Raw genomic sequence first — 54,627 nt, forward strand, 5'->3', positions numbered from 1 at the left:
GCCGATACGCCATCCCCGCCTCCCCCTTCAGATCGGTCTTAGAGAATCGCAGATTCGCCTTTGCGCAAAGCCCTCGCAAGCGGGAGAGGGGGCGCACCGCCTTTGCGACTGCCACTTGGCCTAATTCCGTCAACCGCTAGGACCTGACCCAGCTGGCCTCGATCTTCTTCGTTAGTCAGTCCGCACCGGATGCGGCAGCGGGACGCTTGAGATGCGCGTCCCGCTCCTGCACCATGCGACCAAGCCGCGGCCATGACCGTGGCATTGCGATCGGCTGCGATCGCCAAGAAGGATGACTGGGGAGAAACTCTCGATGAACCGCCGCGAACTCCTGCGCGCCGCTGCCGCATTGCCGCTTGCGCAGACTGCGCTCGCCAACTCCGCGTTTGCGCAAGGCGCCTATCCCAACCGCAACATCACGATGATCGTGCCGTTTCCGGCCGGCGGCCAGGCCGACCTTGCGGCACGGCCGGTGGCGCTCGCGCTGGAGCGCATCCTCGGCAAGCCCGTGATCGTCGACAATCGCGCCGGCGGAGCAGGCGGATCGATCGGCAATGCACAGGCCGCGCGCGCCGAGCCAGACGGCTATACGCTGCTGATGACGCTGTCCTCGCTCGCGGTGCTGCCGGAGGCCGACCGGCTGTTCGATCGTCCGGTTGCTTACGAGGTGTCGCAGTTCGCGCCGGTCGCACGCGTGCTCGCTGACCCGACGCTGCTGGCGGTGCCGGCCTCGGCGCCGTGGAAATCGCTGCAGGAATTCGTCGATGACGCGAAGAAACGCCCGGGACAGATCCCCTACGGCTCGTCCGGTCCGTACGGCACGCTGCATGTCGCGATGGAGATGTTCGCGGCGAGCGCAGGGATAAAGCTGCTGCACGTGCCGTTCCGCGGCGCAGGCCCGGCGCTCACCGCGCTGCTTTCCGGCACCGTGCAGGCATTGGCGTCAGCGCCGGGCACGCTCAAGCAGCAGGTCGAGGACGGCAAGATGCGCGTGCTCGCCAATTGGGGCGCCGAGCGGATCGCAAGCTTCCCCGATCTGCCGACGTTCAAGGAACTCGGCTACAAGGACGTCGAGTTCTACATCTGGGCGGGACTGTTCGCGCAAGCCGCGCTGCCGATGCCGATCATGGACCGGCTGCGCGCGGCGATGGCCGATGCGGTGAAGGCGCCGGAGGTGATCAAGACCTTCGAAACCGCGGGCAGTCCGGTTGCCTATATGGACGCGCCGGCGTTCTCAAAATTTGTTGCAGACGACAGCGCGCGGTTGATCGCTGCGGTGAAAAAGATCGGCAAGGTCGAATAGGTCCCTCCGGGACAAACTCTCTTCACTTTTAGTTGTCCGCGTGAACGATCCTTGGCCGCATTCATTGGGCAGCTTTGGAGCAAATCGCGGCGCGGGAACTTGCGCGCGCGGGCCAACATCTGGAACTACGGGAGCCCGACATGCGATCGCAGCGGATCGTCCTGAGCCTTGCCATAGCGATCGGCGGAGCTGCCACGGCAACGGCCGCGGTCGCCGAGGAGTATCGGGGAACCTGGGAACAGCAGATGGCGTGCACACCGGACGTGTGGCGGCTTTGCAGCGACCAGGTGCCCGACGTGCAGCGCATCGTGGCTTGCCTGCGGCAGAACACGCCGCAACTTTCCAACAGTTGTCGTGCCGTGTTCGAATCGAACGCGCAACAGCCGCAGACACAAGGCCGGGCCCAACAGCCGCAAATGCAGGGTCGTGCGCCGCAGCAGCCGCAGATGCAGCAGCGGCCGCGTGCACCACAGCCGGTGCAGCCGGCGCCATCGCGGCCACCGTTCGACGATGAGGACTAATTCTCGGGTCTGACTTCGCAGACGTCGACCCATTCGGCTGCGGTCAGCTCCGCCATCCTGTCGGGCGTGATGCGGACCGCGCTGTGGGTCGAGCCCGCCGCCGGCACCACGACATCGAATGCCTTCAGCGATACGTCGCAATAGACCGGCAGTGGCGTCTTCAGCCCGAACGGGCAGACGCCGCCGACCTCGTGACCGGTGATGTCGGCGACCTCGTCGAGGCCGAGCATCTTCGGCTTGCCGCCGAACGCCGCCTTGACCTTCTTGTTGTCCATCCGCGACGTCCCGGCGGCAACGATCAGCACCACGCGGTCGCCGACCCGCAGGCTCAACGTCTTGGCGATCCGCGCCGGCTCGACGCCGTAGGCCTCCGCCGCCAGCACGACGGTCGCGGAGCTCGTGGTGGATTCGATCACGGAGATTTCGGGCGCCTTCTCGGCGAAGAAGGCGCGGACGGAGTCGAGACTCATAATGTTCAGGACCTTGCAGACACCAGGGCGGGAAGTTCGGAGAGACCGTGGATCCGGTGATCGGGCACGACGCCGAGCTCGTCCATCTGGGTACGCAGTGCCTTGAACATCGTCAATGGGGCGACCGTCTCGCTTTCGACGCAGGCCAGCGCCATCGCTTCCGGCGTCACCCGCTCGATCCATGCGACGTTGAGGCCGAACGACTTGGCACCGCAGGCGTCCCACGGATTGGAGGAGATGAACAGCACCTCCGCCGGCGGTACTTTCAGCACCTCCTCGATCAGCGTGTAGGCTTCGGGCGCCGGCTTGAACACCTTGTGGGCATCGACGCTGATGGTCGCATCGAGCACGCGGTCGAGCCCCGAATTGCGCACCAGCGCATTCAGCATGTCGGGGCTGCCGTTGGAGAGGATCGCGAGCTTCTTGTCCTTCATCGCCTCGAGCGCGGCGACCGCATCCGGATACAGCGCCAGATGCTGATACTTGTCGATGATGCGAGCGAAGGTCGCCGCGTCATATTGCAGGCCGAGGCAGCGCAGCGTGTAGGCGAGGGAGTCGCGAGTTACGCCGGCGAAATCCTGGTAGCGCCGCATCAGCGAACGCAGCCAGCTATATTCGAGCTGCTTGATGCGCCAGATCTGCGTGATGATGTCGCCGTAGCCGGGGAACGCATCCTCGGTGACGTCGGCCACCGACTGGACGTCGTAGAGTGTGCCGTAGGCGTCGAAGACGATTGCCTTGATGGTCATTGTGATCTCTCTTGCCCGCCGATTGTCGCATACAGGAATTTCCTGAGTGCGTCGATGGATTGATCCCTGGCTACCTCGTTGAATTCGAGGTGATGACCGAGCATCTGCACCGGCGTGCTGTAATGCTGCACGTCGAAACCGTGATAGGCGCCGGGATAGACGATCAGCTCGATCGGATGTCCCGCACGATTCTGCCGGGAGATGCCGTAATCGTCGCGGCCTTCGGCCAGGGTCCGGCACTCCTTGGCCGGCGTCCAGTCGTCGAGCTCGCCGACCATGATCAGCGTCGGCACCGTCATGTCGCCCTTGATGCTGAGGCAGGGCGGGTAGAACGCGACGGCCGCGCGGAATTTCTCTGCCGCGTTATGTTCGATCGCGCCACGCTCGACCGAGAGCAGGGCGAGCCAGGCGCCTTGCGAGAACCCGACCACCGCGACGCGATCGGGATCGACCGCCGATTGCCGCGCGAGATAGCTCAGCGCACGATAGGCGTCATGGACGGTTGCGGCCGGCGCGCCGCTCGTGCAGGCGCTGGTGATGCCGCGCGGCCCGAACCGGTCGACCGTGAGCGTGACATAGCCCCAGGCCGCCAGCCGCTTGCCCCAGCGCTCGTCGAGTTGCTTGAAGAAGCCGCTGCAGCCGTGCAGCAGCACCACGGCGGGCGAGGGGCCCGGTCCATCGGGTGTTCGCAGATAACCCTGCAATGGCTGCGCACTTGCAAGCGGGCTCTCGAATTCGACGAACGCGGCCGGCTGCCCGGCGCGTGCCGCGCAGCAGAGTTCTGCGCTTCCGATCAGGAGTGCGGTGAGGGTGGCAAGTCCGGTGAAGTTCGTCATGAACCACCTCCGAAGCTTGCCGCCGATGATACTCCCTTAGATCATGATGCGCTTCCACGGAATCGCATCATGATCTCATCTCCTTGTTTGAGCATGATCTTTTCGGAAAACCGCTTCGCACTTTTCCGGATCATGCTCTAGATCCCCAAAATCTTCCGCGCGTTGGCCTTCATGACCTTCGGCCGGATCTCCTCGCGAATGTCGAGCTTGGCGAAATCGGCGAGCCAGCGGTCCGGCGTGATCACCGGCCAGTCCGAGCCGAACAGCATCTTGTCCTGCAGGATCGAGTTGATGTAGCGCACCAGGATCGGCGGGAAGTATTTCGGCGACCAGCCGGAGAGGTCGATATAGACGTTCGGCTTGTGGGTCGCGACCGACAGCGCCTCTTCCTGCCAGGGGAAGGAGGGATGCGCGAGGATGATCTTGAGGTCGGGGAAATCGGCCGCGACGTCGTCCATGTACATCGGGTTGGAATATTTCAGCCGCATCCCCATGCCGCCCGGCATGCCGGAGCCGACGCCGGTCTGACCGGTGTGGAATAGCGCGATCGCGCCGCCGTCATTGATGGCTTCATAGAGCGGATAGGCCATGCGGTCGTTGGCGTAGAAGCCCTGCATGGTCGGGTGGAATTTGAAGCCGCGGACGCCGTATTCCTCGATCAGCTTGCGTGCCTCGCGGACGCCGAGCTTGCCCTTGTGCGGATCGATCGAGACGAACGGGATCAGCACGTCGAGATGGTCGGAGGCGACCTCGAGCATTTCGTAATTGTTGTAGCGGCGGAAGCCGGTCTCGCGCTCGGCGTCGACCGGGAAGATCACCGCGGCGATGTTCTTGGCACGGTAATAGGCCGCGGTCTCCGGCACGGTCGGCGGATGCTTGTGCGGCGACTTGAAGTAGTCGGCCATCTGCGCCTGGAAGTCGTCATAGCCGTCGTCGCCATGCATGCCGCACGGCTCCTCGGCATGGGTGTGGATGTCGATCGCGGTGACCTTTTCGATGTCGGGCAGTTTGAGCTTGGGCATTCGGCTTCCCCGGCGGCGTGTTCATTGGTGATGGAAAATAATTATATGATATAACGATTTTCGCAAGCGCCGAGGAGTTGAAGGATTCTGGCCGTGCGCAGAGCTCAATCCGGCGCGTGGTCCAGTCGGGGCGGGCGCGAAGAGGCCGAAAACGCGATTCGGCGGCCGCCGCGCCATCGTCAAAGGGAGATGGCGGGTCGCCTCGATGGCCCGGATAATTGTGGCCGTCGCCGTTTCCGAAATAATCTCAAGGGTGTGGCGCGGTGCCTTCCGCGGGTTCCGGGCCAGGATAGGCCTGAAAATCGGCCGTCTCGGTTGACATTTAACGGTCCGATGGCTTAGAACCCGGCCGTCCCGGGCGGCAGGCCGCTTGTCGGGATAAATCCCATTTTGCCAGTTATTGGCATTGATCAGCTACGGCCTCCAACACGGGCCTTTCGAAGTAACAGGATTGTCCCATGAAGGTCCGTAACTCGCTGAAGTCGCTGCGCGGCCGCCATCGCAACAACCGATTGGTCCGTCGCAAGGGCCGCGTCTACGTGATCAACAAGGTCCAGCGCCGCTTCAAGGCGCGCCAGGGTTGATCCGACAAATCTGATCGACAAGGCTGATCCCGCCCGGATCGCCGGCCGATTCCGATCCTTCCTTCACAGGTCTTTGACGCCGCGCTGCTTTGCAGTGCGGCGTTGTGCGTCTAGACTTCGGCCATGGGATTAAAGCTCGGATTCAAGTTCCTGGGGCCCGCCAACCGCCGGCTGGCGATCCTGATCGCCGCGCTTCTGGCCGGACCTGTTTTGACTTTGCCTGTTCCAGCCGTCGCGCAGGACGATCCGCGGGTGGTCCCGCCGCCCAAGGCCCAGAAAAAACTACCTGAAGCGCCGACCAAGCTGCCGAAGGTGCCGGCCGACCGCACCCGCGGGCTGGATTTCCTGTTCGGCGCGTTGAAGGCCGCGCCCGACGAGGACAGCGCCCGCCATGTCGAGGCGCGGATCTGGGCGCTGTGGCTGCAAACCCCGAGCGATACCGCGGCGTTGTTGATGGTGCGCGCCAAGGCGGCGATCGATGCCCAGAATGTCGATGTCGCGCTGAAGCTGCTGGACGCGGTGATCAAGCTCCGCCCCGACTATGTCGAGGCCTGGAACCGGCGTGCGACGATCTACTATTTGAAGAACGATTACGTTCGTTCGCTGGGAGACCTGCAGCAGGTGCTGACCCGTGAACCCCGCCATTTCGGCGCGCTGGCAGGCGTCGGCATGATCATGCAGGACATGGGCGACGACAAGCGTGCGCTCGACGCCTTCCGCAAGGCGCTGGCTGTCGATCCCTACCTCGAGAAGGTGCCGCAAATCGTCAAGCAGCTGACCGAAAAGGTCGAAGGCCGCGATATCTGATTGCGTGCGATTGATCGCGATCGGTGGGGCGATGGCCGCGAATGGGCACGTTGCTCACGAGCCTGATGCTTGCTCGCGATACGGTCCGGCGCAGGACGCTAGTGCAAGAACTTGCCGCGGGACGCGGTGTCCTGGGCTACGGCAGCATAGAATTGCTGAAGCTCCGCCTCCAGGTGCTCATTCACCAGCAACAGTGCCTTCAGGGCGCCGCGCAGGTCGCCATTGCAACTCGCCACGATCTGATCGATGGCCGCATCGCTAGGGTCGGAAATCATGGTACTCCTCCGATTACTTCCCGTTGAACTCGTCATGCGGACGCCGGTTCCTGTGGATACTGTGTACAAGCCAGGAAGCGTTCCAGTAGCGTCCCGGTGTCGATGAAGCCTCGCGTCTGATGGCGAAAATGCCACCGCCAATCTATGAAATTACTGATGACGCAGGTATGAACCCGCTATCCACAGGCTGGGCGCATTGTGGACAACTCCGCGCCGTGCGCGAGCCGGAAAATTGACGATTGGCTTTTCGAACAAGAGCATACCCGGGCAGGGGGCACATCCGCGCGAAACCTGATTTCGGCTTCGTCGTAATTGTCAGGTGCCCAATCAGGTGCCTAAGACCTTTCGGATCCCCTCGATGTTGACCGTAATCATTGCGCTGGCGGTAGCCGGGCTGGTGCTGGCCCTGGCGACACAGCTCGGCGCCCTGCTGATCCAGCGCGCCTTTCCGCCTCGGGGCCGAATGATCGATGTGGCCGGGGCGCGGCTGCATGTGGTCGAACTCGGCCCGCGCGACGCGGTCGGGCCGCCGGTCGTGATGCTGCATGGCGCAAGCTCCAATCTGCGCGCGATGCAGCCGCTCGGCGATCGCATTGCCAAAGCGCGCCGGGTGATCCTGATCGACCGGCCGGGTCACGGCTGGAGTCCGCGCGAGCGCGTCGCGGATTCGACGCCCGCGATCCAGGGCCGGATGATCGTGGAGGCGCTGACCAGGCTCGGCGTCGAGCGGGCGATCGTGGTGGCGCATTCCTGGGCCGGCGCGCTTGCCTTGCGCATTGCACTGGATCATCCGGATCGCGTCGCCGGCCTCGTGCTGCTCGCCCCTGTGGCCTATCCGTGGCGCGGCGGCGCCGGACGCTACAATGACGTGATTGCGACGCCGCTGATCGGGCCGTTGCTTGCGCATACGATCACGCTGCCGCTCGGTCTCCTCATTGCCAGTTCGGCTGCGCGCGGCGTGTTCGCGCCGCAGCCCATGCCGGTCGATTTCGTCCGCGACAGCGAGTCATTGCTCCTGCTGCGCCCGCGCGAATTCATCGCCAATGCGCGCGACCTCGTCACGCTGAAGGCCGCCGTTGTCGAACAGGCCCCGCGCTATGCCGAGATCAGGGCGCCGCTGTCAATCATTTCGGGCGACGTCGACAAGACGGTCTCGACCGGCATCCACTCGCGGCCGCTCGCCGCATCGGCGCCGAACGCGAAGCTGATCGTGCTGCCGGGCACAGGCCACATGGTGCAGTACGTCGTGCCTGACCTCGTGGCGTCCGAGATCGAGACGATGGCCGGCCTGATGGTGCGGGACGTGGTGACGGCGCAATAGCTGCCGCGCCTTTGCGCCGCGCGAATGTGATCCGGCAAGGCTTGCGCCGCCGCGCGGCGCCGAACATCATGCGGCTCACCGGTTTCGGATTGCAGCAAAGGACACGTCTCATGCGGATCGACAACATTGCCGACCTCATCGCTGAAACCCTTGCCCAGGCCGGCGTGAAGCGCATCTACGGCGTCGTCGGCGACAGCCTCAACGGCCTGACCGAGGCGTTGCGCAAGCGCGGCACGATCGATTGGCTGCATGTGCGTCACGAGGAGGTGGCCGCGTTCGCCGCCGCCGCCGAATCCCAGATCACGGGCGCGCTCGCGGTGTGCGCGGGCTCCTGCGGCCCCGGCAATCTCCATCTCATCAACGGCCTGTTCGATGCGCATCGCAGCCGCACGCCGGTGCTGGCGCTCGCGGCGCAGATCCCCTCCGCTGAAATAGGCGGCGGCTATTTCCAGGAGACCCATCCGCAGGACCTGTTTCGCGAATGCAGCCATTATTGCGAGCTGGTGTCGGATCCGGCGCAACTGCCCTACATGCTGGAGAACGCGATCCGCGCCGCGGTCGGCAAGCGCGGCGTCGCCGTATTGGTGCTGCCCGGCGACGTCGCGATGCGGACCGCGCCGAAGCGCGACATCGCGCCGAATGCCGGCCTGCTGCCGCCGGCGCCGGTGGTGCGTCCGGCCGAACCTGAGTTGAATGCGCTGGCGGCGCTGCTCAATGGCGCGCGGCGCGTCACGCTGTTCTGCGGCCGCGGCTGCGCCGGGGCGCATGACGGCTTGATCAAGCTTGCCGAGACGCTGAAGAGCCCGATCGTACACGCGCTCGGCGGCAAGGAATATGTCGAATACGACAACCCCTACGACGTCGGCATGACCGGCTTCATCGGCTTCTCCTCCGGCTATGCCGCCATGCACGGCTGCGACGTGCTGCTGATGCTGGGCACCGATTTTCCCTACAAGCAGTTCTTCCCGACCGGCATCAACATCGCGCAGGTCGATATCCGCCCCGAAAATCTCGGCCGCCGCTGCAAGCTCGATCTCGGCATCGTCGGCGACGTCGGCGAGACCATCGCCGCGCTGCTGCCGAAGCTCCATGTGAAGACCGACCGCAAGCATCTCGATGCCAGCCTCGCGCATTACAAGGACGCCCGCGCCGGGCTCGACGATCTCGCCCGCGGCAAGCCGGGCCAAAAGCCGATCCATCCGCAATATCTGGCGCGCCTGCTCAGCGAGCAGGCGAGCGAGGATGCGGTATTCACCGCCGACGTCGGCACGCCGACGATCTGGGCCGCGCGCTATCTGAAAATGAATGGCCGCCGCCGTCTGGTCGGCTCCTGGGTACATGGCTCGATGGCCAATGCGATGGCGCATGCGATCGGCGCGCAGGCGGCGCAGCCCGGCCGGCAGGTGGTGTCGATGTCCGGCGACGGCGGCTTTGCCATGCTGATGGGCGATCTGATCACGCTGACCCAGGCCAAGCTACCGGTGAAGGTCGTGATCTTCAACAACAGCGTGCTCGGCTTCGTCGCGCTGGAGATGAAGGCCGCCGGCTTCATCGAGACCGGGGTCGATCTGAAGAATCCGGATTTCGCGGCGATGGCACGCGCCATGGGCATTCACGGCGTCAGGGTGGAGGATCCCGGCGAGCTCGAGGGCGCGATCCGCGACGTGCTCGCGCATGACGGCCCGGCGGTGCTCGACGTCGTGACCGCGACGCAGGAGCTGTCGATGCCGCCGACCATTACGCTGGAGCAGGTGAAGGGATTCAGCCTGTGGGTGCTGCGCGCGGTGATGAGCGGCCGCGGCGACGAGGTGGTCGATCTCGCCAAGACCAATCTGTTGCCGCGCTGATCGCGGCGGCCAGGCATGATCCGGAAGCGGGTGGCGATTTCTGTCGCGACAAACGCGAGACGGGTCTGCGCGGAGATCATGTTCAAATCAGAGAGCCAGAAGGGGATGGCGTTTCGAAGAAAAGCCATCCCGTTCTAACGTCCGCCCCGGCATTGGCGCCGGGCGGACGGCGACCGATACCGCCGATTACTTCTGCTTGCCGTCCTTGTCGAACGAGGAGACATAGGCCCAGAGGTTGTTGGCCTCGTTCTCGTTCTTGATGCCGGCGAATGCCATCTTGGTGCCGGGGATCTTGGCCTTCGGATCCTTGATGTATTCGAGGAAGGTTTCCTTGTTCCAGGTGATGCCGGAATTCTTGTTGGCATCGGAATAATTGTAGTCCGGCGCGGAGCCGGAATGGCGGCCGTCGAGGCCGTTGAGCTCGGGGCCGACCTTGTTCTTGGCGCCTTCGCCGATTGCGTGGCACGCGAGGCATTTATTGAACGAGGTCTTGCCGGCGGCGGCATCCTGCGCCAGCGCGGAGGATGCGGAAGCCAGCGATGTGACGACCGCCAGCGCGCTCAAGGTCTTTAGGTTCATGGGGTTCTCTTCGTTTCGTCCCGGGAGGTAGTGATCGTTTGTGGCATGTCCGGCTTGGACAGGACAAGCCACGAAACTTTGACAGGTTTCGAGGCCGCCCGCTTGTCCGAGAGAGAACTCGCCATTGCTGGGTGGGGCAATCCGACCTTCGGCCGGTCCACTGAAACAGGTGCAGACGTAATTGATTTGTCGTAACAAATCGGCGAAGGGCAAAAGCCCAGCCGAGGGAACAACGATGTCCATCATGATGCCGGCGGCCGACCAGGCCGTCCTCGCTCGCCGCGCCGAAATCGTGGCCGCCTTGCGCGCAATCGTCCCGGGCGAGGGCGTGATCGACAGTGCCGCCGAGATGCTGGCCTATGAATCCGACGGCCTGACTGCCTATCGGCAGCCGCCGATGGTCGTGGTGCTGCCCGATACCACCGAGCAGGTGTCGAAGGTCCTCAAATATTGCCAGGGCCAGGGCATCAAGGTGGTGCCGCGCGGCTCCGGCACCTCGCTGTCCGGCGGCGCGCTGCCGCTTGCCGACGGCGTGCTGCTCGGACTAGGCAAGTTCAAGCGGATTCGCGAGATCGACTTCGACAACCGCGTCGTTGTCACCGAGCCCGGCGTCACCAACCTCGCGATCAGCCAGGCGGTCGCCCATGCCGGCTTCTACTACGCGCCCGATCCGTCGTCGCAGATCGCCTGCTCGATCGGCGGCAATGTCGCGGAGAATTCCGGCGGCGTGCACTGCCTGAAATACGGCATGACGACCAACAACGTGCTCGGCTGCGAGATCGTGCTGATGTCGGGCGAGATCCTGCGCATCGGCGGCAAGTCGGCCGAGAATGCCGGCTATGATCTGATGGGAATCATCACCGGCTCGGAGGGGCTGCTCGGCGTCATCACCGAGATCACGGTGCGCATCCTGCAGAAGCCGGAGACGGCGCGTGCGCTGATGGTCGGTTTCGCCGAGGTCGAAGCGGCCGGCGAATGCGTCGCGCGGATCATCGGCGCCGGCATCATCCCCGGCGGCATGGAGATGATGGACAAGCCCGCGATCCACGCCGCGGAGGCGTTCGTCCATGCCGGTTATCCGCTCGACGTCGAGGCGCTGTTGATCATTGAGCTCGACGGCCCTCAGGTCGAGGTCGACGAGCTGATTAAGCGCGTCGAGGCGATCGCGCAGGGCTGCGGCTCGACCTCCTGCCAGATCTCGACCTCGGAGGCCGAGCGCAATCTGTTCTGGGCCGGCCGCAAGGCGGCGTTCCCCGCGGTCGGGCGCATCTCGCCGGACTATCTCTGCATGGACGGCACCATCCCGCGCGGCGCCTTGCCGAAGGCCCTGGCGCGGATCCGCGAGCTCTCCGAGAAATACGGCCTCGGCGTCGCCAATGTGTTCCACGCCGGCGACGGCAATCTGCATCCCTTGATCCTCTACGATGCCAACAAGCCGGGCGAGATCGAGAAGGCGGAGGCGTTCGGCGCCGACATCCTGCGCTGCTGCGTCGAGCTCGGCGGCGTGCTCACCGGCGAGCACGGGGTCGGCATCGAGAAGCGCGACCTGATGCCGGACATGTTCACCGAGATCGACCTCAACCAGCAGCAGCGGCTGAAATGCGCCTTCGATGCCCAGGGCCTGCTCAACCCCGGCAAGGTGTTTCCGACCCTGCACCGCTGCGCCGAGCTCGGCCGCGTCCATGTCCACGCCGGCAAGCTGGCGTTCCCGGACATCCCGCGGTTCTAGTACCGTCTGAGCAGCCCCGACGCCGCGCCGCTATCGCCATAGCCCGCGCAGGCCGCTTCCGGGTCTCTGATCAACGCCGCCCGGACGCGCTTGAAGGTCTTGCCGGCCGCTTCGGACACCTCGGGGCGGAATTTGCGCGGATCGTAGTCGTTGCCGTCGTGAGCCTTGATGGCTGCGTCGAACGCATTGATCATGGCCATCGCGGCGTCGGGGCTGCCGAGGAGTCTGGCGCCCGTTTGAACGCCGCCGGCACCATTGGCCTCATAGCCGGTGCATCGTTGTTCGAGCACCGCGGCTGCGGTAGCGAGCTGGTCGAGGAACGTCGCCTCGGCGTCGGTGAGCAGAGCGGCACGCGCCTGTCCCGGCGCGATCATCGCGAGCAGCACGATGGCTATCGGTTTGATGTGCATCGTGATGGTTCTCCTGGCGGAGCCGCGATCAAATCAACGGTTGCCGAATGACGATAACAAGCCCTGCTTCCACGGCATCAGGAGCCACGTCAGCTATTGGCCCCGAGGCCAACGTGCTGAGTGTGCGCCCAGAGCCACCAACGCGCGAGGGCCGGTCGATACAATTCGACGGATCGCCCTAGCCATTCGATAACCTTAACCAATGCTTGCCGCGGTGGCCGCCGTCGCGCGTCGCTGCAATTACAGCGCGGACCCATTTACACGGCCTTAGACTGTTGCTCGGTATTTTCCGCAGATGCATGTCTTCGGGAGCACATCGATGCCCAGCCTGGCCGATCAGCTGGCGCTTTCGCGCAATCGGCCCGCGGGTTTCGACTATATGCGGATCGCGCTGGCGGCGTCGATCATTGGCCTGCACAGCACGAACGTGACGCTCGGGCTCGGCCGCGCGCTGGAAATCCAGAGCACGCTGCGTATCGGCGTCGCGATGATCCTCGCGCTGTTCTTTGCCCTGAGCGGCTTCCTGGTGACCGCGAGCCTGCTCCGGTGCAAGAGCCTGATTTCCTTCCTCGGCCTGCGCGTGCTGCGGATTGGGCCGGCGCTCGCGGTCGAAACCACGCTATCGGCAATCATCATCGGTTCGGTCTTCACCGAGCTGCCGTTGGCGCAATATGTCGCCGATCCGAAATTCCACGCCTATTTTCTCAATATCGTCGGCGACATCCATTACGAGCTGCCGGGCGTATTCCTGCACAATCCGCTGCCGGATCTGGTGAACGCCCAGCTCTGGACCGTGCCGTATGAGCTGTGGTGCTACGTCATCCTGGCGCTGCTCGCCGTGCTCACGATTTGCTTCAATCGGGTGGCGTTCCTGGGGTTCATGGTGATCGCCCAGATCGGGCTCATCGTCTACGACATCTGCCGCTGGGACGAGGTGCCGATCCAGCTTCGCCCGCACCTTCTGGTGTTCTGCTTCCTTGCCGGCGTCGGCTTCTACCTCTGGCGCGACAAGGTGCCGTTCAACCGCACTGTGTGCCTGCTGGCGCTGGTGCTGTGCGCCGCCGGCATGGCGACCGGACGCGGCGATGCGCTGGCTCCCGTGCCGGCCGCCTATGTCGCGTGCTATCTCGGCCTGATGAACCCGCGGCGGAGCTGGATCGTCTCGTCAGGCGATTACTCCTACGGGCTCTATCTCTACGGCTTCGTCATCCAGCAATGCGTCGCCACGTTCGGCCCGCCGGTTCAGCATTGGTATCTAAACCTCCTGATCAGCCTGCCGCTCGCCTTCGGCGTCGCCGTCGCGTCCTGGCATCTCGTCGAGAAACACGCGCTTCGGCTCCGAACCCAGGTCGAGAGCCTCGAGGCCGCGGTGCTGTCGCGGATCTCGATCGTCGGCTTCTGGCGCAGGCCGCCCGAGCGGGCCGGCTTGCGCGCAACGCTCGGCAACAGCGGCGCGTCGATCTGACCCGCGCCGGCGGGAAGGAGAGCTTCGGTTCTGATTGAATCAGAACCGAAGCTCTCGCTTCTTGTTTTGACGCGTTTTCTTCACGCGAACCGCGTCCACTTCGCTCGAAAACGCTCTACCATCCTCCCCGCCGCGCCTTTCTTCACAGCAGCGCGTATTGCGACCGCTCGCGCTTGGCGAGCAGCGGCAGCGCTTGCTCCGCGATGTAGGTCTTGAAAGCCGCGCTGTCCTGGTGTGCCTTGAACGCGGCTTCGTCCTGGAACAATTCGTAGAACAGGAATTGCGCCGGATTGTCCTTGCCGCGGCCGATCAGGAACAGCTTGGTGCCCGGGTCCTTCTGCGCCTCGGGCAGGAAGCCGTCGAGGATTTCCGCGACCTTGTCGGCCTGTCCCTCCTTGGCTTCCCATTGCGCCACAACCAGAAGGCCAGCGGTGTTGATTGCATCGCTGATGGTTCTCGTGCTCATCGCATAGTGCTTCATTGGCAGTCCTCCGTTGCTTTGCTCCGATCGAGCTTGCGATCCGGCCCAGGGCGATACGCCGGCGATCGCCATGATCGCTGCGGACCAGGCGACGGCCGATCGCCGGGTGAGCATCATCGTCGTGGTCGAAACTTCCGAACGTTTCATGATCGCCTCCAGATGATTCGCGCCAACCGTCCTGCCGGCCGAACCGCAACGCGAGAGATAGTCGATCGTTCGGCGAACCGAGTTCGGTGATGATCGAAATGTCGATGTCGTGAACATTTCGATCATGATCGAAGCGTTGCAGCGGCATGACGTGCGACAAGCGCAGGGGAAATATTTCGATCGATGCGGAGCCGGCCATGCAGACCATCGCACCAGAGCTTGCCGAACTCGCCGGGCTGATCGCCGATCCCGGACGCGCCGGCATCCTGTCGCGGCTGATGGACGGACGCCCGCAGACTGCGAGCGAACTGGCGCTGGTCGCGGGCGTGACGCCCCAGACCGCGAGCTGGCACCTTTCGCGCATGGTCGAGCGGGCGCTGCTCAAGGTCGAGCGGCGTGGTCCGCGCCGCTTCTACCGGCTGGCCACGCCGCTGGTTGCGCAGATGCTCGAGGGCATGATGACGGTTGCCGCGATCGATCCGCACCCGTCCCGGCCGCCGCCGCGCATCGATCCCGAGATGCGCCGGGCCCGGACCTGCTACGACCACCTTGCCGGCGAGCTCGGCGTCGCCGTCACCGATGCGATGCGGGACCGCGGCCACCTCAATCTCGACCAGGAGGCCGGCGAGCTGACCGCTTCCGGCCGTGCATTGCTCGGCGATCTCGGCATCGACCTGCGTTCGCCGGCGCGGAGCCGGCGGATCTTGTGCCGGCCGTGTCTCGACTGGAGCGAGCGGCGTCCGCATCTGGCCGGGCGGGCAGGGGCCGCGGTTGCCGACCTTGCGCTGCAACGGGACTGGATCCGGCGCCGGCCGCAGGGCCGCTCCGTCGAAATCACCGACGCCGGACTCCTCGCATTCAGAAATTTGTTCGGTGCGCGCATTTGATTTCGGAGCCGAATTTCGTTACCGGCTAGGGCGTGGATACGCTCAAGGTCAGAGACGCAAAAGACGTCGAGGAGGTGGTGCGCGCGGCGGTCGCCGGCGAGCAGCCACTTGAGGTCATTGGACATGGGTCGAAGCGCGCCATCGGCCATCCGATGGCGACCAATGCGCTGCTCGACGTCTCGGCGCTGAATGCGGTCAGTTCCTACGAGCCGAACGAACTGATCATCACCGTGCAGGCCGGCGCGCCGCTTGCCGACGTGCAATCCCTGATCGACGCCAAGAACCAGCAATTCGCCTTCGAGCCGATGGACACGTCTGTGCTGTTCGGCACCGCGGGCGCCGGCACGATCGGCGGCATGATCGGCGCCGGACTGGCCGGTCCCCGCCGCATCAAGGCCGGCGGTATCAGGGATCATCTGCTCGGCGCGCACGCGGTGTCCGGGTTCGGCGACAGCTTCAAGACCGGCGGGCGGGTGGTGAAGAACGTCACCGGCTACGACCTCTGCAAGCTGCTGACCGGCTCCTGGGGCACGCTCGCGGTCATGAGCGAGGTGACGCTTAAGGTCATGCCGAAGCCGGAAGCCGAGCGGACGCTGCTGCTGCGCGGGCTCGACGACGTCACCGCCAACAAGGCGATGACGGCGGCGCTGGGCTCGCCCTTCGACGTCTCGGGCGCCGCGCATCTGCCGGGTTCGGCGTTGCGGTCCGGGGGCGGTCCGCTCGCCGGCCTCGCCTCTGGCCAGCCGGTCACGCTGGTGCGGCTCGAGGGGATTTCGGCGTCGGCGGCACACCGGGCGGCCTCGCTCAGTCAGACGCTCTCGTCTTTTGGAGCGGTCGACAGCCTCGCCGATGATGCGTCGGCCGCAATCTGGAGCGCGCTGCGCGACGTGGTGCCGTTCGCGGCGAACGGCGCGCTCGGGGCCTGGCCGGTGTGGCGCATCGTTTGCCCGCCGGCCTCTGGCGGCGCGCTGGGCCAGGCGTTGTCGCGCGCCACCGGCGGCGACGTGATCTACGACTGGGGCGGCGGGCTGATCTGGGCCGCGGTGCCGCCGGGCGCCGATGCCCAGGCCACGCTGGTCCGCGGCCAGGTCGAGGCGATCGGCGGACACGCCACCCTGATCCGCGCCACCGAGGATGTACGCCGGGCGGTCGATGTGTTCCAGCCGCAGGCGGCCGGGCTTGCCGCGCTCGGTGAACGGGTCCGGGCGAGCTTCGATCCGAGGTCCGTCCTCAACCGCGGCCGGATGATGCGAGGCGGGGCTGCATGAAGACCGAGTTTTCCCTGGCGCAGCTCGCCGATCCCGACATCAAGGAAGCCGACAAGATCCTGCGCGCCTGCGTGCATTGCGGCTTCTGCACCGCAACCTGCCCGACCTATGTGCTGCTCGGCGACGAGCTCGATAGCCCGCGCGGCCGCATCTACCTGATCAAGGAGATGCTGGAGAAGGACAAGCCGCCGACGGCCGACGTGGTCAAGCATATCGACCGCTGCCTGTCGTGTCTCGCCTGCATGACAACCTGTCCGTCGGGCGTGAACTACATGCACCTCGTCGACCAGGCCCGGGTCCGGATCGAGCGGGATTACCAGAGACCGCTGACCGAGCGGCTGCTGCGCTCGGTGCTCGCCCTCGTGCTGCCGCGGCCGGGCCTGTTCCGGATCAGCATGATCCTGGCCGGGCTCGCCCGTCCGTTCGCCGCATTGCTGCCGACGCCATCGGTCGGTGCGTCCAGTCCGGGTCTGCTGCAGCGGATCAAGGCGATGCTGGCGCTCGCGCCACGTGGCCTGCCCCAGCCGGGGCCGGCTGCCGGAACCGTGTTTGCGCCGATCGGCCGGCGGCGCGGCCGGGTCGCGCTGCTGCAGGGCTGCGCCCAGCAGGTGCTGGCGCCACGCATCAATCAGGCCGCGATCAATGTCCTGACCCGGCACGGCGTCGAGGTGGTGCTGGTCAAGGACGAGCAATGCTGCGGCGCGTTGACCCATCACATGGGACTGGACGGCGACGCGCTGGCGCGAGCGCGGGCCAACATCACGGTGTGGCAAAGGGAAGCGGACCAGAACGGGCTCGACGCCATCCTGGTGACGACCTCGGGCTGTGGGACAGTTGTCAAAGACTACGGCTACCTGCTGCGCGAGGACAAAACGTTCGCCGAGCCGGCCAAGCGAATCTCCGCGCTGGCAAAGGATATCACCGAGTATCTCTCGGCTCTCGAGCTCGCGCCTTCAACGCAGAAAGGCGACGTCACCGTCGCCTATCACTCCGCTTGTTCGTTGCAGCATGGACAGAAAATCACTCAACTTCCGAAAGAATTGCTTTCCAAGAATGGATTCGTGGTGAAAGATGTGCCCGAGAGCCATTTGTGTTGCGGTTCGGCGGGGACCTACAACATTCTCCAGCCCGACATTGCGAGCAGATTGCGCGATCGCAAGGTCGCCAATATTGCGCTTGTCAAACCGGACATGATCGCTGCGGGCAATATTGGCTGCATGGTTCAGATTGCCGGCGGTACGTCAGTTCCTGTGGTGCACACGATTGAGCTTCTCGATTGGGCGACAGGAGGTCCCCGGCCAGGATTGAATTGATCGACTGCCACTCGAGCATGATCCGGACCTCAGCCTTGCCCTGACGCAGCGTGAAGGACCGGCGCTTCCTTGCCACAGACGCGAAGCGATCGCGCGGCCATCATGCCCGACAAGCGAAGTGGAGAGTGCCTCTCCTCGAGGTGCAGCCAACGTCCGGCAAGCGATCACTTCAATGCGCCCGGTGGACTCAGATAGCGGCAACAGGAGGACCACGATGGCGAAGTCGAAGAAGGCGAAGAAAAGCAAGAAGGCCAAAAAGGCCAAGAAGGTGGTAGCGGCGAAGAAGAGGTCCGCGAAGAAGTCGGCCAAGAAGGCTGCGAAGAAATCCGCCAGGAAGACTGCAAAGAAATCGGCGAAGAAGTCGGCCAAGAAAGCCGCAAAGAAAACGGCAAAGAAAGCTGCAAAGAAGGCTGCGCCGAAGAAGGCCGCCAAGAAAGCCGCCAAGAAAGCCGCCGCCAAGAAGAGCGCGCCGAAGAAGGCCGCTGCTCCGAAGAAGGCCGCCGCGCCGAAGCCGGCCGCCCCGGTCGCGGCACCCCCGGCGCCCGAGCCCGAGCCGCAGCCGGCTCCGAGCTGGGCCACACCGAGCCACGAACCGGCGCCGGGCTGGATTGCCGGGTCGGCCGACGGGGGCGAGCACCACTAGAGCGTTTTCGAGCGAAGTGGGCACCGGTTCGCGTGAAGAAAACGCGTCAAAACAAGAATCTAGAGCTTCGGTTCTGATTCAATCAGAACCGAAAATGCTCTAGGCCGCCGCCACATTGCCGAAGTTCAACTGATCGAAGCCGCAGCGCGCCACGCTGCGGCTTCTTCCGTAGGTGCGGTGACGATCCGTGCTTTTGCGGGCACGGCGATTCGCGCCGATGCTCTCGCGCCGGGCCGACTGTTGCCGTTTCCCTCTCCAGATGATCCGTTCAACCGGTGCGGGAGCCGCAGTCTTGTGGTGCAAATGCAACACCCGCAAATCAACATGCGGCAAGATGGCTAGAACGCCTAAAAAGGCGGCACATGCATGTCTTTTTGGCTTCACGGTACCGTGCACGGGCCTCAGATTGATCCACGCGATTTAGTTGCAGTCCGTTAGCGCGCGCCCTGGGGGCCACCGGAGCTGGGCTGTCTGGAAAAGTTAGATGGGGATCGTCATGAAGAAACTGGCTTTGTTAGCAACGGCGCTAGCAATGATTTCGAGCTCGGCAATGGCAGCTGACATGGCGGTGAAGGCCGTCAAGGCGCCGCCGCCGGCTCCGTTCGACCCGTGGGACATCGCCTTTGGCGCTGGCATCATGAGCGACTACATCTTCCGCGGCGTCACCCAGTCCAACCACAATCCGTCGGTCACCGCCTATTTCGAGCCGCGCTACAACGTCAGCAAGGACCTGCAGCTCTACGTCGGTACGTCGACCGAAAGCATCTCCTTCGCCAACCGCGCCGCGGCTGAAGTCGACGTCTACGGCGGTATCCGCCCGACCTTCGGCGCCTTCGCCTTCGACATCGGTGTCTGGGGTTACCTGTATCCGGGTGGAACCTGCTACTACGGCGGCGGTGCCGTGGCCGACTTCGCGGGCAATCCGCTGAGCGCAGAATGCCAGGCGAACACTCTGACCAATTTCAACGTGATGAAGAAGGACGTCTCGTTCTTCGAAGTCTACGGCAAGGCGACCTGGACCATTAACGACAACTGGGCGTTCACCATCAACGAGTACTACTCGCCGAATTTCCTCAACACCGGCGCCTGGGGCAACTACTCGTCGATCATCGGCAAGTACACCGCGCCCAGCACCGTGTTCGGTTCCAGCGGCGTCGGCATGTATGTGTCGGGTGAGTTCGGCCGGCAGTGGCTCGGCACCTCGGACAGCTTCTACGGCGTTCCGGCCTTCCCGAACGGCATCAAGTATGCCGACTACAACACCTGGAACATCGGCATCGGCTTCACCTACAAGGTGTTCACGCTCGATCTGCGCTACTCCGACACCGACATGTCGAAGGGTGATTGCAGCGCCTTCACCAGCGACTTCACCGCGGGCGGCAATACCAACGTGACCCCGATCAATCCGGGCGGCACGGGCTCCAACTGGTGCGGCGCGGCGGGTATCGCCAAGCTCTCGGTCGACCTGACCGCGATGTCCAACCTGAAGTAATCTTCCCTTCCGGGGATCGAGGGGGCGGCAGAGCAATCTGCCGCCCCTTTTGTTTTACGCGGCCTGCGGTGGCCGCATCACCGTCGAGCCGCCAAGGCATGAATGAAGTTAGCTTGAGCCGCCGGGCTTCACCTCTCCCCGATGAGGGAGAGGTGAACCGAGTCCACGGTCGGGCCGCTTCAATCCAAATTCGTTCGCCTACGACGCGGCGACCTTGACCGCGTCGCGCAAGGTGAAGCGGTCGCCGTCGCGGACCAGCGTGACATTGCGCTGATGGAAGGCATCGAGCGTCGAGCGGTGGCCGATCGAAACCACCGTGGTGCCGGGCAGCCTTTCGGCAATCAGCCTGTACAGCGCGGCTTCCGCCGGCTCGTCCAGCGAGGCCGTCGCCTCGTCCAGGAACAGGAATTGCGGCGCATGCAGCAGCGCCCGCGCGATGCCGAGCCGCTGCTGCTCGCCGAGCGACAGCATCCGGTTCCAGTGCGCCTGCTCCTCGAGCCGCGCCGCAAGCTGCGGCAGCCCGACGGCGGTGAGGACCTCGCGGACCCGTCCGGCATCGAATTGCGTGGCCTCGCCCGGATAGACGACGGCGTCATGCAGCGAGCCGATCGGCAGATAGGGACGTTGCGGTAGCATCATCAGGCTGGCATTGGCCGGGATCTTGACCGCGCCATCGCCGAACGGCCAGATGCCGGCCACGGCGCGGAACAGCGTCGACTTGCCGGCGCCGGAGGGGCCGGTCATCAGCGTGCGCTCGCCCTTGCGGAAGTCGAACCGGTCCGCGTTCAGCAGCGGCGTTCCGTCGGGCAGCCGCAGCACCAGGTCCTGCAGGCTGACGCCGCCGCCGCCCGGCGTCGGCGTGACATGAATTCGATCGTCGCGCTTGGCAAGGTTCGATGCCGTCGCGATCCCTGCCTCGAATCCATCAAGGCGGTTCACCACGGCCTGCCACTCGGCCAGTTGACGATAGATGGTGACGAAGTACGAGAACGCGCCCTGGACGTTTGAGAACGCCGATGCGGTCTGCATCATGCCGCCGAGCTGGATCTTTTGCGCAAAGTAGGCCGGCGCCACCAGCACATAGGGGAAGATCACCGAGGCCTGATTATAGCTCGCCGTGAACGCGGTGATCTTCTTGGTCCGGTTCATCAGGGCGATCCAGTTCTCCACCACGCGTCCGAAGCGAACGCGCAGGCGCTCGCGCTCGGCCGGTTCGCCCTGCAGCAGCGCGATCTGCTCGGAGTTCTCCCGTACGCGCACCAGGTTGAAGCGGAAATCGGCTTCATATTGCTGCTGCTTGAAATCGATGCCGACCAGCGGCCAGCCGATCAGATGGGTCAGCACGGTGCCGAGCGCCGAATAGATCAGCGCGCACCAGACAAGGTAGCCGGGAACTGAATATTCCGTACCGAACAAATGCAGCGGTGCCTCATTGGAAAGGCCCCACAGCAGTGTGAGAAAGGACGCCAGCGTGACGACAGAGCTCAACAGGCCGAGGCCGAGCGTGAGCGTGCGATCGACGAACAGTTTGACGTCGTCGGTCATGCGCTGGTCGGGGTTGTCGGCAGCGTCGCCCTGCAGCTGCATCCGGTAGTGATTGGCCTGGCGCAGCCAGTCCCCGAGATAGTGCGTCGTCATCCATTGCCGCCAGCGGATCTGCAGCCATTGATTGAGGTAGAGCTGGTAGACCGCCAGCAGGATGAAGAAGGCGACCAGGACGGAGAAATAGATGATCTCGCTGACGAAGGAGTCCCAATTGCGTTCCTGCAGCGCGTTGTAGAAGCGGTTGTTCCACTGCGTGAGCAGGACGTTGATGCCGACGATCGCGAGTTCGATCGCGATCACCGCGGCAAGCAACCCGCGGCCCGCCCATTTGTCCTCGGAGCTGAAATAAGGCGAGGCGATGCGCCACACGGTCGCGAGCGTCGAGCGAATGTTGTTCACAGATTATCGTCTCCAGGGAAGGGGCCGCAAAGGCCTGAAGAATCGGAACAATCGGGGTGATCCTCGACTAAAGTCGTAGGTCTGGTATGCAAGCGTTGGCTTGTCCCGGCAATCGAGTCAACCCTAGCATGAGGACAACGGCGAGGGGCGGGGGACCTTCGATTTTTCGCGAGGATGTGAGCGATCCTTACCGATCGTTCATTCGCGAGCCGGGGCTGCAGATTTTCCGACGGACTCCCGCAATCGCACCAGTCGCGCCTGCCCGCATGCAGGCCGGCGCGCTGCATAAAAAATGTGGGAAGGATCCCGAGATGAACACCTGGAATCAAATCTACAACCCGCTGGGCAATGCGGCGCTGTCGACGGTCGCGGCCGCCATTCCCGTGGTCACGCTGCTGGTCCTGATCGCCAGCGGCAAGGTGAAGGCGCACATTGCCGCCATCATCGCCGTGATCGTGACCAACCTGATCACGATCTTCGTCTTCACCATGCCGGCCAACATGTCGATCCGCGCCACGCTGCTCGGCGTGATCACCGGGTTCTTCCCGATCGGCTGGATCGTGCTCAACGTCATCTTCCTCTACCAAGTCACGGTGAGGTGCGGGAAGTTCGAGCTGCTCAAGCGCGCGGTCGGCGGCGTCACCGAGGACCGGCGGTTGCAGCTGCTGTTGATCGCGTTCTCGTTCGGCGCCTTCTTCGAGGGCGCCTCCGGGTTCGGCACGCCGGTCGCGATCACCGGCGCGGTGCTGATCGGGCTCGGCTTCTCGCCGCTCGCCGCGTCCGGCCTGTCGCTGATCGCCAACACGGCACCCGTTGCCTACGGTGCGCTCGGCACGCCGATCCAGGGCCTCGCCTCGGTCACCGGGCTCGACCCCTATATCCTCGGCGCGATGGTCGGCCGGCAGCTGCCGCTGTTCTCGCTGATCGTGCCGTTCTGGGTGGTGTGGGCGTTTGCCGGCTGGCGCGGCATGAAGGAGGTGTGGCCGGCGATCCTGGTCACCGGCGTGTCGTTTGCGGTCCCGCAATTCGTGATCTCCAACTACATCAATCCCTGGATCGTCGACATCGGCGCCTCGCTCATCTCGATGGGAGCCCTGATCCTGTTCCTGAAGGTCTGGCAGCCGCGGCAGCTGTGGCTGTCGCCGGCGCTGCGCGGCCGCGATGAATCGGCGGCGACGATGGCCGCCGCACCGCCGCTCGACAAGACGCCGCTGACCCAGGGCGAAATGTGGAGCGCGCTGCTGCCGTGGATCATCGTCTGCATCCTGATGCTGATCTGGGGCAACGGTGCCTTCAAGGCCTGGGCGAACGCCAACTTCGTCTGGAACTATCCGGTCCCCGAGCTCGACAAGCTGATCTTCAAGGTGCCGCCGGTGGCTGCCAAGCCGACTCCGGAAGGCGCCGTGTTCGGCTTCACCTATCTGTCGTTCACCGGCACCGGCATGCTGATCGCCGCGATCATCTCGGGTCTGTTGATGGGCTTCTCGCCGCTCAAGCTGATCGCCGAGTATGGCCGTACCATCCGCCTCTGCGCGATCTCGCTGATCACGATCTCGGCGATGCTGGCGATCGGCACGCTGACCCGGCTGTCCGGCGTCGACGCGACGCTCGGCCTCGCCTTCGCCGCGACCGGCGTGCTCTATCCCTTCTTCGGCACCTTGCTCGGCTGGCTGGGCGTGGCGCTGACCGGATCGGATACCGCATCGAACGTGCTGTTCGGCAATCTGCAGAAGATCACCTCCGAGCAGCTCGGCCTGTCGCCGATCCTGATGGCGGCGGCGAACTCCTCGGGCGGCGTGATGGGCAAGATGATCGACGCGCAATCGATCGTGGTCGCCTCAACCGCGACCAACTGGTACGGCCACGAGGGCTCGATCCTGCGCTACGTGTTCCTGCACTCGATCGTGCTGGCGTGTCTGGTCGGCCTGTTCGTGACGCTGCAGGCCTATGTCTATCCGTTCACGTTGCTGGTGCTGAAATAGCGCCGCGACGCGTCTGGCGAACCAGGAATCCCCGCGAGCGGACGGCTCGCGGGGATTTGCTTTTCAAGCACATTTTCCGGCGTTGCCAATCTGGCCAATCGCGCTCTGCTCCCATAGAAGGGGCCCGCAGTTGCGCGTCGCATTTCGAGGATTGGCATGATTTCGATGAGGCGAAGTTTGAGCGGCGGCATCGCCGCGTTGGCGCTGGTTGCCGCGGCCCTCGGCGCGGGTCCGGCGTGGGCCCAGGAGGAGTTCCCGTTCGGCTTCGTGATGACGCTCGATGCCGCGCGCATGCCGGGCTCCAAGCGGATTCCCTCGATCGAGGTCGGAGACAATGGCGAGGTGATCCTCGAGCTGTGGTGCGACGGCGGCAAGGGCCAGTTTTCGGTGGCCGGCGACACCATCGTCTTCGTTCCCGGCGCGATGGAGAACCGCACCTGCACGCCGGAGCGGGCGCAGGCCGACAAGGATCTGCTGGCGGCGCTCGGCGACATGACGGGCTGGCGGCGGCACGGTGACGAGGTGACCTTCACCGGCAGCAAGTCGCTGCGTTTCGTGATCAACACCAACTAAAGCGTTATCGGGCGAAGCGGACGCCGGTTCGCGTCAAGAAAACGCGTCAAGACAAAACGCTCAGGGCGTTGCGATCAGTCCGCTTGCGGTGGCGACGATCCAGCGGTTGCCCCAGCGCACGATGGAATCGACCCGTCCGAGGCCGGGGACGACGTCGCCGCGCGCGGCCATCTTGACGCCCTCGGGCCCCTCGAGCACGGCGGTGCCGTCGCGGACTTCGACCACCGACCATCCGGGGAGGGTGCTCGGCCGCGTCTCCGGCGCCGCCGCCTGCGGCTGCTTCGGCCCCAATGCAGCGGCTTGTGCATTCAAGGTCGTCGGCGCGGCGCCCAAGGCGAGCGGGCGCGGGCCGGCCGGCGTGGTCCTCGGAATGCTGCCGGTGACGACGGGGTCGGCGTTGGACGCGGCCCGGCGCGGGCCCTCGTTCTTTCGGCTCGGCGCCACGTCCGCAATGTGCGGGGCCGGCGCCTCCTTCTGGGCCACCGGCACCGGGGCGGGAGCTGCGAGGTCGTGCCAGTTGGCTCCGCCGGTCCATCCCAGCACGAAGCTTGCGGCGAGCGCGGTGGCTGCCAAGAGCGCGGTGCCGATGCGGTCGGCAAACGGCTCCCGCAGCAGCAGGGCGGCGTCGTGGTTCTCGCCGGTGACATCCCAGAGGTCCGCCGTCTGTGCCGGCGAATGCCCCTCCGTCACATCTGTTGGCCAGATGCTCGCAGGACTGATCGGCTCGCGGTCTTGCATGGCGTGACCTGTGTTCGATGGCGCGAAGCATGATCCTCGAAACTAAATCGAGCCTTAATTTTCGGTGACCGAACTGCGGCAGCACGAAGTCTTTTGGTCGCAGGCCCCCGTAGTTGCCCGGGTTTCTTCTGCATTCAGCGGTCGTTTCCGGACGTCGTCTCCGCAAAGCGGGTCGTCGCGGCGCGCCGGCGGGGCTATAGCGGTCGCATGCTTGATTTCGCCGCACAATATGCAGCCTTTCAACGCCGCGATCCGGCGTGGGACGGCATCGTGTTCGTCGCGGTCAAGACCACCGGCGTGTATTGCCGCCCGGTCTGCCGGGCGCGCACGCCGCTCGCGCGCAATGTGCGGTTCTATGGCAGCGCCGCGTCGGCCGAGCGCGCCGGCTTCCGGCCCTGCCTGCGTTGCCGTCCCGAGGCGGCGCCGTTCTGTCCGGCGTGGAAGGGCACCAGGACCACCGTCGAGCGTGCCTTGGCGCTGATCGAGGCAGGAGCGCTCGACCGCGGCAATGTCGAAGCGCTGGCGGGGCGGCTCGGTGTCGGCGCGCGGCACCTGTCGCGGCTGTTCGCCGAGCATCTCGATGCCTCGCCGCTCCAGGTCGCGCTGTCGCTGCGCGTGCAGCGCGCCAAGCGCCTGATCGACGGCAGCGAGCTGTCGCTTGCGTTGGTGGCGCAGCACGCCGGCTTCTCCAGCGCGCGGCGCATGAATGCCGCATTCGCAAAACTCTACGGCCGCTCCGCCGCGTCGCTGCGGCGCAAGCGGCCAGCCGTCACGATGCAACGAACCCCGATGGAGATCGGCAATGGCCAAGAGCTACGGCACCGTCAGTGCGGAACAGAAACGTGAGATGAGCGGTCTCGCATTCGTGCAGGGCCTCGCCAGCGGCGCATTGCCGCTCAACACCATCGCGCGGACACTCGGTTATGATGTCGCCGAGGCCGAGCGCGGCCGCGTCGTCGTCACGCTGGTGCCGACCGACGCGCATCTCAATCCGGCGGGCACCGTGCATGGCGGCCTCACCGCGACGCTGCTCGACAGCTGCATGGGGCTTGCGGTGCAGTCGACGCTCGATGCCGGCACCAGCCAGACCACGCTCGAGTTCAAGATCTCGCTGGTGCGTCCGATCACGCCTGACACCGGCCCTATCAGAGCGGAAGGCCAAGTGCTCAATTGCGGCCGCCGCATCGGCACCGCCGAAGGCAGGGTCACCGACGAGCAGGGCCGGCTGCTGGCCCACGGCACGACGACGTGCCTGATCTTCCCTCTTGACGCCGAGCGCTAGGGAGAGACTGCGCCGGCATTGCATCGGGAGATGCGATGCCGGCGCAGTAACATTGGAATGCCTCCAGCAAGCTTACGGCTTAGAGATCTTCAAGTTCACCGCACCGATCGATTGCATTACCCGAACACGCATCAAGCGCGTTGGGGTAGTGATGATGCGATTGTCGATGGAGCCATGCACTCCAGCCGTGTTCAGCGTGGCCCCTCCGGATATCCCGGCATGTTGTTCCAGCCGGCGGGCAGTTCGCCGCCCGGCCGTGCCGCGGCTCCGTCGTGTTCGGGCAGGCGGATGAGGCCGAGCTGAAGCATGGCGGTGATCGCATCTTCCTGTCCGAGCTCCTCGGCGATCCGTCCGTCCTGCACGCGCAGCACGGTGGTGCCGGCGAACGTCATCTTGCGGCCGGAGGCCGCCGGCAGCGAGCCGAGCCGGAAGTCGCTGAACGCAGGTCCCGTGTGGGTGCCGCCGCCTTCCCAGCGGCCGACGACGAGATCGCCTTCCGCGATGAGATCGCCGACGCCCCAGAAATTGAGATCCGGAAACGCTTCGCGAAATTCGGTCATGAACTTCATGACCGCGGCGCGGCCGCGCTTCGGCTCGTGCATCGGGTAGTGCACAACAATGTCTGCCGTTGCGAGCTCGTTGATGATCCGCGGATTCCAGGGGTTGCCCCAGAACTCCTTGAACCACCGGCCGACGACGTTCTTGTTTTCCTCTGACATCTCTTCGTCTCCATTTGCGCGTTGCCGGTATCGCGGCCGGCGTTCTGTCGATGCGCGCAGTGAACATTTGGAGGCGTGTGTCGTGCCACCCGATTTCAGATCGGGCGCTCGGTCGGCGTGCAAGCGAGATTCCGCTGTGTCGATATGGCGCTTAGCACCGCTTCTCGATCGTCGTCGCGGAATCGGGAAGCGGGTGGTTCGCGGAACGCGAACGCGAGACCGTCTTCGCGATCACACGGGAGAACATCATGCGCAACTTCGATGCGATCGCCGCGCCGCGCGGCGACGGGCTTCGTCCCGAACTGCGGGCGCTGCTCGATCGCGCTGCGATCGAGCCCCGTTCTGAATTGTTCGTCAGAAGCGACGGGATGCTTCAGTCCGGTCCGGACGCCACCCCGAAGACGGTGCACGACAACGTCGTGCCGTTGAAGACGCGGGCGGCTTAACCCAAGACAGCGGCGGCCTTATCGCCACACCGACTTGTCGGCGTCCCAGCGCTGGCCCTTGAACTCCTTGAGCAGCGCGTCGATCGCGCCGTTGTCGTCCCTGGTCTCGCTGCCTTCCTCGTCGCTGCTGGAATCGTCAGACAGATTCAGCTTGGCGCCGGCGCTGTCGTCCGATGTCGAGACGGTGGGGCTCGAGACCCACAGCATCAGCCGGTCAGAACTTCCGGGCTTGTCGGGCGAGACCAGGGCAGTGACCTCGTAATTCTGGGTGAGGCCGAGTGCCGGGTAGATCGTGCTGGGCCGCTTCAGCACCAGCTTGAGCTTGCCGGTGTTCGCATTCCACGTCGCCGAGGCGGGCTTTGCGGCAAGCGCCTTCGCCAGCACGCCCGCGATCGCGGTTGCCAGCTTGTCCTTGTTGATCTTGTCGCCTTCGCGCCAATCGGTTGCAGCAAAGCGGATGGTGCGGTCCATCTCGACGACGCCGCTGGTCCAGCCGGCAGCGGTCACGCCGGGCGCCGATTTTGCCTTGGCGAGCAGCGCGCCGGCGTGTTCGGGGTCGACGGTGAGGTTGATGGTCTGCTCGCCGGCGCGCATCGCATCGCAGGTCACCGCGAGGCTGGAGGTGCCGATTTCGACGGCCTCGCCCTTCAGGCTCTTGAGGAAATCCGCCGCCGCGTCGAGCTTTACCCGCACACCGATCGATTCCGGCGAAACGTCGGTGAAATCCTTCGGCTGCGGCGTGATGCCGTCCTCGGTGGCCTGGTTGTCCTGGAATTCCTTCTCGCTGAGGTCGGAATTGTCCGTCGAGGCGACCTCGGTCACGGTCTGGCCGATCGTGATCTGGCCGCGGAACTCAAAACCGTCGCCGCTCTGCTTGCGGTTCAGCTTGACGGTGACGGGCTGCTTGTCGGCGACGCTCTGGGCGGTCCCGGAAAGCGTCTGGCCGCTGACGGTCAGGTTGGCGACGAAGCGGTCCTTGCGGTCGGAGCTCTTGTCGGCGGGATAACAGACGTCGAGCACCGCCGCGGTCACGGTCTTGCCCTGGCGAGTTTCCTTCAGCACGACATCGGCATTGCCGTCCATCAGGCCGTCGATCGAGGTGAAATAGCGCGTCTCGGGGCCACTGGCGGGCGCCGCCTTCGATTGCAGCTTCATCTGGGCGAGAGCAGGCGCCGAGGCGACGGCAAGACCGAGCAGCAGGAGCGGGAGCGCGCGCATACGATAAGTCCTCGAAGGGCAGAATCGGTTCCGTCGTAACTAGCAAACCTCCATGTTATTGGCCAAAAAAGAAGGCCGCCTAACGGCGGCCTCGCGCCGCGATCGCGGTCATGTGCGTTCGTCAGGTTCCTGGCCGCTCTCCAGCCGGCCGCGCAGCACCGTCACGACGCGACCCACGGTTTCGAGGTCTTTCATCGACAGCCCGTCGGCGAGGCCGTTCACCCAGGGCAGCTGCAGGCGCATCGCCGCGTCGAAGCTTTGCCGCCCCTTGGCGGTCAGTACGATGAGCTGGGCGCGGCGGTGATGCGGGTTGGTTTCGAAGGCGACGAGCCCGTCCCGCTCGAGATCGTTGACGATCCGCTGCACGTTCTGTCTGGCAGCGCCGAGGTCGCGCGCAAGCCATGCGACCGGTTGCGGGCGCTCGGCGGCGACGATGGCACCGAGGATCTGCCAGCGTGCACTGGTCAGTCCGAGCCCGGCCACCAGCCGGTCGCCTGATGTGAACAGCAGGCTGTTGAGCCTGAACAGGTCGGGAATCAGGGTGCTCAGGGCTTCGCCCGCCGGCGTTCGTTTTGCATTCGGCATTTGTCACCATATAAACGTATTGACATCATAATGTCAATTTCTATATGTATCCATCATAACGGAATGACATCATAACACCATATCGAACGGAGCCGACCATGCCGCAGATGCGCCCCCTGGACCCCGCTTTCCCGATCGACCGCCAGCTCGCGGTCGATGCCACCAATGTGGTGCTCGTCAACCTCTTCACGCTCGATGCGGCCGACGAGGACACCTTTCTCAAGGCCTGGCAGGACGACGCCGCCATCATGAAGCGGCAGCCGGGCTTCATCTCGACCCAGCTGCACCGCGCGATCGGCGAGAGCCCGGCCTATCTGAACTACGCGGTCTGGGAATCCACCGCCGCCTTCCGCGCCGCCTTCATGAACCCCGAGTTCAGGGCCAAGCTTTCGGCCTATCCCGCCTCGGCGGTGGCCTCGCCGCATTTGTTCCAGAAGGTGGCGGTGGCCGACATCTGCGTCGCGTAAGCTGTGATGATTTTTGGTTGATGCGACCTCTCCGCAGACTCGCTTCGCCTCTCCCGCTTGCGGCGGGTGGGGGTTCTCTCCCCACGAAGGTTCTCGATCGTGGAGATACCCCCACCCCAACCCTCCCCCGCAAGCGCAGGGCTATCGCATGTCGTGGCGGTGCCCTCGTGGCCATCCTTCGAGATGCCCGCCTTCGGCGGGCTCCTCAGGATGAGGTCTTGTTTTGCGGCACAATAGTAGACCCTCATGGTGAGGAGCGCCGCTTGCGGCGCGTCTCGAACCACGAGGCCAAGCACTTGCGCGGTCGCCAAGGGGCATATGCGATAGCCCTGCCCGCAAGCGGGAGAGGGAGCGCAGCTGCTTTCGGGACAGCGTCTAACTCGATCCTCATGAACGAGTCGGTACGGCGGATTAGCCGAAGGCGTAATCCGCCGTTCGCGTGGTGATGCGGCGGACGATGAGTTGCGTCAAGGATCGCTCAGCTGTGCACGAGCATGCCAACCCCGAGCGTGGCAGCAGCGGCCAGAAACGATATGTCCAGAAATCGCAGCGGCGCTTTTGGACGATGACCGGCAGAACCGGAAATGACGTAATAGACGCAATAGCCCGCGCCGAGGACGACGAACGTCAGCGTTTGCCTGAGCCAGAACGTCAAGACGACCGCAAGATCATCGATGCTGTCCAGGGCATAGGCGCCGACCGCGAGCAACGTGCCGATCGCGTAGAACAGCACGAGCGTTGACGTCAGTGATTTGGCGTCGCGGGACATGCGATGATCCTTGCATCCCGATCGTAATCAAACTGCAAAAAAGAAGGCCGCCCGGAGGCGGCCTTCGATCTCGATGGGGATGTGGGAGGCTTAGAAGCCGCCCATGCCGCCCATTCCGCCACCCATGCCGCCGCCCGGCATTGCCGGCGCCGCGTCCTTCGGCAGTTCGGCGACCATGGCTTCGGTGGTCACGAGCAGGCCGGCTACGGAGGAGGCGTCCTGCAAGGCGGTGCGCACCACCTTGGCGGGGTCGATGATGCCCTTGTCGACCATGTCGACATAGTCCTCGGTCTGGGCGTCGAAGCCGAAGGTCTCCGACTTGTTCTCGAGGATCTTGCCGACCACGATCGAGCCCTCGACACCGGCGTTCTCCGAGATCTGGCGGACCGGAGCTTCGAGCGCCTTGAGCACGATGTTGATGCCAGCCTGGACGTCGGCATTCGGGTTGGTGAGCCGGCCGACCGCCTTCTTGGCGCGCAGCAGCGCGACGCCGCCGCCCGGCACGATGCCTTCCTGCACCGCGGCGCGGGTCGCGTTCAGCGCGTCCTCGACACGGTCCTTCTTCTCCTTGACCTCGACCTCGGTCGCGCCGCCGACCTTGATGACGGCAACGCCGCCGGCGAGCTTGGCGAGGCGCTCCTGCAGCTTCTCACGGTCGTAGTCCGAGGTGGTCTCCTCGATCTGCGCCTTGATCTGGCCAACGCGAGCGTCGATGTCCTTCTTCTTGCCGGCGCCCTTGACGATCGTGGTGTTCTCCTTGTCGATCACGATCTTGCCGGCGCGGCCGAGCATGTTGATCGTGACGCTCTCGAGCTTCATGCCGAGGTCGTCGGAGATCAGCTGACCGCCGGTCAGGATCGCGATGTCCTCCAGCATCGCCTTGCGGCGATCGCCGAAGCCCGGCGCCTTGACGGCGGCGACCTTGAGCCCGCCGCGCAGGCGGTTGACGACCAGGGTCGCCAGCGCCTCGCCCTCGACGTCCTCGGCGAGGATCAAGAGCGGACGGCCCGACTGCACCACGGCTTCCAGCACCGGCAGCATGGACTGCAGGCCGGACAGCTTCTTCTCGTGCAGCAGGATGTAGGCATCCTCGAGTTCGGCGGTCATCTTCTCGGCGTTGGTGATGAAGTAGGGGCTGAGGTAGCCGCGGTCGAACTTCATGCCCTCGACGATATCGACCTCGGTCTCGAGCGACTTGTTCTCCTCGACGGTGATCACGCCCTCGTTGCCGACCTTCTGCATCGCCTGCGCGATCATCTTGCCGATCGCGGCATCGCCATTGGCCGAGATGGTGCCGACCTGGGCGACTTCGGACGAGGAGGCGACCGGCTTGGCGCGCTTCTCGATGTCCTTGATCACGGCCGCGACCGCGGTGTCGATACCGCGCTTCAGGTCCATCGGGTTCATGCCGGCGGCGACCGACTTGGCGCCCTCGCGGACGATGGCCTGCGCCAGCACGGTCGCGGTGGTGGTGCCGTCACCGGCGGTGTCGTTGGTCTTGGAAGCAACCTCGCGCAGCATCTGCGCGCCCATGTTCTCGAACTTGTCGTCGAGCTCGATCTCCTTGGCGACGGTGACGCCGTCCTTGGTGATGCGGGGAGCGCCGAAGCTCTTCTCGATGACGACGTTGCGGCCCTTCGGGCCGAGCGTCACCTTCACGGCGTTGGCGAGCACGTCGACACCGCGCAGCATGCGGTCGCGGGCCTCTCCGGCGAATTTTACGTCCTTGGCAGCCATTGATTTGAACTCCTGGAATGATTGGATGCGGTCGCCCGGCATCTGCGCCCGTCATTGCCGGGCGAAAGCACGAAGTGCGTCTTCGTGCCAGATGACCCGGCAATCCATCGTCCTTGCGAGAATCTTGCGAAGCTTGATGGATGCCCGGATCAGGTCCGGGCATGACGGCGGAGAGAGTGGGCGCTCTCGAATTGGTCGTGGCGCTTACGCCAGCACGCCCATGATGTCGGACTCCTTCATGATCAGGAGTTCCTGGTTGTCGAGCTTGACCTCGGTGCCCGACCATTTACCGAACAGCACGCGGTCGCCGACCTTGAGGTCGATCGGGATCAGCTTGCCGGCCTCGTCGCGGCCACCCGGGCCGACGGCGACGATCTCGCCCTGGGACGGCTTCTCCTTGGCCGAGTCGGGAATGATGATGCCGCCCTTGGACTTCTCCTCGGCATCGATACGCTTGACCACGACGCGGTCGTGCAGGGGGCGGAAGGTGGATTTAGCCATGACGTTCCCTCTTGGAGGCTCGGTTTCAGGTCCGGTTCATCGGGACCGGCGTTGGATGCCGGCCGGTCGGCGCTGGGCAGGACGCCCGGCGCTCTTAGCAATCGTGGTGCGAGAGTGCTAATTGTGGGCCGGGAAATATGGCTTGGCGCAGTTTCTGTCAAGCAAACGGGTTAAGGCCTTGGTGAGGCCAATATAGGATGGTGGACCAGAAACCAAATCGTAGCGATGACGTAATTTTGTCAGACGTCATTGCTCCGCCTTAAGTTTTACGCTTGGCTGCAGGACGGGTGCGGCCGGGACATAGTCGGGGGATGCATATGATCAGGTCACTCAACGCGCGATTGGTCGCACGGTTCGCGGCTGTTTCGGCGCTGACGACACTCTTGGGGGCGTGCGGCAGCATGAGCCTGCCGTCGTTGTCGTCGAATCCTGAGCCGGCGCCAGCCGAGCCGGGCGTAGCCCCCGAAATGCCCGCAAGCATCCGCGCCGACGAGATCGTCGGCCGCTGGGGTCTCGCCTCGTTCCAGAATCCCGCCGACCGCGCCCGCACCGAGGCCGCCGCGCGCGGCCAGTGCAAGCAGCCTTACGTGATCGGCGCCGGCCAGAACGGCGGCGTCATCATGCATCTGGCCGACCAGGCCACCCCGCAGGAACTGCGGCTGAAGGGTTCCCCGAGCGGCAAGAACTATATCGGCCCGCCAGGACCGACGCCCGGCGAGCAGGACCGCGAGATCGTTTCGTTCGACGGCCGCGTCATGATCACCCGCTTCGTCGACAAGGACGCCGGGGTCCGCTACGGCAACATGGTCTATGTCCGCTGCGCCCCGAGGGCGTAACGGCGGGACTTCGAGCTATCTGCCGACATAGCGCCGCACAGTCGGCGCACCTCTCCCCCTGTGGGAGAGGTCGGCTTGCATCGCCAGATGCAATCCGGGTGAGGGGTCTCTCTTCGCGAGTGATCCTCTCGCGATCCGCGTGTGCGGCGACACCCATTCATCCGGCGCCGCAAACAACTGTCTTATCGCCGCACGCCAACCCGATTGACGCCGCCATTCAGGTTGCCGCCCGCATTGTGACGGACCGCGGCGCGCGCCACCGGACGCGGCCTGAGCACGACGCCCGCCCTCGCCACGCAACCCTGCGGATAACCGACATAGGTGCAGTAAACCACGGCCTTGGCCGGTGCTGAACTGACGGCGACACCGGCGATCCCCAACATGAGGCTCGCCGCAACGCCCGCAAGCGTCACGGACCTGGTCGAGAGAATGTTCGTCCGACGCATGGTGATCCTCCTCATCGCACGCGAACCGAAAGGTGATGGCGCCGCTTCAGATGCGGCCCAAGGTTATCTTCAGCGGCAAGGGGGAGGTGACGTTGACGTAGATCAACGGCGGGCGCGACCCGTCGCTCCGTGAGATCGATTTGCCTCATCAAGAATGAGGACGGCTCAACGAGCCGCCCTCCTGGAGCGCCGTTGCGCCGACGTCACTGGCAGACGTACATGCGGCCGTCAGCCATCTTCGTCATCGTGCCAGGTTCGCAGCCGATGCCATTAGCTGTCTTGTACTCCGTCCATCCGGCGTATCCGTAATACGGACTGATCCTTTGGTAGGCTCGTGCCGGATAGTAGGGCTGGCCAAAGTAGGGATCCGTCTGGGCGGCATACGAATTGGTCCAATCGTTTGTGCCCCAGCCGGAATAGGCCGGCGCGGTAGCGGCCGCTGCGGCGACGGCTGCCGTAGCGGCGACACCCGCGCCAACCCCGTATCCGTACGCGGCGCGCCGGGTTTGGCGACGCGCAACGCCCGCGACGCTCACGGGCGTCAGCGGTCGGCCCACACGCGCCTGGGCGCTTTCGACCGAAGCCGAAATGCCGCCCTGCTCAGACCAGGTGACGGAGAACAGTGTCGCACAAGCGAAAGTCGAGAGCGCAATTGCAGTATTCCTGACAATTCCTTGCGTCATGTTCAATCTCCAGTGTTGAGTACTCCAGTGGCTCCCCCCAAAATCAGTGATCCGATAACAAGGCGGACGCGGTCAGCGCGAATGAATGAAAGCTCATCGTCACAGCTACAAAAGGCGACCTCGCGCGTCAGCAGCGTGCGAGAGATGGCAGTTCGCCCTCGTTGGATACGCACGGCGAGCGGCCGCGAACCTGTGATGGTGTGATGAGTGGACGTACAAGCCCCGTGCGGGGACGACCGGATTTACTCCGGTAGTCCCATGCGACCGGCACCCAATGTTGGCTCCCGGCATACGCATGACAATTTCCCCTCGCGCACAGTATGCGTCAGCGACGCCAAAGCTGCCAGTAAATTTCCAATTGTCGCAATTGGCACAAACTGCATGTGGTGGCTGCGATTCGGGCGGTTCGTCCATCTCCGGTGACCCGCTGCGAGCGTGAGATCATCGCTCAAACAAAAACGCCGGCCCTCGAGGCCGGCGTTTTGTATTCTCAAGTTGCGATCGCTCAGTTGAACATCGCGTCGATATCGTCCTGCGAGGCGTGGCCGGCGTCGCCGTCGAGCTTCGGGCCGTTGAGCAGGCGGGCATCGCCCTCGCGGGTATCGACGATCGCCGGCACGTGCGACTTGATGGCGTCGACGCCGCCCCAGATGTTCATCATCTCGTTGATGTGCTGTTCGATGAACTTCATCGTCTGCATCACCTTGCTAATGCGCTGGCCGGTGAGGTCCTGGAAGTTGCAGGCCTCGAAGATCGAGACCACGCGCTCCTGAATATCTTCGCTGAGCCGCTTCTGCTGGTCGGGCGTGACGTTGTTCGCGAGCGCGCTCGCGGCCTGGTCGATCGCCTCCACCGCCTCGAGGATCTGCTGGGTCGCCTGTTCGGTGCCGCCGACCACGGCGCCGAGCTCGCCATTGACCTTGGCCATCTCCTCGCCGTTGAAGCTCTTGCCGTGCAGCACGGCAATCTCGCGCTTGGTGCGGCTGATCGCGTCGTGGATCAGGTCGAGCTCGACCTTGAGCTTCTCGCACTGTTCGACCTGCGCGCGGTAGGTCTCGAGCAGTGCGTGGGTCTCGGCGACTTCGCGGGCGACCGCGGCATCGACGCTGTCGCCGGTGCGCTGTGCCGGCGCTGCGGCCATCTGGGCGCGGATCGAGCGAAGCTCGGCCATGATCTCGCGATGCATCGGACCGAGATCGGCGCCGCTGGAAACATCCGGCTCCGGCATCACAACCTCGCCCATCGCCTGCTCGACACGAAAACGCTTGCGCTTCACTGACATGATTTTCATTCCCGCCCCTTCACTGAAGTCCGTTCTAGCGAGAGGTGATTTAACGTCAGGTTCACGCCGGAACTGTTTGCGCGGATAGCGCGCAAGCGCGGCGCTACCGGCGATTAACCATGTCGCCGCGCCGTTCACGCAAAATAAACGCTGTCAGGGAAAACCGCGCTCCATCGCCGACGTGGTGAATCGAAACGGCCGATCCGTTTACCAAACCGATGCGGTTTTCATTGCTTATTGACCACGTGCAACGGCGCAAAGTCGGCGCCCTCGCGCATCACGTCACGACGAAACCAGTACAGAGTACGTCGATGTTCAGGAAAACCACGCTTGCGCTGCTCGCCGGCGCGTCTTCTCTTATTGCCGTTCCCCATCACGCCATGGCGATCGACGCGGCAGCGCCCGCCGAGCCCGCCGTCATCTATGCCAATCAGGGCGCTCCGCAGCCGCCGATGCGCACCGCCTATGTGCAGCCGCAGCGCTCCAACATGGGCGGCGGCTTCATCGAATTCCTGTTCGGCGATGCGCCGTCGTCGCAGGGGTATTCGCCGCAGCCGATGTATCAGCAACAGCCCGGCTATTACGGCAACCGTCAGCTGCCGCCGATGGATCCGCAGCAGCAGATGCTGCGGCAGCAGGAAGAGGCCGCGGGCGATCCGGCGCAGCGTCCGTTCGATCCGAGATACGAAAAGCAGCTGGTCGACTATTCCGGCAAGGAAGGCGCCGGCACCATCGTCGTCGATACGCCGAACAAGTTTCTCTATCTGGTGCAGGGCGACGGCCGCGCGCTGCGCTACGGCATCGGCGTCGGCCGGCCCGGCTTCACCTGGGCCGGCGTGAAGACGATCTCGGCGAAGAAGGAGTGGCCGGCCTGGACGCCGCCGCCGGAAATGCTGGCGCGCCGTCCCGACCTGCCGCGGCACATGGAAGGCGGCCCGGAAAATCCGCTCGGCGCCCGCGCGATGTATCTGGGCTCTTCGCTCTACCGCATCCACGGCTCCAACGAGCCCTGGACGATCGGCACCAACGTCTCGTCCGGCTGCATCCGGATGCGCAACGAGGACGTCATCGACCTCTACGGCCGCGTCAATGTCGGGGCCAAGGTCGTCGTGATGTGAGGTTGGTTTTGAAGCAGCTGCCCCAAAGATGGTGTCGTCCCGGCGAAAGCCGGGATCCATAACCACAGGCGGTTGTTATTGAGAGAAGCTGTAGCCCCAGCCGTGTCAAATCCCGCACGGTCGTGGTTATGGGTCCCGGCTTTCGCCGGGACGACGGAATCAAAACGGCCGCTCGATTGGAGCGGCCGTTGTCGTTTCAGCGATCGCGCTTACGCGTAGTTGCTGTCGTCGCCGTCGCCGCCGCCACCATCGAAGCCGTCGTCATTGTCGTCGAAGTCGTCGGCGTCCTGATCATCGTCACTGTCCCGGTCGGCCTGCGCCTGGTCGAACGCGCCGGCGCGCGAGCCGGAATCACTGTCGCGACCGGACGAACTGACATCGTTGATCCCGGCGTCACGGGCAAGGTTGCTCGACGACTGGTCGCCGCCCCAGGGACGCGAACCGCCACCGAGGCCGCCGGCATCGGCCATCGACTGGTGGCTGCCGCCACCCATCATGCCGCGGATGCTGGAGAGCAACAGTCCGCCGCCGACCACGCCGGCCGCGGCCGCCGCTGCGGTGCCGAGGAACGAACCGCCGCCGCCACCGGGAGCGCCGCCGCCGAAGGCCGGAGGCTGCGGGCCGCCGTAAGGCTGACCGTATTGCTGTGGCGGCTGGCCGTAGGGCTGGCCGCCGCCGGCCTGCTGCATCGCCTGGCCCGAGTTCCAGACCGGGCGACCGCCCGGATCGCGGCCGCCCATGTCGGGCGCCCGCACCGGCGGCACCGAACCGTGCTGCTGGCCCTGTCCGCCGAAGATCGCGTCGCGCATCGAATCGAGGAAACCGCCGCCCTGCTGCTGGGCTCCCTGCTGCTGGCCGACCGCGGCCTCGAGTTCCTGGATCCGATCATGGGCGCGCTTCAGCGCCTCGTCCTGAACCAGCGCGGTCTGCACCAGCGCGTAGACCGCATTCGGCGCGCTGCGCAGGCCCTGCACGATCGCGGACATGGCCTCGCCGTCGCGCGGGGCATTCTCCAGCTTGGCGAGCCGGTCGAAGAGATCGTCGATCAGTTGGCGTTCTTGCGGTGTCATGGCGTTCTCCATCGCGCCGATCGAATCGGCGCGTCCGGGATGTATGACGGGCTTTGTGGCGCAAGGAGTGGGGGCCAGAATTAAATTTATGTATGCGACAATACGACCGGCGGTTTTTCGTGAACCTTAAAGCGTTTTCGAGCGAAGCCTGCCCCGCACTTGATGCGGGGTAGGGACCGGTTCAGGCCAGTGTAACTTTATTCAGGGCCAGCAGCGCGGGGAAATCGTCGCCTGCCAGATAGGCATGCTCGGTCTCGCGCTGCGTCGTCAGCGGGTCGAGGCTCTTCAGCGTTTCGTCGACGAAACCGGGATGGCACATCACGAGCCCGTCCTCCGGCATGCCCTCGAGGAAGCCCTGCATCAGCGCCGCGAAATCATTGCCGCGCGTAAAATCATAGGCGCCGGCGAAGGCCGGATTGAACCGCAGGCCCGCTCGCTGTGCCTTGATCCGGAATTGCGTGCTGAGCACGTTCAGCACCAGCGCCTTCGGCGCCGCCAGCTGGCGCGCCAGCGGCCCTTCGCGTCCGCACTGCCGCACCCAGGCATCGGGCGCGCGCTCCTTCACGGCGCGCAGGAAGCCGTCGCGCACCTGCGGGAACAGCTGCGCGTGCTGATGACCGTCGACGAAGTCGGGGGCGCGGCCGAACAGATCATGGAAGGCGTCGAGCTGCGCCAGCACCTCGGCATGGACCAGTTCGGCGTCGAGCCGGTGCATCAGCCCGGCGCGCAGCAGCCGTGGGAAGGGCAGGAACATGTCGCCGTCGAGCGGGCGGAAATGCATCGTCAGCGGCCGGAACGGCGCGGTCAGCGTCACATGCAGCCCGATCGCGCAGCGCGGGCTGTTCGCCACCGACGCCGTGAGTGCGGCCGCAGCCTCCCGGCCGATCGCTGGCGTCACCGTCATCACCGACGTCGCATTGAGGCGGCCGCGCTCGATCAGATCGCGGATCGCGCGGTTGACGCCGTCGCTCAAGCCATAATCGTCAGCACACAGCCAGACGCGGCGCGGCGTATCGGTGTTCATTCCGCGGCGGTCCGCTCGGAGGCATTTTGCGCCGCGCCGCCGTCGGCGTGCTTCTCGGTGTGCTCGGCGACGAAGTAGATCGGCCGCGCCTTCAGCTCGGAGAGGATCTTGCCGATATATTCGCCGACGATGCCGATCATGATCAACTGCACGCCGCCGATCGTCATCATGCCGATCATCAGCGACGGATAGCCGGGGACCTGCTTGCCGGTGGTCAACACTTCCCACAGGATCGAGAGGCCGAACAGGAACGCCGCGCCGGCGAGCAGCGCGCCGAGCAGGCTGGCAAAACGCAGCGGCGCCACCGAGAACGAGGTCAGGCCCTCGATCGACAGGCCGATCAGCCGGCCGGCATTGAAGGTGGTGACGCCATGCGCGCGCGGCGCCGGCTCGTAATCGACGCGGATCTGCCTGAAGCCGATCCAGCTGGCGAGGCCCTTGAAGAAGCGGTTGCGCTCCGGCAATTGCCGCAGCGCCGCGGCCGCGCGCGGCGACAGCAGGCGAAAGTCGCCGGCATCCTCCGGGATCTGCTGCCGGGCGCCCCAGTTGATCAGCGCGTAGAAGCCGCGCACGGCCAGCCGCCGCGCGGCCGATTCATTGTCGCGATGCGCCTTCGCCGTGTAGACCACGTCGTAGCCGTCATCGATCCAGTGTGCGACCAGTTGTTCCACGAGCGTCGGCGGATGCTGGCCGTCGCCATCCATGAACAGCACCGCGCCGCGGCGGGCGTGGTCGAGGCCGGCCATCAGCGCCGCCTCCTTGCCGAAATTGCGCGACAGCGATACCACCTGCAGGTCGAGCCCGTCGGCGGGCAGGCCGCGCGCGATCATCAGCGTGTTGTCCGCGCTGCCGTCATCGACATAGATCACCTCGCAGGCGAGGCCGTAGCGGGCGCGCAGCGTCCTGGCGAGGCTGACCAGCCGCTCATGCAGCGCCGCAAGCCCGGCCGCCTCGTTGTAGACGGGCACGACGATCGACAGACCCTGCCCGGCGGCGGTCTTGGCGGTCGTGGTCAGGCTGGAAACGTCAGAGCCCAGCATCATCGGTCAGGTTCCGGAACTAGAGCGTTTTTCGAGCGAAATGACCTTCCGCCGCGCACGAAGAAGCCGCGTCAAAACGAGAGATCCCTCGAACACAATATGGTACCGCAGGGCAGCTGTCGCCAACATGAACGGCGTGGCCGCCTCATTGTCGCAGGAACGCCTCAAGCCGGGCGAACAGCGGGTTCTCGCGGTCGAACACATAGTCCAGCGACACCACCGACACGGTTTCGGCGCCGTGCTCGCGCAGGAAGCTGCCGAGCGCGTAGAGCTTGCCCGGTGGGCAGTGCAGCGTAAGCATGCCCGACGAGGTCGGGCCGCCGAACGGGGCGACGACGCCGAAGCGGTTATGTGCCTCCGACAGCAGCGCATCGTTGCAGCCGGCGAAGCGGGTGCGGACCTCGCGATACTTGGTGGCGCGGGCGCGCGCCGCGATGTGGTCGAGGATGACGCGCGCGGTCTCGCGGGCGCCGGTCGACCAGTCGGCATCCCGCGACGCAACGAGGTTGGCCTGGCTGCGCAGCATGACGCCGTCGTCGAGCACCTTGAGCCCGTTGGCGGTGAGCGTCGCACCTGTCGTCGTGATGTCGACGATCAGTTCGGCGGTGCCGGCGGCGGGCGCGCCCTCGGTGGCGCCGGCGCTTTCGACGATGCGGTAGTCGCCGACGCCGTGCCTGGCAAAGAAGCCGCGCGTCAGATTGATGTATTTGGTCGCCACCCGCATGCGGTGATTGTGCTGCTCGCGGAAGCCGCTTGCGACGTCGTCGAGATCGGCCATGGTGCGGACGTCGATCCAGGCCTGCGGCACCGCGACCACGACATTGGCATAGCCGAAGCCGAGGCCTTCGATCATCAGCACGCGCTTGTCGGCATCGGGAATGCTCTCGCGCACCAGGTCCTCGCCGGTGACGCCGAGATGCACCGAGCCGCGGGCCAGATTGGCCGCGATCTCGCTCGCCGAGAGATAGGCGATCTCGACATTGTCGACGCCGGCGATGGTGCCGCGATAGTCGCGGGCGCCGCCGGCCTTCGACAAGGTCAGCCCGGCGCGGGCGAAGAAGCTTTCGGCGTTTTCCTGCAGCCGCCCCTTGGAGGGCACGGCGACGACGAAGGGCGTGCTCATTGGGCGCCTCCGAAGCAGGTGGCCTCGCCATGCCGGGTCATCGCCTCGATCCAGACCGAGAAGCCGACCGCGGGGATCGGGCTCGCCGAGCCGAGCTGCGTCATCAGTCCGTCATAGCGCCCGCCGGCGACCAGCGGCTCGGCGCCGTTGCCCTTGGCGTGCAGCTCGAACTCGAAGCCGGTGTAGTAGTCGAGGCCGCGGCCGAACGCGGTGGAGAACCGGGTCTTTCGGATGTCGATGCCGCGCGCGGCCATGAAGCCGATTCGGCTCTCGAGCTGGTCGATCGCGGCGGCAAGGTTGAGCTTGGCGTCGGCGGCCAGCGCGCGCAGCTGCGCGACCGCGTCGTCGGGATCGCCCGCGATCGCCAGGAAGCGCTTGATGGTCGCGACCGCATCGCGCGGCAGCGCGCCGCCCTTCAGCGTCGATTGCTCGAGGAAACGGTCGGCGATCTCGGCGACCGTGCGGCCGCCGACATTGGTGGTGCCGGCGATCGACATCAGATCGGTGACCAGCGCCAGCGCCGCCTTGCGGTCGGAGCCGGCCAGTGCAGCGAGCACGCCCTCATATTCGTTGCGGCCCGGCGCGGTCTTGAGCGTCAGCTGCTCGATGTCGTCGGTCAGCGAGACCTTGCGGTTGAAGTCCTTGATCAGCCGGCGCCGCCACACCGGATAGAGGTCGAGCGCATCGATCAGCGCGTTGAACAGCGCGACGTCGCCGGTGCGGATCTCGACGTCCTTCAACCCGAACGCCGTGGTCGCCTCCAGCGCCAGCGCCAGCATCTCGGCGTCGGCCGCGGCGCGGTCCTGCCGCCCGAACGATTCGATGCCGGCCTGCAGGAACTGGCTCGGCGCACCGCCGCGATAGCGGAACACCGGGCCGAGATAGCTGAAGCCCGCCGGCTGGCCGGCGCGCGGCGACGCGAGGTAGTCGCGCGCCACCGGGATCGTGAGGTCCGGGCGCAGGCAGAGCTCCTCGCCGCCCGGGTCCGTCGTCAGGTACAGGCTCTTGCGGATGTCCTCGCCGGAGAGATCGAGGAACGGTTCGGCCGGCTGCAGGATCGCGGGCTCGGACCTCTGATAGCCGGCCTGCGCGAACGAGGCCAGCAGCGCATCCGCCCAGACGGCGGATCCGGCGGCGGATCGTGGTGCGGCAGCTTCGGTCATCTCGACGTCCAATTCGCTCCGAAATCGCGTTCCAGAGCGGGTTCCATAGGTGGTGTTTGCGGAGCCCTTAGCACGGTCGGCCCATGCTTTCGACAGGGATCGGCCAAGTGGCTTAATGATTGGGTTCGTTAACGATTTTGCGACGGCTTGGCTAGGGGAAGATGTTTGTCCTCCGCTTTCATCGGGCAAACGAGCTGCAGGTTCCGTCATCCGGGCGCAAAGGCTTCGCCTTTGTCGCTGGAGGCGCGAGCGCAGCGAGCCTCGAAGGATCGACGGCCACCAGCCGGGCCGTGCATCCTTCGAGGCTCGCCGAAGAGGCTCGCACCTCAGGATGACGGGGAGGGAGTGTGTGGCCCATTTCCTCGCCAATCCCCCAGTGCGGCTTGCACCAGTGCCAGCGCCGCGACGGCGGCGGTGTCGGCGCGCAGGATGCGCGGGCCGAGGGCGAGGCGGAGGATGGCGGGCTGGCGCAGCAGCAGCGCGCGCTCTTCCTCGGCGAAGCCGCCTTCCGGGCCGATCAGGACATCGATGCCGGCGTTCGCAGCCGTTGCCGCCTGTAGCGCCCGCACCGGGCTTTCGACCTCGGCGGCCTCGTCGCAGAACACCAGCAGCCGCGCCGGATCGCGCCCCGCCAGGAAACGTTCGAGGGGTACGGGATCGGCGACCTCGGCGAGCGAGATGATGCCGCATTGCTCGGCGGCCTCGACCACATTGGCGCGCATCCGCTCGCTATTGACCCGCGACACCTGGGTGAAGCGTGTCAGCACCGGCACGAGCCGCGCGGCGCCCATCTCGACCGCCTTCTGCACCATGTAATCGAGGCGCGCATGCTTCAGCGGCGCGAACACATAGCTGACGTCGGGCAGGCGGTCCTGCGCGCGGGTCTGCGCTGATACCGTCAGCATGTCGGCCCGCTTGCGGCCGGAAATCTCCGCGCGCCATTCGCCGTCGCGGCCGTTGAACACCAGCACGCTGTCGCCGGCGTTAAGCCGCAGCACGTTGCCGAGATAGTTGCTCTGGTCGCGTTCGAGCGGAACGGTTGCGCCGGCGCCGAGCGGGGCATCGACAAACAGGCGAGGGCTGCGAAAATCGTGTTCAGGCATGTCCGAGGCGGCTTTATTGCGGTGTGGCAAGTTTACCAAACTATGCGACACCGTAATCCCGCGGACTCGTCAGGAACTCGCCGGCCGGGTAGTAAGGAGGCGTCGATATATTGCTTCAGTCACCAAGTCATTTCTTTAGTCCAAAGGGGCCGCTTGCACGCAGCCCCTTTTGCTTTTCGGTCGCCCGTGCGCGGCGTGGGCCGTTAATCCAAACCGAGGCCTTGCGAAAATCGCGTTCAGGCAAATTTGATGGTCCGGTTTTACCGCCGTTCGTAGCCTAAAGGCTTAGAATCGGGGAACAATTTAATGTGGCCGGTGTGGCCCTACGCCGCGCTGTCGCCCAAATCGACGGGTTGTTAAGCCCTCACAGGAATCGTAAAACGCCCCCAAAATTCGTTGCTTCGTTTTTGTTGCGCTGGGGTTGCCTGGACCTTTTGCCGGAGAAACACCCTCGATGATACGCCGACTGATCGTGCTGACCGTTGCCGCGACCGCCCTGTCCGTGGGGCAAGCCGCCGCGCAGAGCGCCTTTCCGGCCCCGTTGCCCAATCAGGGCGGTAAAGCCGGCACCGCGTCCGACCCCGCGTTTCCGCCGGTCAATGGCATGCGTCCAAGCCAGGCCGGAACCGCCTCGGATTCCGCGTTCCCGCCGGTCAATGGCGCGCCGGCGGCCAGGGTCGGTGCCACGCCGTCGGCATTTCCGAGCAGTGGCGCGGCCCCCATCGCCGGTGGCGGGGTGTCGTCGCCGCCCCCGCCGGGTGCGGGTGGTGGTGCCGCCGACGCCTGCATGAAGAATTTCACGCCGCTGCGTGAGGATGCGGAGAAGCGCGGCAAGGCGATCAAGGCGGCGAGCGATCGCCACGCCAGCCCCCAGGAGGCCTGCAAGCTGATCGGCAATTACAGCCAGGCCGAGATCAAGATGATCAAATATGTCGACACCAACGCGCAGAAGTGCGGAATTCCGCCGCAGATCGCCGACCAGCTCAAGGCCGGGCACAAGAATACCGAAGCGCTGCTGAAGAAGGTCTGCAATGTCGCGGAGCAGGCGGCGGCGCAGCCGCGCGGGCCTGCGGGGCCGAGCTTGAGCGACGTGCTCGGCTCGTCCGCCTCGCTGCCGGAAGCGACGCCGACCAAGAAGGGCGGCAGCACCTTCGATACGCTGAACGGCAACGTCCTCACCCGTTGATGGATCACCCATGAGCGATGTCTCCACCCGCGTTGCCGACTCCACAGGCAACTGGGTGGATACCCATGCGCCGGTCTGGTCGCGGCCCTATCTGCGGCTTGCGCGCTACGACCGGCCGATCGGCTCCTGGCTGCTGTTGATGCCGTGCTGGTGGTCGGCGGCGCTTGCCGCCGGCGTCGCGCATGATGTCCGCTCGCTGCCGCTCGTCGTGCTGCTGTTCTTCATCGGCGCCTTCGTGATGCGCGGCGCCGGCTGCACCTGGAACGACATCACCGATCGCGATCTCGACGCCAAGGTCGAACGCACGCGGTCGCGGCCGATCCCCGCCGGGCAGGTCACGGTGACGCAGGCGGTGGTCTTCATGGTCCTGCAGGCGCTGATCGGGCTTTTTGTGCTACTGCAGTTCAACCGCTTCGCGGTGATGACCGGCATCGCCTCGCTTCTGATCGTCGCGATCTACCCGTTTATGAAGCGGATCACCTGGTGGCCGCAGGTCGTGCTCGGCCTCGCCTTCTCCTACGGCGCGCTGATGGGATTTGCGGTGACGCTCGCGCGCATCGATCTGGCCGCGATTGCGCTCTACGCCGGATCGATCGCCTGGGTGATCGCCTACGACACCATCTACGCCCATCAGGACGCCGAGGATGATGCGCTGATCGGCGTCAAATCCACCGCGCGCCTGTTCGGTGCACGCACCCATCGTGCGCTCGTGATCTTCTATGGTCTCGCCGTGCTCTTGATCGGCGTGGCATTCGCACTCGCGGGGGCGCGCTGGCCGGCCTGGATTGGGCTAGCGGCGTTCGCGCTGCATCTCGCCTGGCAGGTCCGGCGGCTCGACATCAGCGATGGCGCGCTCTGCCTGCGCATCTTCAAGTCCAACCGCGACGCCGGCTTCATCCTGTTCGCGAGCCTGGTCGTCGACGCGGTGCTGCGCGCGGCGTAGCCGCGCTCCCTCACGCGGATGTCTGACTCACCGGCCGAACCACACATTCGGTGTCGTCCCTGCGAAAGCAGGGACCCATAACCACCAACATTCATTGTTGAGCGAGGCTGGAACGACAAGTCGCGTCTCCACAACGTCCGCTGCGGCGTATGGGTCCCTGCTTTCGCAGGGACGACAGCGGTTGTGAGGCGAGCTGTGTACGAAGAAACGATAAAACTAATCCCGCGCGATGATCTCGCGTTCGCCGCGATGTACGCTGGTGCCATCGGGCCGGAAGCCCGCGCGGCGGCGGACCAGGAATTTCGGCCTCCGCGCGCGGATCGCGTTGCGGCGGCGGCGGCGCGGGGAGGGCGTCCGCGGCGCCGGCTCGGTCAGTTGCGGGAGACGGAAGATGTCGCTCCACATCTGCCAGGCGGAGCTGATCTCCTCGGCATCCGAACTGGCGCCGAGCGGAATGCTGAGCGCGGGATCGCGGTGAACCAGCACCAGCATCTGCGCGTCGTCGATCCCGCGCACCGCGACGCCGAGAAAGTCGCTGACGCGAACATTGACCGCCATCCGCATGCCGAGAACGGCGCGGCGCAGCACGACATGTTCGCGATGAAGCTCGACCTGCCGCATGCCGCCATCCGCGCGCGCGTCCTGCGCGTGGAAGCTGAGCGGAAGGGAAAGAGGGTCGAGCCGCAATGCGCAGCTCGACCCGGCGGAATTGATTCCGCTTGTTGGTGTTTGACGCCTCAAAGCTCTGTCTCCCCGCCGGGATTTTGTTCCCGGTCGTTGTGTGAGAGCCTAGCCGAGCGATGTCCGTTCCCCCTTAAAAAGCCTGGTTAATCCCTCCTCACCTCGTGCCATGATTGACAAGAGGTTGGCCCGCATGATTGACGAAGCCTTGCCCCGATCACTCAAATCTTTGTTGCCTGCCGGCGCAAAGTGCTTGAAATCCCTGTGAAACCGGCACATCTGGTGGATCTGTCGACCTCGTTCCGGGCCCCCCTCAATCCGCAGGAATTCGTTCGTGAACTCTTCACCATCTGCATCGCGACACGGCGATACCTCCGATCTGTTCGACCAATCGGGCCTGAGCGACCTCGCGCAGCGCCTGGTCGATGCCGCAAAGCGCGCGGGGGCCGATGCGGCCGATGCCATCGCGGTGCGCGGCGTCTCGCAGGGCGTCGAGGTGCGCGACGGCCGCGTCGAGGAAACCGAGCGCTCCGAAGGCGATGACGTCGGCCTGCGGGTGTTCGTCGGCCAGCGCCAGGCGGTGGTGTCGACCAATGACGTCAGCGGCGACGGGGTCGCCAAGCTTGCCGAGCGTGCGGTCGCGATGGCGCGCGTGGCGCCGGACGACAAATATGTCGGTCTCGCCGATCCGGCGCTCCACGCCCGCGATTTCCCCGATCTCGATCTGCTCGATCGCAAGGTTCCGAGCACGGCCGAACTGGAGCAGCGCGCGATCGAAGCGGAGGCCGCGGCGCTCGCGGTCAAGGGGGTCACCAAGTCCGGCGGCGCGTCGGCCTCGACCGGGATCGGCGGCATGGTGCTGGTGACGTCGACCGGCTTCCACGGTTCTTATCTGCGCTCCAGCCACGGCATCTCGACCACGGCGATTTCCGGTGAGGGCACCGGCATGGAGCGCGACTACGATTTCACCAGCGCGCCGCATGCCTCCGATCTCGATTCACCTGCCACCGTCGGCCGCAAGGCCGGCGAGCGCGCGGTGGCGCGGTCCAATCCGCGCAAGGTCGAGACCTGCAAGGTGCCGGTGGTGTTCGATCCGCGGGTCGCCGGCTCGATCGTCGGCCATCTGGTCGGCGCCATCAACGGCGCCTCGATCGCGCGCAAGACCAGCTTCCTGAAGGACAAGCTCGGCGAGCAGCTGTTCTCCAGGGACATCCGCATCATCGACGATCCCTTGCGCGTGCGTGGCCTGCGCTCGCAGACCTTCGATGCCGAGGGCGTCAGGGTGAAGAAGACGGCGCTGATCGATGCGGGCGTGCTCACCACCTGGGTGCTGGATTCGGCGACCGCGCGCGAGCTCGGCCTCGTGACGACGGGGCATGCGCATCGCGGCGTGTCGTCCTCGCCGTCGCCTGGAACGTATAATCTGCATCTCGAGCCCGGTGCGGTGACGCCGAAGGAGCTGATCTCCGACATCAAGCAGGGCTTCTATGTCACCGACCTGATCGGCTCCGGCGTCAACGGCGTGACCGGCGATTACAGCCGCGGCGCGTCCGGCTTCTGGATCGAGAACGGCGAGATCACCTATCCGGTCAGCGAAGTGACCATCGCCGGCCATCTGCTGCCGATGTTCAAGTCGCTGGTCGCCGCCAACGATCTGGAATTCCGCTACGGCGTCAATTCGCCGACGCTGCGCATCGAGGGCCTGACGCTTGGCGGACGCTGATACGGACGACTGGACCAAGGCGCGCGATGCCGCCTTGCTGATCAGATCGGTGCAGGAAGCGGGCCGGCTCGCCTCGTCGCTGTTCCGCACCGAATTGAAGAACTGGATCAAGGGCGCGTCCTCGCCGGTCTCCGAGGCCGACATCGCGGTCAACGACCTCCTGGAGCAGCAGCTGCGTTCGGCAACGCCCGGCTATGGCTGGCTGTCGGAAGAGAGCGCCGACAACGACTCCCGGCTTGGCAGGCGCTTCACCTGGATCGTCGATCCGATCGATGGCACCCGCGCCTATCTCGCCGGTCGCGAGGATTGGTGCGTTAGTGTGGCGCTGGTTGAAAATGCATCGCCGGTGCTCGCGGCGGTGTATGCACCGGTCAGCGAGGAATTCTTCTTCGCCGCCCGCGGACAGGGCGCCACCCTGAACGACGGCGCGGTGCATGCAACCGCAGGCACCGATTTCAATTTTCCACGGATGGCGGGACCGAAGCCGCTGGTGCAGCGGCTCAGCCCGACGCCGGACGAGATCACGCTCTATCCGCGGATCGGATCGCTGGCGCTGCGGTTGTGCCGTGTAGCACAAGGTCGACTTGACGCGGCCTTTGCGGGCGGGCAAAGCCGCGACTGGGATCTTGCCGCCGCGAATTTGATCGTGCAGGAAGCGGGTGGTAAGATGACTGCGCTCTCGGGGGACGCGATTGAGTACAATCGCCGGGAGGTGACGCATGGGGTGCTGGTGGCAGCAGGACGCGAACGTCATGCACGCATTGTCGAGCATTTCCGCAGCCGTCCTTTGCCGTGAGGCCCCGCCGATCCGCGCCGCGTTTCCGATTGTGACGACCAGACCTGCTGCGACAGCCTTGTGACGACCAGACCTGTGACGACCACGACTTCATTTGTTTGCCGGGCATCTCGTTAGGAAAACCACCATCATGTCAGACAATGCCCAGCCCCAGCTGCTTCACCTCGTGATCGGCGGCGAGTTGACCGATCTCGAGCACAACACCTTCAAGAATCTGGACGAAGTCGAGATCGTCGGCGTCTACCCGAACTATGCGACCGCCTATGCAGCCTGGAAGGCGAAGGCGCAGCAGACCGTGGACAACGCCCAGATGCGCTATTTCGTCGTTCATCTCCACCGGTTGCTCGATCCTGAGCAGGACACAAAGCATTCCCATTGAAACGACTTTTTCGCGATCTGCTGCGCAGCGGCTTCGTGCAGCGCGCGCTGGGTGTGCTGGCGGCCGAGTATCTGAGGCTGGTGTGGTACACCAACCGCTTCAGCTACCAGCCGCATGACGTGTACGGGATCGTCGAGCCCCTGATGCCGGCGATCTTCGTGTTCTGGCACGGCCAGCACTTCATGACGCCGTTCATCAAGACCAAGGAGAGCTATCGCGCCAAGGTGCTGATCTCCCGCCACCGCGACGGTGAATTCAACGCCCTCGCGGTGGAGCGGCTCGGCATCGGCACGATCAGAGGTTCCGGCGATCATTCCGGCGCGTTCCATCGCAAGGGCGGCGTCGGCGCCTTCCTGGAGATGGTTCGGGCGCTGGAAGACGGCTGCAACATGGCCACCACCGCCGACGTGCCGAAGCGGGCGCGGGTGGCAGGCCTCGGGGCCATCATGCTGGCGCGGGAGACCGGCCGGCCGATCATGCCCTTTGCGATGGTCACCAGCCGATTCATCCGGTTGAAAAACTGGGATTCGACCACCATCAATTTGCCATTCGGGCGCGGCGCAGTGGTAGGTATTGAGCCGGTCTATGTGCCGCCCGACGCCGACGCCGCGACGATGGAAAAGCTTCGGCAGCACGTGGAGGAACTTCTCAACGAAGCGACCCGACGTGCCTATGCAGCGGTCGGGCGGCCGGAGGCAGCGCTTGGCTAGCTCGCTACCGATGACGTTGCGTGTGTACCGCAAGCTGTCGTCCGCGATGGTGCCGCTCGCGCCTGCCCTGATCAAGCGGCGGCTCAAGCTCGGCAAGGAAGATCCCGAACGCGTCGGCGAGCGGCGCGGCGTGAGCGCCGATACCAGGCCGCAGGGCCCGCTGGTGTGGATTCACGGCGCCAGCGTCGGCGAGGTGCTGGCGGCGGCCGGGCTGATCGAGCGGCTGCGCGCGCTCAATCTGCGCATCCTGCTCACCTCGGGCACGGTGACCTCGGCCGCGATCGTCGCCAAGCGCTTTCCGCCCGACGTCATCCATCAATACGTGCCGTACGACTCGCCGCGTTATGTGACGCGTTTCCTCGATCACTGGCATCCGTCGCTGGCGCTGTTCATCGAATCCGATTTGTGGCCGAACCTGATCCTGTCGAGCGCCGCGCGGCGGCTGCCGATGGTGCTGATCAACGGGCGGATGTCGCAGCGCTCGTTCCCGCGCTGGCGCCGGGTCTCCAACACCATCGGCGCGTTGCTCGGACGGTTCGACATCTGCCTCGCGCAGTCGAACACCGACGCCGAACGCTTTGCCGCGCTCGGCAGCCACAACGTCGTCGTCACCGGCAACCTCAAGCTCGACGTCGCGGCGCCGCCGGCCGATCCGGCCAAGCTGGAGCGGTTGATGTCGGTGACCCGCGGCCGCGCCATCGTGGTCGCCGCGTCGACCCATCCCGGCGAGGAAGAGATCCTGATCGAGGCGCACAAGTCGCTCGCGGGATTCTTCCCCGGCCTGCTGACAGTGATCGTGCCGCGGCATGCCGCGCGCGGCGAGGCGGTGGCGCGGCTGGTGACGGAGGCGGGCCTGCGCCCCGGCCTGCGCTCGCACGAGGATCTGCCGGTCGCGACGACGGATATCTATGTCGCCGATACGATGGGCGAGCTCGGCCTGTTCTATCGCCTCGCGCCGATCGTGTTCATGGGCGGCTCGCTGGTCGCGCATGGTGGCCAGAATCCGATCGAGGCGATCAAGCTTGGCGCGGCGATCGTGCACGGCCCGCACGTGTTCAACTTCACCGATGTCTATGAGGCGCTCGATCGCGCCGGCGGCGCGCGCCGCGCTGATGATCGGGAAGCGCTGGTCAAGCAGCTCGGCCAGTTCCTTGCTGATTCCGCGGCACGCGACACTTCGCTGGCGGCCTCCGAGCGCGTCGTCGAACAGCTCGGTGGCGCGCTGGAGCGCACGGTGACCGCTCTCGAGCCCTATCTGTTGCAGTTGCGGCTCGAGATGGGAGCCGCCAATGCGTGAGCCGGCCTTCTGGCACCGGCCGTCGTCTTGGACATCGCAACTGCTCCAACCGCTTGCCGCGCTTTACGGCGCGGTCGCCGCACGGCGGATGCGGCAATCCGGCGTCGATGCCGGCATTCCCGTGATCTGCGTCGGCAATTACCACGTCGGCGGCGCCGGCAAGACGCCGACGGTGCTGGCGCTGGCAAAATTGCTGCGCGAAATTGACGAGCGGCCGGTGGTGCTCAGCCGCGGCTATGGCGGCAGGCTCGGCGGCCCGGTCAGGGTCGATCGCGACAGCCACACGGCGGCCGATGTCGGCGACGAGCCGCTGATGATGGCGGCGAGCCTGCCGGTCGTGGTGTCGCGCGACCGCGCCGCGGGCCTGGCGCTGGCGCGCGCGCAGGATGCCAGCGTGATCCTGATGGATGACGGCTTCCAGAATCCCTCGGTGGCCAAGGATGCCTGCCTGATCGTGATCGACGGCACGCGCGGCGTCGGCAATGGCCGCGTGATTCCCGCGGGACCGTTGCGCGCGCCGCTGGCGTCGCAGCTGGAACGGACCGACGCGCTGATCGTGGTCGGCGAGGGGAGCGCGGCGCAAAGGATTGCGGCCGAGCTCGCGTCCCGCGGCAAGCCGGTGCTGTCGGCGCATCTGAAGCCGGACCAGGCTTCGCTGGCGGCGCTGGGCGGAACACGTGCGCTCGCCTTTGCCGGCATCGGCGATCCCGCGCGCTTCTTCAACACGTTGCGCTCAAGCGGCGTCGACGTCGTGCGCAGCAAGGCTTTCGCCGATCATCATGCCTTCACGAAGGAGGAGATCGAAGCGCTCGTTGCCGACGCGCGTCGCGACGCGCTGACGCTGGTGACGACGGAAAAGGATCTCGCGCGGTTGCGTGGTCCGGACGGGATGCCGGCCTGGGCACAGGCGATCGTGCCGTTCGCGGTGACGCTGCAATTCGATGATGGCGACGCGCTGCGGCGCCTGGTGGCCGATCAGCTGTTCAGGGCACGGGACAGGCGCTTGCGCAAATGAACCCGGCGTCGAGCCTAGGCCTGCGGCTTGAGGACGCCGGGATGGTGGCGCTGCAGCACGGCGGTCGGGGTGGCGTAGGCTTCCTGCAGGTCGACGCTCCAGTACTTCAGCTCGTCGAGCGGAATCCGGACGTCGGTGATGGCACAACGCACAAAGGTGCCGGGCGAGATCACGCGGAAATCGCCGTCGAGATATTGCACCTGTGCTTCGCCATGGCCCGAGGGACCGAACTTGTTCAGCACGATTGAGCTCTCCGCCTTGCCTCCAACGAGGCCATCTGGATGTCGATGAAACCGTCTATCACAGATAGGGTGTCATGTCCGCCCGTTAAACCACCGACTTGTGATGATTTGGCGGCGGAGGCGCATGGTAGCCTTGCGGCCGTGGTCCGCTGTGTTTGCAGCGCCATAACGAGCCGGCCGGATCGGATGCGCCTCAAGTCAGTTTTCATGTGCCTCGCCATGCTTGCCGTGCCGGCCGCGGCCGCGGCGCCGCTCCCGGCCCCACATCAGGTCGAAATCCCCGAAGGCAACGTCACGCTGCACGCGCAGCTCTACCGGCCCGATGGCGACGGCCCGTTCCCGACCGTGATCGCGCTGCATGGCTGCGGCGGTCTCGCCGGCCGTTCCGAGCCGGTCCTGCCGCGCTATCGCGACTGGGCCGAGCAATTGCTGACGACCGGCCATGCGGTGCTGCTGCCGGACAGTTACGGCTCGCGCGAACTTGGTCCGCAGTGCCGCATCAAAGAGCATCAGGTCCAGACCCGCCGTGCACGGGTCGCCGACATCAATGCGGCGCGGCAATGGCTGGTGCAGCAGAAATGGGTGGCGAAGCGCCGCATCAGCCTGATCGGCTGGGGCAACGGCGCCGCCGCCCTGCTGTGGGCGGTGCGGCCGCAGATGTGGTCGCGCAACGTCGAGCCGGATTTTCGCTCGGCGGTCGCGTTCTATCCAGATTGCCGCGCCTCGTTCGGCCTCGGCTGGAGCGCGCGGGTGCCGACACTGGTGCTGATCGGCGCGCGCGACGACGTGACGTCGTCATCGGCCTGCCACCAGATGGTCGACGGCGCCCGCGGCCGCAGCGCGCTGGCGCGGATCGTGGTCTATCCCGAGGCCTATCACGACTTCGACCGGCCCAACCTGCCGCTGCACGCGGTCGCGGCCTCCGATGCCGAGATCGCCGAGCGCGGTCACATCGGCACCGATACCGGCGCGCGCAAGGATGCGCAAAAGCAAGTCGCCGAGTGGCTGTCGCGCTAAGACAGTCGTTGCCGGGCTAGAACAAGCTGCCCTGATCGACCGGCTTGGTGACGCGCTTCGGCGCCGCCGGCTTTGCCTCGCGCGGCTGAGGCTTCGGCTGGCTCTCGGGCGCTACCGTTGCCGGGGGCTGATTGGCGTCAGCGGTGGCGGCGACGCGGCCATCGGCGAACTCGATCGACAGGCCGGCGTTCGGGCCGACCGCCGCGGCGGAGTGCACGGCATGGCCGTGCGCGTCGCGCACCAGCGCAAAGCCGCGCGCCAGCACGCCGCGATAGGACAGCGCCGACAGCAGTTGTCCGCTATGGGCGACGCGTGCCTCGAGCCGCTGCATCGTCGTCACCAGCGCGCGCCGGGCGCGCTCGGCGAGGCGGTGGGTGCGCTCGAGATCGCGGGCGATGGCGTTGCGCTGGGCCTTGGCATTGGCGAGCTTCGAGGCCTTGAGCCGGATCTCGAGCCCGCTGAAGCGCTCGCGCCTGCGATGCAGCAGCGCACGCGCCGACAGCGTGATGCGCTCGCCGGATGCGGTGAGCCGCTGCCGCGCATGCGCGATCTGGCCGCGCAGCACGCCGATGGTGAGGCGCGAACTGCTGGCGGCAAAGCGGCGGAAATGCGCGTGCGTATTGGCCTTCAGCCCGCGCGG

58 protein-coding genes (1 of these 58 only partly in view) are annotated in these 54,627 nt (G+C 65.4%); 30 read left to right on the top strand and 28 right to left on the bottom strand.

The features are described 5' to 3' along the window. The first annotated feature begins 313 nt into the window (after positions 1 to 313). Positions 314 to 1,303 (top strand): tripartite tricarboxylate transporter substrate binding protein, encoded by a 990-nt coding sequence (locus IF803_RS21630; RefSeq protein WP_461193404.1) that lies wholly within the window; start codon positions 314 to 316, stop codon positions 1,301 to 1,303. A gap of 140 nt (positions 1,304 to 1,443) precedes the next feature. Then, complete coding sequence (locus tag IF803_RS21635) at positions 1,444 to 1,824, top strand: hypothetical protein (RefSeq protein ID WP_461193405.1); 381 nt, start codon at positions 1,444 to 1,446, stop codon at positions 1,822 to 1,824. On the opposite strand, the gene IF803_RS21640 is transcribed toward IF803_RS21635, so the two are convergent. The 4 genes from IF803_RS21640 to IF803_RS21655 all read right to left on the bottom strand — a co-directional run bounded on the left by IF803_RS21640 (position 1,821) and on the right by IF803_RS21655 (position 4,901). Then, the gene (locus IF803_RS21640; RefSeq protein ID WP_028341121.1) at positions 1,821 to 2,294 is read right to left on the bottom strand and encodes a YbaK/EbsC family protein; all 474 of its coding nucleotides are present in this window, start codon (positions 2,292 to 2,294) and stop codon (positions 1,821 to 1,823) included. The two genes, IF803_RS21635 and IF803_RS21640, sit on opposite strands and share 4 nt — an antisense overlap. A gap of 5 nt (positions 2,295 to 2,299) precedes the next feature. After that, the gene (locus IF803_RS21645) at positions 2,300 to 3,043 is read right to left on the bottom strand and encodes a haloacid dehalogenase type II (protein ID WP_283064660.1); all 744 of its coding nucleotides are present in this window, start codon (positions 3,041 to 3,043) and stop codon (positions 2,300 to 2,302) included. Then, the gene (locus tag IF803_RS21650) at positions 3,040 to 3,879 is read right to left on the bottom strand and encodes a dienelactone hydrolase family protein (RefSeq protein WP_461193406.1); all 840 of its coding nucleotides are present in this window, start codon (positions 3,877 to 3,879) and stop codon (positions 3,040 to 3,042) included. The genes IF803_RS21645 and IF803_RS21650 overlap by 4 nt, the downstream gene beginning before the upstream one ends. A gap of 137 nt (positions 3,880 to 4,016) precedes the next feature. Then, positions 4,017 to 4,901, bottom strand: a complete 885-nt coding sequence (locus IF803_RS21655) for a 4-hydroxyphenyl-beta-ketoacyl-CoA hydrolase (RefSeq protein WP_018269758.1) — start codon at positions 4,899 to 4,901, stop codon at positions 4,017 to 4,019. Positions 4,902 to 5,359: 458 nt separating this feature from the next. Between IF803_RS21655 and ykgO the strand changes: the two genes are divergently transcribed. Both ykgO and IF803_RS21665 read left to right on the top strand, forming a co-directional pair. Continuing rightward, positions 5,360 to 5,485 (top strand): type B 50S ribosomal protein L36, encoded by a 126-nt coding sequence (gene ykgO, locus IF803_RS21660; RefSeq protein ID WP_002718645.1) that lies wholly within the window; start codon positions 5,360 to 5,362, stop codon positions 5,483 to 5,485. Positions 5,486 to 5,608: 123 nt separating this feature from the next. Then, positions 5,609 to 6,292 (top strand): tetratricopeptide repeat protein, encoded by a 684-nt coding sequence (locus tag IF803_RS21665; RefSeq protein ID WP_461193407.1) that lies wholly within the window; start codon positions 5,609 to 5,611, stop codon positions 6,290 to 6,292. A 98-nt stretch (positions 6,293 to 6,390) separates the two neighbouring features. Here the strand turns inward: IF803_RS21665 and IF803_RS21670 are convergent, their stop codons facing one another. Continuing rightward, positions 6,391 to 6,567: a hypothetical protein gene (locus tag IF803_RS21670; protein WP_018269760.1), complete on the bottom strand. Its 177-nt coding sequence runs from the start codon at positions 6,565 to 6,567 to the stop codon at positions 6,391 to 6,393. A gap of 358 nt (positions 6,568 to 6,925) precedes the next feature. Here IF803_RS21670 and IF803_RS21675 point away from each other — a divergent pair, with 358 nt between their 5' ends. Together IF803_RS21675 and poxB are read left to right on the top strand one after the other, a co-directional pair. Then, a complete protein-coding gene (locus tag IF803_RS21675) occupies positions 6,926 to 7,888 on the top strand; it encodes an alpha/beta fold hydrolase (protein WP_461193408.1) in 963 nt (320 codons plus the stop codon). A gap of 110 nt (positions 7,889 to 7,998) precedes the next feature. Beyond that, positions 7,999 to 9,735, top strand: coding sequence for a ubiquinone-dependent pyruvate dehydrogenase (gene poxB, locus IF803_RS21680; RefSeq protein WP_461193409.1), 1,737 nt, complete (start codon positions 7,999 to 8,001; stop codon positions 9,733 to 9,735). Positions 9,736 to 9,921: 186 nt separating this feature from the next. On the opposite strand, the gene cycA is transcribed toward poxB, so the two are convergent. Continuing rightward, complete coding sequence (gene cycA / locus IF803_RS21685; protein ID WP_018269764.1) at positions 9,922 to 10,314, bottom strand: cytochrome c-550 CycA; 393 nt, start codon at positions 10,312 to 10,314, stop codon at positions 9,922 to 9,924. A gap of 235 nt (positions 10,315 to 10,549) precedes the next feature. On the opposite strand from cycA, the gene IF803_RS21690 reads away from it, so the two are divergent. Further along, positions 10,550 to 12,043, top strand: a complete 1,494-nt coding sequence (locus tag IF803_RS21690; protein WP_461193410.1) for an FAD-linked oxidase C-terminal domain-containing protein — start codon at positions 10,550 to 10,552, stop codon at positions 12,041 to 12,043. Here the strand turns inward: IF803_RS21690 and IF803_RS21695 are convergent. Beyond that, a complete protein-coding gene (locus tag IF803_RS21695; RefSeq protein ID WP_461193411.1) occupies positions 12,040 to 12,453 on the bottom strand; it encodes a hypothetical protein in 414 nt (137 codons plus the stop codon). The genes IF803_RS21690 and IF803_RS21695 overlap by 4 nt on opposite strands. Before the next feature lie 319 nt (positions 12,454 to 12,772). On the opposite strand from IF803_RS21695, the gene IF803_RS21700 reads away from it, so the two are divergent. Next, a complete protein-coding gene (locus IF803_RS21700) occupies positions 12,773 to 13,918 on the top strand; it encodes an acyltransferase family protein (RefSeq protein ID WP_461193412.1) in 1,146 nt (381 codons plus the stop codon). Positions 13,919 to 14,060: 142 nt separating this feature from the next. Here the strand turns inward: IF803_RS21700 and IF803_RS21705 are convergent, their stop codons facing one another. After that, positions 14,061 to 14,546, bottom strand: a complete 486-nt coding sequence (locus IF803_RS21705) for a putative quinol monooxygenase (protein ID WP_461193413.1) — start codon at positions 14,544 to 14,546, stop codon at positions 14,061 to 14,063. Positions 14,547 to 14,743: 197 nt separating this feature from the next. Here IF803_RS21705 and IF803_RS21710 point away from each other — a divergent pair, with 197 nt between their 5' ends. The 5 genes from IF803_RS21710 (at position 14,744) to IF803_RS21730 (ending at position 20,149) form a co-directional block, all read left to right on the top strand. Continuing rightward, positions 14,744 to 15,433 (top strand): ArsR/SmtB family transcription factor, encoded by a 690-nt coding sequence (locus IF803_RS21710; protein WP_461193414.1) that lies wholly within the window; start codon positions 14,744 to 14,746, stop codon positions 15,431 to 15,433. Between the two features lie 32 nt (positions 15,434 to 15,465). Next, entirely contained in the window at positions 15,466 to 16,701 is a 1,236-nt protein-coding gene (locus IF803_RS21715; RefSeq protein ID WP_461193415.1) for an FAD-binding protein, read from the top strand. After that, complete coding sequence (glcF, locus tag IF803_RS21720; protein ID WP_461193416.1) at positions 16,698 to 18,014, top strand: glycolate oxidase subunit GlcF; 1,317 nt, start codon at positions 16,698 to 16,700, stop codon at positions 18,012 to 18,014. Before IF803_RS21715 ends, glcF begins: the two co-directional genes overlap by 4 nt. Positions 18,015 to 18,228: 214 nt before the next feature. Then, the gene (locus IF803_RS21725) at positions 18,229 to 18,657 is read left to right on the top strand and encodes a histone (protein ID WP_461193417.1); all 429 of its coding nucleotides are present in this window, start codon (positions 18,229 to 18,231) and stop codon (positions 18,655 to 18,657) included. Positions 18,658 to 19,153: 496 nt separating this feature from the next. Then, on the top strand, positions 19,154 to 20,149 hold the full coding sequence (locus IF803_RS21730) for a TorF family putative porin (RefSeq protein WP_026192245.1): 996 nt from the start codon (positions 19,154 to 19,156) through the stop codon (positions 20,147 to 20,149). A gap of 198 nt (positions 20,150 to 20,347) precedes the next feature. Here the strand turns inward: IF803_RS21730 and IF803_RS21735 are convergent, their stop codons facing one another. Beyond that, positions 20,348 to 22,093 carry an ABC transporter ATP-binding protein/permease gene (locus IF803_RS21735; protein ID WP_461193418.1) on the bottom strand — a complete coding sequence of 582 codons (1,746 nt, stop codon included), beginning with the start codon at positions 22,091 to 22,093 and terminating at the stop codon, positions 20,348 to 20,350. A gap of 311 nt (positions 22,094 to 22,404) precedes the next feature. Between IF803_RS21735 and IF803_RS21740 the strand changes: the two genes are divergently transcribed. After that, on the top strand, positions 22,405 to 24,075 hold the full coding sequence (locus IF803_RS21740) for an L-lactate permease (RefSeq protein WP_028341106.1): 1,671 nt from the start codon (positions 22,405 to 22,407) through the stop codon (positions 24,073 to 24,075). 156 nt (positions 24,076 to 24,231) lie between these two features. Further along, positions 24,232 to 24,648 (top strand): META domain-containing protein, encoded by a 417-nt coding sequence (locus IF803_RS21745; protein ID WP_461193419.1) that lies wholly within the window; start codon positions 24,232 to 24,234, stop codon positions 24,646 to 24,648. Positions 24,649 to 24,708: 60 nt separating this feature from the next. Here IF803_RS21745 and IF803_RS21750 read toward each other — a convergent pair whose 3' ends face one another. After that, on the bottom strand, positions 24,709 to 25,386 hold the full coding sequence (locus IF803_RS21750) for a hypothetical protein (protein WP_461193420.1): 678 nt from the start codon (positions 25,384 to 25,386) through the stop codon (positions 24,709 to 24,711). A gap of 207 nt (positions 25,387 to 25,593) precedes the next feature. On the opposite strand from IF803_RS21750, the gene IF803_RS21755 reads away from it, so the two are divergent. Next, the gene (locus IF803_RS21755) at positions 25,594 to 26,232 is read left to right on the top strand and encodes a bifunctional transcriptional activator/DNA repair enzyme AdaA (RefSeq protein ID WP_461193421.1); all 639 of its coding nucleotides are present in this window, start codon (positions 25,594 to 25,596) and stop codon (positions 26,230 to 26,232) included. Then, positions 26,189 to 26,668 carry a PaaI family thioesterase gene (locus IF803_RS21760; protein WP_461193422.1) on the top strand — a complete coding sequence of 160 codons (480 nt, stop codon included), beginning with the start codon at positions 26,189 to 26,191 and terminating at the stop codon, positions 26,666 to 26,668. The genes IF803_RS21755 and IF803_RS21760 overlap by 44 nt, the downstream gene beginning before the upstream one ends. Before the next feature lie 191 nt (positions 26,669 to 26,859). On the opposite strand, the gene IF803_RS21765 is transcribed toward IF803_RS21760, so the two are convergent. Further along, on the bottom strand, positions 26,860 to 27,387 hold the full coding sequence (locus IF803_RS21765) for an ester cyclase (RefSeq protein ID WP_461193423.1): 528 nt from the start codon (positions 27,385 to 27,387) through the stop codon (positions 26,860 to 26,862). A 248-nt stretch (positions 27,388 to 27,635) separates the two neighbouring features. On the opposite strand from IF803_RS21765, the gene IF803_RS21770 reads away from it, so the two are divergent. Continuing rightward, the gene (locus IF803_RS21770) at positions 27,636 to 27,833 is read left to right on the top strand and encodes a hypothetical protein (protein ID WP_028341100.1); all 198 of its coding nucleotides are present in this window, start codon (positions 27,636 to 27,638) and stop codon (positions 27,831 to 27,833) included. Between the two features lie 18 nt (positions 27,834 to 27,851). Here the strand turns inward: IF803_RS21770 and IF803_RS21775 are convergent, their stop codons facing one another. Both IF803_RS21775 and IF803_RS21780 read right to left on the bottom strand, forming a co-directional pair. Next, entirely contained in the window at positions 27,852 to 29,051 is a 1,200-nt protein-coding gene (locus IF803_RS21775; protein WP_461193424.1) for a hypothetical protein, read from the bottom strand. Positions 29,052 to 29,159: 108 nt separating this feature from the next. Beyond that, positions 29,160 to 29,636, bottom strand: coding sequence for a MarR family winged helix-turn-helix transcriptional regulator (locus IF803_RS21780; protein WP_461193425.1), 477 nt, complete (start codon positions 29,634 to 29,636; stop codon positions 29,160 to 29,162). Positions 29,637 to 29,734: 98 nt separating this feature from the next. Here IF803_RS21780 and IF803_RS21785 point away from each other — a divergent pair, with 98 nt between their 5' ends. Next, positions 29,735 to 30,103, top strand: a complete 369-nt coding sequence (locus IF803_RS21785; RefSeq protein WP_461193426.1) for an antibiotic biosynthesis monooxygenase family protein — start codon at positions 29,735 to 29,737, stop codon at positions 30,101 to 30,103. Positions 30,104 to 30,581: 478 nt separating this feature from the next. On the opposite strand, the gene IF803_RS21790 is transcribed toward IF803_RS21785, so the two are convergent. From IF803_RS21790 to IF803_RS21800, 3 genes are all read right to left on the bottom strand, one after another. Further along, positions 30,582 to 30,872 carry a hypothetical protein gene (locus tag IF803_RS21790; protein WP_461193427.1) on the bottom strand — a complete coding sequence of 97 codons (291 nt, stop codon included), beginning with the start codon at positions 30,870 to 30,872 and terminating at the stop codon, positions 30,582 to 30,584. A gap of 90 nt (positions 30,873 to 30,962) precedes the next feature. Further along, the gene (gene groL / locus IF803_RS21795; RefSeq protein WP_028341095.1) at positions 30,963 to 32,609 is read right to left on the bottom strand and encodes a chaperonin GroEL; all 1,647 of its coding nucleotides are present in this window, start codon (positions 32,607 to 32,609) and stop codon (positions 30,963 to 30,965) included. Positions 32,610 to 32,813: 204 nt separating this feature from the next. Further along, complete coding sequence (locus tag IF803_RS21800; protein WP_018269780.1) at positions 32,814 to 33,110, bottom strand: co-chaperone GroES; 297 nt, start codon at positions 33,108 to 33,110, stop codon at positions 32,814 to 32,816. A 317-nt stretch (positions 33,111 to 33,427) separates the two neighbouring features. Here IF803_RS21800 and IF803_RS21805 point away from each other — a divergent pair, with 317 nt between their 5' ends. Continuing rightward, a complete protein-coding gene (locus tag IF803_RS21805) occupies positions 33,428 to 33,946 on the top strand; it encodes a hypothetical protein (RefSeq protein WP_028341094.1) in 519 nt (172 codons plus the stop codon). Positions 33,947 to 34,128: 182 nt separating this feature from the next. On the opposite strand, the gene IF803_RS21810 is transcribed toward IF803_RS21805, so the two are convergent. From IF803_RS21810 to IF803_RS21820, 3 genes are all read right to left on the bottom strand, one after another. Continuing rightward, positions 34,129 to 34,392: a hypothetical protein gene (locus IF803_RS21810; RefSeq protein ID WP_028341093.1), complete on the bottom strand. Its 264-nt coding sequence runs from the start codon at positions 34,390 to 34,392 to the stop codon at positions 34,129 to 34,131. 203 nt (positions 34,393 to 34,595) lie between these two features. Further along, a complete protein-coding gene (locus IF803_RS21815) occupies positions 34,596 to 35,075 on the bottom strand; it encodes a hypothetical protein (protein WP_461193428.1) in 480 nt (159 codons plus the stop codon). Between the two features lie 505 nt (positions 35,076 to 35,580). Beyond that, a complete protein-coding gene (locus tag IF803_RS21820; RefSeq protein WP_028341092.1) occupies positions 35,581 to 36,357 on the bottom strand; it encodes a protein phosphatase CheZ in 777 nt (258 codons plus the stop codon). A gap of 311 nt (positions 36,358 to 36,668) precedes the next feature. Here IF803_RS21820 and IF803_RS21825 point away from each other — a divergent pair, with 311 nt between their 5' ends. Then, a complete protein-coding gene (locus tag IF803_RS21825) occupies positions 36,669 to 37,475 on the top strand; it encodes a L,D-transpeptidase family protein (protein WP_304498750.1) in 807 nt (268 codons plus the stop codon). 209 nt (positions 37,476 to 37,684) lie between these two features. Here IF803_RS21825 and IF803_RS21830 read toward each other — a convergent pair whose 3' ends face one another. The 6 genes from IF803_RS21830 to IF803_RS21855 all read right to left on the bottom strand — a co-directional run bounded on the left by IF803_RS21830 (position 37,685) and on the right by IF803_RS21855 (position 43,998). Beyond that, positions 37,685 to 38,545 carry a DUF2076 domain-containing protein gene (locus tag IF803_RS21830; protein ID WP_461193429.1) on the bottom strand — a complete coding sequence of 287 codons (861 nt, stop codon included), beginning with the start codon at positions 38,543 to 38,545 and terminating at the stop codon, positions 37,685 to 37,687. A 181-nt stretch (positions 38,546 to 38,726) separates the two neighbouring features. Beyond that, a complete protein-coding gene (locus IF803_RS21835; protein ID WP_461193430.1) occupies positions 38,727 to 39,569 on the bottom strand; it encodes a ChbG/HpnK family deacetylase in 843 nt (280 codons plus the stop codon). Continuing rightward, positions 39,566 to 40,612: a glycosyltransferase family 2 protein gene (locus IF803_RS21840; protein WP_069278244.1), complete on the bottom strand. Its 1,047-nt coding sequence runs from the start codon at positions 40,610 to 40,612 to the stop codon at positions 39,566 to 39,568. Before IF803_RS21840 ends, IF803_RS21835 begins: the two co-directional genes overlap by 4 nt. Positions 40,613 to 40,754: 142 nt before the next feature. Then, positions 40,755 to 41,732, bottom strand: a complete 978-nt coding sequence (gene hisG, locus IF803_RS21845; RefSeq protein WP_461193431.1) for an ATP phosphoribosyltransferase — start codon at positions 41,730 to 41,732, stop codon at positions 40,755 to 40,757. After that, entirely contained in the window at positions 41,729 to 42,895 is a 1,167-nt protein-coding gene (locus IF803_RS21850; RefSeq protein ID WP_461193432.1) for an ATP phosphoribosyltransferase regulatory subunit, read from the bottom strand. The genes hisG and IF803_RS21850 overlap by 4 nt, the downstream gene beginning before the upstream one ends. Before the next feature lie 326 nt (positions 42,896 to 43,221). Further along, positions 43,222 to 43,998 carry a 16S rRNA (uracil(1498)-N(3))-methyltransferase gene (locus tag IF803_RS21855; protein WP_461193433.1) on the bottom strand — a complete coding sequence of 259 codons (777 nt, stop codon included), beginning with the start codon at positions 43,996 to 43,998 and terminating at the stop codon, positions 43,222 to 43,224. Positions 43,999 to 44,452: 454 nt separating this feature from the next. On the opposite strand from IF803_RS21855, the gene IF803_RS21860 reads away from it, so the two are divergent. Both IF803_RS21860 and ubiA read left to right on the top strand, forming a co-directional pair. Beyond that, positions 44,453 to 45,184 carry a hypothetical protein gene (locus IF803_RS21860; protein WP_461193434.1) on the top strand — a complete coding sequence of 244 codons (732 nt, stop codon included), beginning with the start codon at positions 44,453 to 44,455 and terminating at the stop codon, positions 45,182 to 45,184. Positions 45,185 to 45,194: 10 nt separating this feature from the next. Then, positions 45,195 to 46,127, top strand: a complete 933-nt coding sequence (gene ubiA, locus IF803_RS21865) for a 4-hydroxybenzoate octaprenyltransferase (RefSeq protein WP_461193435.1) — start codon at positions 45,195 to 45,197, stop codon at positions 46,125 to 46,127. 216 nt (positions 46,128 to 46,343) lie between these two features. On the opposite strand, the gene IF803_RS21870 is transcribed toward ubiA, so the two are convergent. Next, positions 46,344 to 46,868 (bottom strand): DUF6101 family protein, encoded by a 525-nt coding sequence (locus tag IF803_RS21870; RefSeq protein WP_461193436.1) that lies wholly within the window; start codon positions 46,866 to 46,868, stop codon positions 46,344 to 46,346. Between the two features lie 274 nt (positions 46,869 to 47,142). Between IF803_RS21870 and IF803_RS21875 the strand changes: the two genes are divergently transcribed. The 6 genes from IF803_RS21875 to lpxK all read left to right on the top strand — a co-directional run bounded on the left by IF803_RS21875 (position 47,143) and on the right by lpxK (position 52,728). After that, positions 47,143 to 48,531, top strand: a complete 1,389-nt coding sequence (locus tag IF803_RS21875) for a TldD/PmbA family protein (protein WP_028341081.1) — start codon at positions 47,143 to 47,145, stop codon at positions 48,529 to 48,531. Then, positions 48,518 to 49,327 carry a 3'(2'),5'-bisphosphate nucleotidase CysQ gene (locus IF803_RS21880; RefSeq protein WP_028341080.1) on the top strand — a complete coding sequence of 270 codons (810 nt, stop codon included), beginning with the start codon at positions 48,518 to 48,520 and terminating at the stop codon, positions 49,325 to 49,327. Before IF803_RS21875 ends, IF803_RS21880 begins: the two co-directional genes overlap by 14 nt. Before the next feature lie 130 nt (positions 49,328 to 49,457). Further along, positions 49,458 to 49,706, top strand: coding sequence for a DUF4170 domain-containing protein (locus tag IF803_RS21885; protein ID WP_016848023.1), 249 nt, complete (start codon positions 49,458 to 49,460; stop codon positions 49,704 to 49,706). Beyond that, positions 49,703 to 50,416 (top strand): lysophospholipid acyltransferase family protein, encoded by a 714-nt coding sequence (locus IF803_RS21890; protein WP_028341079.1) that lies wholly within the window; start codon positions 49,703 to 49,705, stop codon positions 50,414 to 50,416. The genes IF803_RS21885 and IF803_RS21890 overlap by 4 nt, the downstream gene beginning before the upstream one ends. Beyond that, positions 50,379 to 51,713 (top strand): 3-deoxy-D-manno-octulosonic acid transferase, encoded by a 1,335-nt coding sequence (locus IF803_RS21895; protein ID WP_050384218.1) that lies wholly within the window; start codon positions 50,379 to 50,381, stop codon positions 51,711 to 51,713. Before IF803_RS21890 ends, IF803_RS21895 begins: the two co-directional genes overlap by 38 nt. Continuing rightward, positions 51,706 to 52,728, top strand: coding sequence for a tetraacyldisaccharide 4'-kinase (lpxK, locus tag IF803_RS21900; RefSeq protein WP_461193437.1), 1,023 nt, complete (start codon positions 51,706 to 51,708; stop codon positions 52,726 to 52,728). Before IF803_RS21895 ends, lpxK begins: the two co-directional genes overlap by 8 nt. Before the next feature lie 14 nt (positions 52,729 to 52,742). Here lpxK and IF803_RS21905 read toward each other — a convergent pair whose 3' ends face one another. Then, positions 52,743 to 52,970, bottom strand: coding sequence for a DUF2093 domain-containing protein (locus IF803_RS21905; RefSeq protein WP_016848019.1), 228 nt, complete (start codon positions 52,968 to 52,970; stop codon positions 52,743 to 52,745). A gap of 186 nt (positions 52,971 to 53,156) precedes the next feature. Between IF803_RS21905 and IF803_RS21910 the strand changes: the two genes are divergently transcribed. Continuing rightward, entirely contained in the window at positions 53,157 to 53,987 is an 831-nt protein-coding gene (locus tag IF803_RS21910; RefSeq protein ID WP_461193438.1) for a dienelactone hydrolase family protein, read from the top strand. 16 nt (positions 53,988 to 54,003) lie between these two features. Here IF803_RS21910 and xseA read toward each other — a convergent pair whose 3' ends face one another. After that, positions 54,004 to 54,627: the 3' portion of an exodeoxyribonuclease VII large subunit gene (gene xseA, locus IF803_RS21915; protein WP_461193439.1), read on the bottom strand. 999 nt of this gene lie beyond the right edge of the window; the window shows 624 of its 1,623 coding nt (coding positions 1,000-1,623); its start codon lies off the right edge, out of view — the gene reads right to left on this strand; it ends in the stop codon at positions 54,004 to 54,006.

Source organism: Bradyrhizobium sp. UFLA06-06 (assembly GCF_054820065.1).

Coding starts and splice junctions, on each gene's coding strand:
- IF803_RS21630 (WP_461193404.1), top strand. CDS start 314: ATGAACCGCCGCGAACTCCTGCGCGCCGCTGCCGCATTGCCGCTTGCG.
- IF803_RS21635 (WP_461193405.1), top strand. CDS start 1,444: ATGCGATCGCAGCGGATCGTCCTGAGCCTTGCCATAGCGATCGGCGGA.
- IF803_RS21640 (WP_028341121.1), bottom strand. CDS start 2,294: ATGAGTCTCGACTCCGTCCGCGCCTTCTTCGCCGAGAAGGCGCCCGAA.
- IF803_RS21645 (WP_283064660.1), bottom strand. CDS start 3,043: ATGACCATCAAGGCAATCGTCTTCGACGCCTACGGCACACTCTACGAC.
- IF803_RS21650 (WP_461193406.1), bottom strand. CDS start 3,879: ATGACGAACTTCACCGGACTTGCCACCCTCACCGCACTCCTGATCGGA.
- IF803_RS21655 (WP_018269758.1), bottom strand. CDS start 4,901: ATGCCCAAGCTCAAACTGCCCGACATCGAAAAGGTCACCGCGATCGAC.
- ykgO (WP_002718645.1), top strand. CDS start 5,360: ATGAAGGTCCGTAACTCGCTGAAGTCGCTGCGCGGCCGCCATCGCAAC.
- IF803_RS21665 (WP_461193407.1), top strand. CDS start 5,609: ATGGGATTAAAGCTCGGATTCAAGTTCCTGGGGCCCGCCAACCGCCGG.
- IF803_RS21670 (WP_018269760.1), bottom strand. CDS start 6,567: ATGATTTCCGACCCTAGCGATGCGGCCATCGATCAGATCGTGGCGAGT.
- IF803_RS21675 (WP_461193408.1), top strand. CDS start 6,926: ATGTTGACCGTAATCATTGCGCTGGCGGTAGCCGGGCTGGTGCTGGCC.
- poxB (WP_461193409.1), top strand. CDS start 7,999: ATGCGGATCGACAACATTGCCGACCTCATCGCTGAAACCCTTGCCCAG.
- cycA (WP_018269764.1), bottom strand. CDS start 10,314: ATGAACCTAAAGACCTTGAGCGCGCTGGCGGTCGTCACATCGCTGGCT.
- IF803_RS21690 (WP_461193410.1), top strand. CDS start 10,550: ATGTCCATCATGATGCCGGCGGCCGACCAGGCCGTCCTCGCTCGCCGC.
- IF803_RS21695 (WP_461193411.1), bottom strand. CDS start 12,453: ATGCACATCAAACCGATAGCCATCGTGCTGCTCGCGATGATCGCGCCG.
- IF803_RS21700 (WP_461193412.1), top strand. CDS start 12,773: ATGCCCAGCCTGGCCGATCAGCTGGCGCTTTCGCGCAATCGGCCCGCG.
- IF803_RS21705 (WP_461193413.1), bottom strand. CDS start 14,546: ATGAAACGTTCGGAAGTTTCGACCACGACGATGATGCTCACCCGGCGA.
- IF803_RS21710 (WP_461193414.1), top strand. CDS start 14,744: ATGCAGACCATCGCACCAGAGCTTGCCGAACTCGCCGGGCTGATCGCC.
- glcF (WP_461193416.1), top strand. CDS start 16,698: ATGAAGACCGAGTTTTCCCTGGCGCAGCTCGCCGATCCCGACATCAAG.
- IF803_RS21725 (WP_461193417.1), top strand. CDS start 18,229: ATGGCGAAGTCGAAGAAGGCGAAGAAAAGCAAGAAGGCCAAAAAGGCC.
- IF803_RS21730 (WP_026192245.1), top strand. CDS start 19,154: ATGAAGAAACTGGCTTTGTTAGCAACGGCGCTAGCAATGATTTCGAGC.
- IF803_RS21740 (WP_028341106.1), top strand. CDS start 22,405: ATGAACACCTGGAATCAAATCTACAACCCGCTGGGCAATGCGGCGCTG.
- IF803_RS21745 (WP_461193419.1), top strand. CDS start 24,232: ATGATTTCGATGAGGCGAAGTTTGAGCGGCGGCATCGCCGCGTTGGCG.
- IF803_RS21750 (WP_461193420.1), bottom strand. CDS start 25,386: ATGCAAGACCGCGAGCCGATCAGTCCTGCGAGCATCTGGCCAACAGAT.
- IF803_RS21755 (WP_461193421.1), top strand. CDS start 25,594: ATGCTTGATTTCGCCGCACAATATGCAGCCTTTCAACGCCGCGATCCG.
- IF803_RS21760 (WP_461193422.1), top strand. CDS start 26,189: ATGGCCAAGAGCTACGGCACCGTCAGTGCGGAACAGAAACGTGAGATG.
- IF803_RS21765 (WP_461193423.1), bottom strand. CDS start 27,387: ATGTCAGAGGAAAACAAGAACGTCGTCGGCCGGTGGTTCAAGGAGTTC.
- IF803_RS21770 (WP_028341100.1), top strand. CDS start 27,636: ATGCGCAACTTCGATGCGATCGCCGCGCCGCGCGGCGACGGGCTTCGT.
- IF803_RS21775 (WP_461193424.1), bottom strand. CDS start 29,051: ATGCGCGCGCTCCCGCTCCTGCTGCTCGGTCTTGCCGTCGCCTCGGCG.
- IF803_RS21780 (WP_461193425.1), bottom strand. CDS start 29,636: ATGCCGAATGCAAAACGAACGCCGGCGGGCGAAGCCCTGAGCACCCTG.
- IF803_RS21785 (WP_461193426.1), top strand. CDS start 29,735: ATGCCGCAGATGCGCCCCCTGGACCCCGCTTTCCCGATCGACCGCCAG.
- IF803_RS21790 (WP_461193427.1), bottom strand. CDS start 30,872: ATGTCCCGCGACGCCAAATCACTGACGTCAACGCTCGTGCTGTTCTAC.
- groL (WP_028341095.1), bottom strand. CDS start 32,609: ATGGCTGCCAAGGACGTAAAATTCGCCGGAGAGGCCCGCGACCGCATG.
- IF803_RS21800 (WP_018269780.1), bottom strand. CDS start 33,110: ATGGCTAAATCCACCTTCCGCCCCCTGCACGACCGCGTCGTGGTCAAG.
- IF803_RS21805 (WP_028341094.1), top strand. CDS start 33,428: ATGATCAGGTCACTCAACGCGCGATTGGTCGCACGGTTCGCGGCTGTT.
- IF803_RS21810 (WP_028341093.1), bottom strand. CDS start 34,392: ATGCGTCGGACGAACATTCTCTCGACCAGGTCCGTGACGCTTGCGGGC.
- IF803_RS21815 (WP_461193428.1), bottom strand. CDS start 35,075: ATGACGCAAGGAATTGTCAGGAATACTGCAATTGCGCTCTCGACTTTC.
- IF803_RS21820 (WP_028341092.1), bottom strand. CDS start 36,357: ATGTCAGTGAAGCGCAAGCGTTTTCGTGTCGAGCAGGCGATGGGCGAG.
- IF803_RS21825 (WP_304498750.1), top strand. CDS start 36,669: ATGTTCAGGAAAACCACGCTTGCGCTGCTCGCCGGCGCGTCTTCTCTT.
- IF803_RS21830 (WP_461193429.1), bottom strand. CDS start 38,545: ATGACACCGCAAGAACGCCAACTGATCGACGATCTCTTCGACCGGCTC.
- IF803_RS21835 (WP_461193430.1), bottom strand. CDS start 39,569: ATGAACACCGATACGCCGCGCCGCGTCTGGCTGTGTGCTGACGATTAT.
- IF803_RS21840 (WP_069278244.1), bottom strand. CDS start 40,612: ATGATGCTGGGCTCTGACGTTTCCAGCCTGACCACGACCGCCAAGACC.
- hisG (WP_461193431.1), bottom strand. CDS start 41,732: ATGAGCACGCCCTTCGTCGTCGCCGTGCCCTCCAAGGGGCGGCTGCAG.
- IF803_RS21850 (WP_461193432.1), bottom strand. CDS start 42,895: ATGACCGAAGCTGCCGCACCACGATCCGCCGCCGGATCCGCCGTCTGG.
- IF803_RS21855 (WP_461193433.1), bottom strand. CDS start 43,998: ATGCCTGAACACGATTTTCGCAGCCCTCGCCTGTTTGTCGATGCCCCG.
- IF803_RS21860 (WP_461193434.1), top strand. CDS start 44,453: ATGATACGCCGACTGATCGTGCTGACCGTTGCCGCGACCGCCCTGTCC.
- ubiA (WP_461193435.1), top strand. CDS start 45,195: ATGAGCGATGTCTCCACCCGCGTTGCCGACTCCACAGGCAACTGGGTG.
- IF803_RS21885 (WP_016848023.1), top strand. CDS start 49,458: ATGTCAGACAATGCCCAGCCCCAGCTGCTTCACCTCGTGATCGGCGGC.
- IF803_RS21895 (WP_050384218.1), top strand. CDS start 50,379: ATGCAGCGGTCGGGCGGCCGGAGGCAGCGCTTGGCTAGCTCGCTACCG.
- lpxK (WP_461193437.1), top strand. CDS start 51,706: ATGCGTGAGCCGGCCTTCTGGCACCGGCCGTCGTCTTGGACATCGCAA.
- IF803_RS21910 (WP_461193438.1), top strand. CDS start 53,157: ATGCGCCTCAAGTCAGTTTTCATGTGCCTCGCCATGCTTGCCGTGCCG.